This is a genomic window from Quadrisphaera granulorum (assembly GCF_003149145.1).
GTDB lineage: Bacteria > Actinomycetota > Actinomycetes > Actinomycetales > Quadrisphaeraceae > Quadrisphaera > Quadrisphaera granulorum.
Genome location: NZ_QGDQ01000037.1, coordinates 1 through 47,366, shown reverse-complemented (window position 1 = coordinate 47,366; position 47,366 = coordinate 1). Strand labels below are relative to the sequence as shown.

Annotated in this window: 42 protein-coding genes; 18 read left to right on the top strand and 24 right to left on the bottom strand. The window is 72.8% G+C overall.

What is annotated here, in order from left to right; all coding sequences use genetic code 11:
• Positions 1–92 precede the first annotated feature (92 nt).
• Positions 93–581: a hypothetical protein gene (locus tag BXY45_RS20575; protein ID WP_109776403.1), complete on the top strand. Its 489-nt coding sequence runs from the start codon at positions 93–95 to the stop codon at positions 579–581.
• A 103-nt stretch (positions 582–684) separates the two neighbouring features.
• On the top strand, positions 685–1,551 hold the full coding sequence (locus BXY45_RS20570) for a hypothetical protein (RefSeq protein WP_146211303.1): 867 nt from the start codon (positions 685–687) through the stop codon (positions 1,549–1,551).
• A 35-nt stretch (positions 1,552–1,586) separates the two neighbouring features.
• On the opposite strand, the gene BXY45_RS20565 is transcribed toward BXY45_RS20570, so the two are convergent.
• From BXY45_RS20565 to BXY45_RS20540, 5 genes are all read right to left on the bottom strand, one after another.
• On the bottom strand, positions 1,587–2,474 hold the full coding sequence (locus BXY45_RS20565) for an SDR family NAD(P)-dependent oxidoreductase (RefSeq protein WP_109776401.1): 888 nt from the start codon (positions 2,472–2,474) through the stop codon (positions 1,587–1,589).
• The gene (locus tag BXY45_RS23585; protein ID WP_177524110.1) at positions 2,471–4,945 is read right to left on the bottom strand and encodes an alpha/beta fold hydrolase; all 2,475 of its coding nucleotides are present in this window, start codon (positions 4,943–4,945) and stop codon (positions 2,471–2,473) included. Before BXY45_RS23585 ends, BXY45_RS20565 begins: the two co-directional genes overlap by 4 nt.
• A gap of 240 nt (positions 4,946–5,185) precedes the next feature.
• Complete coding sequence (locus BXY45_RS20550) at positions 5,186–6,946, bottom strand: DUF4407 domain-containing protein (RefSeq protein WP_170131648.1); 1,761 nt, start codon at positions 6,944–6,946, stop codon at positions 5,186–5,188.
• Positions 6,947–7,179: 233 nt separating this feature from the next.
• On the bottom strand, positions 7,180–8,040 hold the full coding sequence (locus BXY45_RS20545) for a matrixin family metalloprotease (protein ID WP_109776398.1): 861 nt from the start codon (positions 8,038–8,040) through the stop codon (positions 7,180–7,182).
• Positions 8,041–8,116: 76 nt separating this feature from the next.
• Entirely contained in the window at positions 8,117–8,977 is an 861-nt protein-coding gene (locus BXY45_RS20540; RefSeq protein WP_109776397.1) for a hypothetical protein, read from the bottom strand.
• Between the two features lie 221 nt (positions 8,978–9,198).
• Here BXY45_RS20540 and BXY45_RS20535 point away from each other — a divergent pair, with 221 nt between their 5' ends.
• A complete protein-coding gene (locus BXY45_RS20535) occupies positions 9,199–9,750 on the top strand; it encodes an acetoacetate decarboxylase family protein (protein WP_211319788.1) in 552 nt (183 codons plus the stop codon).
• Positions 9,751–9,761: 11 nt separating this feature from the next.
• Here BXY45_RS20535 and BXY45_RS20530 read toward each other — a convergent pair whose 3' ends face one another.
• Entirely contained in the window at positions 9,762–10,997 is a 1,236-nt protein-coding gene (locus BXY45_RS20530) for an LCP family protein (RefSeq protein WP_109776395.1), read from the bottom strand.
• A gap of 158 nt (positions 10,998–11,155) precedes the next feature.
• Between BXY45_RS20530 and BXY45_RS20525 the strand changes: the two genes are divergently transcribed.
• The 4 genes from BXY45_RS20525 to BXY45_RS20510 are packed head-to-tail and all read left to right on the top strand — an operon-like array spanning position 11,156 to position 19,718.
• Positions 11,156–12,805 (top strand): TIGR02677 family protein, encoded by a 1,650-nt coding sequence (locus BXY45_RS20525; protein ID WP_109776394.1) that lies wholly within the window; start codon positions 11,156–11,158, stop codon positions 12,803–12,805.
• Complete coding sequence (locus BXY45_RS20520) at positions 12,802–14,124, top strand: TIGR02678 family protein (RefSeq protein WP_109776393.1); 1,323 nt, start codon at positions 12,802–12,804, stop codon at positions 14,122–14,124. The genes BXY45_RS20525 and BXY45_RS20520 overlap by 4 nt, the downstream gene beginning before the upstream one ends.
• Complete coding sequence (locus BXY45_RS20515; protein WP_109776392.1) at positions 14,121–18,359, top strand: TIGR02680 family protein; 4,239 nt, start codon at positions 14,121–14,123, stop codon at positions 18,357–18,359. Before BXY45_RS20520 ends, BXY45_RS20515 begins: the two co-directional genes overlap by 4 nt.
• Positions 18,360–18,383: 24 nt before the next feature.
• Entirely contained in the window at positions 18,384–19,718 is a 1,335-nt protein-coding gene (locus BXY45_RS20510; RefSeq protein ID WP_211319787.1) for a TIGR02679 family protein, read from the top strand.
• Here the strand turns inward: BXY45_RS20510 and BXY45_RS20505 are convergent.
• Complete coding sequence (locus BXY45_RS20505) at positions 19,689–20,219, bottom strand: MarR family winged helix-turn-helix transcriptional regulator (RefSeq protein WP_218566954.1); 531 nt, start codon at positions 20,217–20,219, stop codon at positions 19,689–19,691. The two genes, BXY45_RS20510 and BXY45_RS20505, sit on opposite strands and share 30 nt — an antisense overlap.
• A 240-nt stretch (positions 20,220–20,459) precedes the next feature.
• On the opposite strand from BXY45_RS20505, the gene BXY45_RS20500 reads away from it, so the two are divergent.
• Both BXY45_RS20500 and BXY45_RS23005 read left to right on the top strand, forming a co-directional pair.
• On the top strand, positions 20,460–22,238 hold the full coding sequence (locus tag BXY45_RS20500) for an ABC transporter ATP-binding protein (RefSeq protein WP_342799594.1): 1,779 nt from the start codon (positions 20,460–20,462) through the stop codon (positions 22,236–22,238).
• A 59-nt stretch (positions 22,239–22,297) separates the two neighbouring features.
• Positions 22,298–22,552 carry a hypothetical protein gene (locus BXY45_RS23005; RefSeq protein ID WP_146211302.1) on the top strand — a complete coding sequence of 85 codons (255 nt, stop codon included), beginning with the start codon at positions 22,298–22,300 and terminating at the stop codon, positions 22,550–22,552.
• A gap of 150 nt (positions 22,553–22,702) precedes the next feature.
• Here BXY45_RS23005 and BXY45_RS20490 read toward each other — a convergent pair whose 3' ends face one another.
• Positions 22,703–23,095 (bottom strand): hypothetical protein, encoded by a 393-nt coding sequence (locus BXY45_RS20490; protein ID WP_109776390.1) that lies wholly within the window; start codon positions 23,093–23,095, stop codon positions 22,703–22,705.
• 123 nt (positions 23,096–23,218) lie between these two features.
• Between BXY45_RS20490 and BXY45_RS20485 the strand changes: the two genes are divergently transcribed.
• Entirely contained in the window at positions 23,219–24,274 is a 1,056-nt protein-coding gene (locus BXY45_RS20485) for an aldo/keto reductase (RefSeq protein WP_109776389.1), read from the top strand.
• Between the two features lie 2 nt (positions 24,275–24,276).
• On the opposite strand, the gene BXY45_RS20480 is transcribed toward BXY45_RS20485, so the two are convergent.
• The 5 genes from BXY45_RS20480 to BXY45_RS20460 form a co-directional block, all read right to left on the bottom strand.
• Positions 24,277–25,509, bottom strand: coding sequence for a GGDEF domain-containing protein (locus tag BXY45_RS20480; RefSeq protein WP_109776388.1), 1,233 nt, complete (start codon positions 25,507–25,509; stop codon positions 24,277–24,279).
• Between the two features lie 173 nt (positions 25,510–25,682).
• A complete protein-coding gene (lat, locus tag BXY45_RS20475; RefSeq protein ID WP_211319789.1) occupies positions 25,683–27,056 on the bottom strand; it encodes an L-lysine 6-transaminase in 1,374 nt (457 codons plus the stop codon).
• Positions 27,057–27,148: 92 nt separating this feature from the next.
• A complete protein-coding gene (locus tag BXY45_RS20470; RefSeq protein WP_109776386.1) occupies positions 27,149–27,598 on the bottom strand; it encodes an Lrp/AsnC family transcriptional regulator in 450 nt (149 codons plus the stop codon).
• 71 nt (positions 27,599–27,669) lie between these two features.
• The gene (sufU, locus tag BXY45_RS20465; protein WP_109776385.1) at positions 27,670–28,140 is read right to left on the bottom strand and encodes a Fe-S cluster assembly sulfur transfer protein SufU; all 471 of its coding nucleotides are present in this window, start codon (positions 28,138–28,140) and stop codon (positions 27,670–27,672) included.
• A 1-nt stretch (position 28,141) separates the two neighbouring features.
• Positions 28,142–29,521, bottom strand: coding sequence for a SufS family cysteine desulfurase (locus BXY45_RS20460; RefSeq protein ID WP_245961953.1), 1,380 nt, complete (start codon positions 29,519–29,521; stop codon positions 28,142–28,144).
• 63 nt (positions 29,522–29,584) lie between these two features.
• On the opposite strand from BXY45_RS20460, the gene BXY45_RS20455 reads away from it, so the two are divergent.
• Positions 29,585–30,616 carry a nucleoside hydrolase gene (locus tag BXY45_RS20455; RefSeq protein WP_109776383.1) on the top strand — a complete coding sequence of 344 codons (1,032 nt, stop codon included), beginning with the start codon at positions 29,585–29,587 and terminating at the stop codon, positions 30,614–30,616.
• 21 nt (positions 30,617–30,637) lie between these two features.
• On the opposite strand, the gene BXY45_RS20450 is transcribed toward BXY45_RS20455, so the two are convergent.
• Positions 30,638–31,612 (bottom strand): NERD domain-containing protein, encoded by a 975-nt coding sequence (locus tag BXY45_RS20450; protein ID WP_146211301.1) that lies wholly within the window; start codon positions 31,610–31,612, stop codon positions 30,638–30,640.
• Positions 31,613–31,686: 74 nt separating this feature from the next.
• On the bottom strand, positions 31,687–32,655 hold the full coding sequence (locus BXY45_RS20445; protein WP_109776381.1) for a DMT family transporter: 969 nt from the start codon (positions 32,653–32,655) through the stop codon (positions 31,687–31,689).
• Positions 32,656–32,828: 173 nt separating this feature from the next.
• Here BXY45_RS20445 and BXY45_RS20440 point away from each other — a divergent pair, with 173 nt between their 5' ends.
• Complete coding sequence (locus BXY45_RS20440) at positions 32,829–33,995, top strand: MGDG synthase family glycosyltransferase (RefSeq protein ID WP_109776380.1); 1,167 nt, start codon at positions 32,829–32,831, stop codon at positions 33,993–33,995.
• Here the strand turns inward: BXY45_RS20440 and BXY45_RS20435 are convergent.
• From BXY45_RS20435 to BXY45_RS20425, 3 genes are all read right to left on the bottom strand, one after another.
• Positions 33,953–34,849: a hypothetical protein gene (locus BXY45_RS20435; RefSeq protein ID WP_109776379.1), complete on the bottom strand. Its 897-nt coding sequence runs from the start codon at positions 34,847–34,849 to the stop codon at positions 33,953–33,955. The genes BXY45_RS20440 and BXY45_RS20435 overlap by 43 nt on opposite strands.
• 202 nt (positions 34,850–35,051) lie before the next feature.
• Positions 35,052–38,756, bottom strand: a complete 3,705-nt coding sequence (locus BXY45_RS20430) for a TM0106 family RecB-like putative nuclease (protein WP_146211300.1) — start codon at positions 38,754–38,756, stop codon at positions 35,052–35,054.
• 120 nt (positions 38,757–38,876) lie between these two features.
• Positions 38,877–39,620 (bottom strand): DsbA family oxidoreductase, encoded by a 744-nt coding sequence (locus BXY45_RS20425; RefSeq protein WP_109776377.1) that lies wholly within the window; start codon positions 39,618–39,620, stop codon positions 38,877–38,879.
• Between the two features lie 87 nt (positions 39,621–39,707).
• On the opposite strand from BXY45_RS20425, the gene BXY45_RS20420 reads away from it, so the two are divergent.
• Entirely contained in the window at positions 39,708–40,739 is a 1,032-nt protein-coding gene (locus tag BXY45_RS20420; RefSeq protein ID WP_109776376.1) for an acetylxylan esterase, read from the top strand.
• A gap of 28 nt (positions 40,740–40,767) precedes the next feature.
• Here BXY45_RS20420 and BXY45_RS20415 read toward each other — a convergent pair whose 3' ends face one another.
• The 4 genes from BXY45_RS20415 to BXY45_RS20400 all read right to left on the bottom strand — a co-directional run bounded on the left by BXY45_RS20415 (position 40,768) and on the right by BXY45_RS20400 (position 42,892).
• Positions 40,768–41,346 (bottom strand): hypothetical protein, encoded by a 579-nt coding sequence (locus tag BXY45_RS20415; RefSeq protein ID WP_109776375.1) that lies wholly within the window; start codon positions 41,344–41,346, stop codon positions 40,768–40,770.
• Between the two features lie 209 nt (positions 41,347–41,555).
• Positions 41,556–41,864, bottom strand: coding sequence for a hypothetical protein (locus tag BXY45_RS20410; RefSeq protein ID WP_109776374.1), 309 nt, complete (start codon positions 41,862–41,864; stop codon positions 41,556–41,558).
• Positions 41,865–41,982: 118 nt separating this feature from the next.
• Positions 41,983–42,243, bottom strand: a complete 261-nt coding sequence (locus BXY45_RS24385) for a helix-turn-helix domain-containing protein (RefSeq protein WP_245961952.1) — start codon at positions 42,241–42,243, stop codon at positions 41,983–41,985.
• The gene (locus BXY45_RS20400) at positions 42,233–42,892 is read right to left on the bottom strand and encodes a DUF2975 domain-containing protein (protein WP_109776373.1); all 660 of its coding nucleotides are present in this window, start codon (positions 42,890–42,892) and stop codon (positions 42,233–42,235) included. The genes BXY45_RS24385 and BXY45_RS20400 overlap by 11 nt, the downstream gene beginning before the upstream one ends.
• Before the next feature lie 191 nt (positions 42,893–43,083).
• On the opposite strand from BXY45_RS20400, the gene BXY45_RS20395 reads away from it, so the two are divergent.
• Positions 43,084–43,530: a GNAT family N-acetyltransferase gene (locus BXY45_RS20395; RefSeq protein WP_170131647.1), complete on the top strand. Its 447-nt coding sequence runs from the start codon at positions 43,084–43,086 to the stop codon at positions 43,528–43,530.
• Between the two features lie 355 nt (positions 43,531–43,885).
• On the top strand, positions 43,886–44,371 hold the full coding sequence (locus tag BXY45_RS20390) for a hypothetical protein (protein WP_109776371.1): 486 nt from the start codon (positions 43,886–43,888) through the stop codon (positions 44,369–44,371).
• Positions 44,372–44,381: 10 nt separating this feature from the next.
• Here the strand turns inward: BXY45_RS20390 and BXY45_RS20385 are convergent, their stop codons facing one another.
• A complete protein-coding gene (locus BXY45_RS20385) occupies positions 44,382–44,777 on the bottom strand; it encodes a Rid family hydrolase (RefSeq protein ID WP_170131649.1) in 396 nt (131 codons plus the stop codon).
• A 95-nt stretch (positions 44,778–44,872) separates the two neighbouring features.
• Here BXY45_RS20385 and BXY45_RS20380 point away from each other — a divergent pair, with 95 nt between their 5' ends.
• Positions 44,873–45,910, top strand: a complete 1,038-nt coding sequence (locus tag BXY45_RS20380; RefSeq protein ID WP_211319785.1) for a helix-turn-helix transcriptional regulator — start codon at positions 44,873–44,875, stop codon at positions 45,908–45,910.
• 22 nt (positions 45,911–45,932) lie between these two features.
• Positions 45,933–46,667: a GNAT family N-acetyltransferase gene (locus BXY45_RS20375; RefSeq protein ID WP_109776368.1), complete on the top strand. Its 735-nt coding sequence runs from the start codon at positions 45,933–45,935 to the stop codon at positions 46,665–46,667.
• On the opposite strand, the gene BXY45_RS20370 is transcribed toward BXY45_RS20375, so the two are convergent.
• A complete protein-coding gene (locus tag BXY45_RS20370) occupies positions 46,562–46,900 on the bottom strand; it encodes a hypothetical protein (protein WP_109776367.1) in 339 nt (112 codons plus the stop codon). The two genes, BXY45_RS20375 and BXY45_RS20370, sit on opposite strands and share 106 nt — an antisense overlap.
• Positions 46,901–47,093: 193 nt before the next feature.
• Here BXY45_RS20370 and BXY45_RS20365 point away from each other — a divergent pair, with 193 nt between their 5' ends.
• A complete protein-coding gene (locus tag BXY45_RS20365) occupies positions 47,094–47,342 on the top strand; it encodes a hypothetical protein (protein ID WP_146211299.1) in 249 nt (82 codons plus the stop codon).
• Positions 47,343–47,366 lie beyond the last annotated feature (24 nt).

The following is a 47,366-nucleotide window of genomic DNA, read 5'->3' as shown; positions in this document are numbered from 1 at the left end:
GGTGGAGTGTGGCGGTGAACCGCACCGGCCCGCCCGGACCCCCTGGTCCTGACGGGCGGCCGACACCGCCGGCGCCGGCGGCTGGGGATGGGGTGATCTGGACCGCTCCGACGGGGCACACCTACCGGGTGGACCCGCAGGTGCTGCTGGACCCCGTCGACACCCCGCCGGGAACCTTCTCGGGGGCTTTCTCGGGGGCTGCTGCTGGCGCTCGGGCCGATGCTGGCCCGCAGGGAAGTTGGGCCGATCCCGCCGGTGGCAGCGGCGGTGTGAGCGCCGCGGAGCGGCTGGTCGGTGGGCTGCCGTTGTGGGCTCACCGGTTGCTGGCCGATGTGCTGCCCGCGTGGGTGGGGTGGCCACCGGACGGCACGCCGGCTGCAGCGGATCCGAGCCAGGGTCGGGTGCAGTGGTCCCCGGAGTGGGCGCGGGCGGTGTTCACCGACGTCCCACCCGACCCACTACCCGACCCCGACGACCACCTCGGCGACCCGGCAGACCTCCACGATGACCGCGGAGGGTTCGAGGGTCCTGGCGACGATGGAGAGGAACCGTGTCTGTTCGACGACCTCCCCACCGCGTGACCGTCCGCCCACAGCAGGCCGGGAGCGCGTCGTGGGAGCGGCGTTGTCCACAGGTGCCGGATCGGACCGGCGAGGGAGAGCGGAACTCCGGGAGGGTCGGTGCATGAGCCCCCGATCTCGCCGTCGTCCTTCGAAGAACTCCGCACGTCGTGCGCGCGCTCAGCGCGGCGCGGCGGGCATCCCGCGTCCGCGAACCTCTCCCGAAGAGACGTTTCTGGAGCAGCCGGAACCGTTCGTCTCCAACGACGACGCCCTGCTCGTGCTGCACCGCGCTGTGGAAGATCCCGCCTTCCAGCAGTTCGTTGACCGGTTGCCGCTCGTGCACCTCGTCGATGAGTTCCTCGAGTGGATCGGTGACGGCGTGGAGATCAACGAGCTTGCCGAGCGCACCGCGACAGAGGAGGAGGAGGAAGACGACACCGACGACAGCGCTGAGGTTCTCGACGTCGACGCGTTGCCGTCCCGGCTTGGCGTCGCCACCATCGGCGCGACGGGCGTCGAGCGGTGGCGTTCTCAGGTGATCGCCCTCGCGTGCAGCCGGTGGGGTGTGATCTCGCACAACGAAGACGGACTGGAGCGCAGTCCCGACGGCATGGGCTGGACCGCCCACGATCCGGTGGAGCGGACGTGGGTCCGCACCCTCGTCGTCGCCTCCGCGATGGAGTGCACGGTCCGCTACGTGTCCGCGCAGCACATCGCCGGGGGACACGTCCGGCAGCGGCTCGCCACGATGATCGTGAGCGCCGGCGAAGACCAGCCCTTGCCGCTGGGACTTGTGAGCGCCCTCCACCCCAATGACCTGTTGGCCGAGCACGTCGACAGGATCGTCCGGGAGCACGTCGAGGAGATGCGCGTCTGGGGAGTCCTCGCCGACGGAGCCGACGTCTGTGCCGCCCCGGGAGCGGAGCCGTTCGTGAGGTCGTTGGCGATCAACCTGCAGATGTCGCCCGTGCTCGAGCCCGCTGCATGACAGGTGGTGATGCTGCGGGTGGTGGTGTTCAAATCTCAGCGGGACGCGTGACGGGCCAACCGGGCCACGATCGCCGGGTAGTGACTCGGAACGAGTCGTACGACAGCGTCGATGATCTTCGCGTCACGCCCCACGAGAATGCGCGACCGGCCTGCCACGACACCGTCGACGACAATCCGCGCCGCCTGCTCCGGTGCCATCCGCAAAAGCTTCTCCTGGTACCGCCGCACCTGCGCTTCGTCAGCGGCGGTCACGCGGTGACCCGAGGCTCTGGCGCGTTCCAGGGCGGCCGTCGCGATCTGTGTGTGCACCCCACCGGGATGCACCACGGTCACCCGCACGGGATGACCGGCAGCGAGCATCTCGACACGGAGCGCTTCGGTGAAGCCGCGCACTCCGAACTTGCTCGCGCTGTACGCCGACAGCCCGTCCTGCGCCATGAACCCGTTCAGGCTCGAGATGTTCACGACGTGCCCGTCACCGGACGCCACAAGATGCGGCAAGAACGCCCGGGTGCCGTAGATGACGCCGAACAGGTTGATGGACAGCACCCGTTCGAAGTCCGCCCAGGCGCTGTCGAGCACGGCGCTCTCCAGCACGGTGCTTCCACCGGCCACTCCGGCGTTGTTGTAGAGCTGATGCACCGCTCCGTGGAGATCGGCGACGACGACGGCGTACGCGGTCACCGCCGCGCGATCGGCGACGTCGAGCTGCGCCACATGCACCTGCGCCCCGAGAGCACGCGCCCGCTCGGCGGTCTCGGAGACACCGTCGAGGACGACGTCCGACAGCGCCAGCCGCGCTCCGCGCTTGGCCAGTTCGAGCGCCAGTGCACGTCCGATGCCCGAGCCCGCGCCGGTCACCACGCAGACCTTGCCCGCGACGCCGGCAGCCCTGTTGTCGGCGGCTGAGCGCCCGGTCACTGCTGTGCTCCCTCGAGCCGCGACGACGAGGCCGCAGCGACGTGGTCAGCGATGAGCGACACCAGCCGCTCCACCAGTCCCGGCGCCAGGTGGTGCCCCACCCCGGGGATCACCACGTGCCGCGCACCCGAGATGGCAGCCGCCGTCGCGGCACCACCACTGGGGTCGACCATGACGTCGCGGTCGCCGTGGATCACCAGCGTCGGCGCGCTGACCCATGCGAGCTCCGCCGTCCGGTCACCACTCGCCGCGATCGCCTGGATCTGCCGCGCCGGGCCGATCCGCGACGCCGGCCCACCTCCGCGCTCCCACGCCCCGCGAGCGCGTGCCTCCTCGGCCGCGGCGGCGTCGCCGTCGAGAGGAAACCCTGTCCCAGCGAGGTGGCGCATCATGCCGAGGTGGCGCTCCACCGCCACCTCCACGGTGGTCGCGGGAGCGTGGCGCAGTCGCCACAGCGTCGACCGGGCGGCACCACCGACAGCGGCAGCACCGGTGGTCGAGTAGATCGACGTCAGGGACGCCACCCGGTCGGGACGACGCGCCGCCAGCACCTGCGCGATCATCCCGCCCAGCGACTGACCCACCACGTGCGCACGTTCGATACCGAGGTGGTCGAGCACGCCGACGGCGTCGGCGGCCATGTCCACGAGGTCGTACGCGTCAGCCCTCGGCCGCCGGAAGAGCTGACGCAGCAGCCCGGGTGCCGGCGCGCAGATGCGGCTGGAGCGTCCGATGTCGCGGTTGTCGAGACGCACCACCCGCAGACCGCGCGCCACGAGACCGTCGACGAAGGCGTCCGGCCACGCGGTGAGGTCCTGCCCCAGGCCGGCGACGAGCAGCACCACTTCGCGGCGCTCGTCGTCGTCCTCAACTGAACCGGGAGAGTCGGCGGTGTCGCGGAAGCAGATCCGCGGTCCCGCGGGTAGCTCCACGAACCTGTCCTGCGACGGCCGCCTGAGCGAGGTCAGCGACAGCTCCGGGTCGACGACGCTGCCGTGGCGCAGCAGCGCGACGTCGGAGCGGTAGTCCGTCGCCGTCGTCCACGGGGGGCGGCTGCCCTGCTTCGGCATCTCGTCGAGGGCGCGCAGCACGTAACCGGCGGAGAAGTCGAGGTAGGGCCGCGTCGGCTGGTGCGGGTCGGCGGGGACGGGGCGCGCGGTGTCGTAGCCGTGGGCGTCCATGTGACGCAGCAGCCGCACGAAGTGCTCGCCTACGAGCCCGACCTTGAGCGTCCAGGAGGCGTTGGTGTACCCGATGGAGAACACCAGGTTGGGCACCCCGGCCAACATCAGCCCCTTGTAGGCGAGCCGCTCCGACAGCACGACCGGCTCGCCGTCCACGGTGATCCGAGCACCGCCGAACAGCTGCAGCGACAGCCCGGTGGCGGTGACGACGACGTCGGCCTCCACCCGCTCACCGCCGACCAACCGCACGCCCGTGGCGTCGAAGGTGTCGATGCGGCCGGTCACCACTGACGCTGCGCCGCTGCGGATGGCGGTGAAGAAGTCACCGTCGGGGGAGGCACACACGCGCTGGTCCCACGGGTCGTACGGGGGGTCGAAGTGCGTGGCGACGTCGTAGCCGGCGGGCAGCTGTCGAGTCACGACACGGCGGTAGATGGCGCGGGCCGTGCGCGGGTGCCGCTGGCTGAACTGCCACACGAGACGCTGCATCGCGACGCTCTTGCGGCGGGTCAGCGCCGCGCCGCGCTCGTCACCCAGCACCGTGCGCAACCGGGCACCGAGCGCATCACTGCGGGGGACCGGCATGACGTACGTCGGGGTGCGCTGCAGCATCGTCACGTGCGCGGCGGTCTGCGCGAGCGCGGGGACCAGCGTGATAGCCGTGGCACCGCTGCCGACGACGACGACGCGCCGACCCGTCAGGTCGAGCCCCTCCGGCCAGTGCTGCGGATGGACGACGGTGTTGCCGGCGGTCGCGCGGAACTTGTCGAGACCTGGCAGCTGCGGGGTGTAGCCGGCGTCGTACCTGTAGTAGCCGGTACCGGCGAACACCCAGCGCGCGGTGAGCTGGATCCGCTGGCTGGTCTGCTGGCTGGTGCGCTCTACGGTGACCGTCCACCGGGCGGTCTCGCTGCTCCACGCCAGCTCCACCACACGGTGGTGGTAGCGGATCTTCTCGTCGAGGCCGCTGTCCGACGCGGCCTCACGCAGGTACTGCAGGATGCGCGGCCCGTCGGCGATGGACTGCTCGTCGGTCCAGGGCTTGAAGTCGTACCCGAACGTCGACAGGTCGGAGTCGGAGCGGATCCCGGGGTAGCGGAACAGGTCCCACGTGCCACCGGACGCACCGCGTGCCTCGAGGATCGCGAACGTCGTCGCCGGCAGCTCGGTGGCCAGGTAGTGCCCGGCGCCGATACCGGAGACCCCCGCACCGATGACGACGACATCGAGGTGCTCGACCGGGCGAGGCGGTGAAGTCGGCGGTGGAGTCACGGTCTCCGGGGTCACCACGCCATCGTGCGTGACGCACCTGGACGCTGCGCCGTCCCCCTCCCCCCCCGGGCTGAGGCAGCGGCCGAGTTCACACGGCCGGTGCTGAGGAGGGCGCGCGTCGAGTCCGCGGGCCGGAACCCCTTCTCATGGAGTCGGCTGCGCAGGTGTCGGACGATCTCGTCCACGGACCTCAGCTCCGCCGACTCGTCGCGGCTCAGCCGGCTCGGCCGAAGACGCGTGTACTCGACGGGCACGTCAGCTCCGGCCGGGCGGACGGCGCAGCACGTCGCCGAGGTCGTACTCCGGCAAGCGTTCGCGCCGATCCCATTGACGCGGCAGGAGCAGCGGCGTGAAGCCGGGGTCCGGCACTGACGGAGCCGGTGGGGCCACCGCTGCCACGACTGGCACACCCGTGTCGACATCGATCGGCGGGAGCCCGGCGGCGGCCCGGTCCTTGTTGAGAGCACGGAGGGTTCGCATCCGCTCGCGCTCCAGCCGCAGCCCCTCCTTGGTCGCCGAGATCTTGTCGAGGTGCCTCGCCTCCTGCTTCGCTAACTGCAGTTGCCGGCTCACCCTTTGGCGGGCGATAGCCAGGAGACCATCGACGTCCGCCTGTTCCAGCGCGGCGCGGTGAGCCTCCTGCTGCTCGAACTGCCGCTCGCGTGCGGCAACTGCCCGTTCTGCGCGTGAGCGGAGATCGGCTGCGCGTGCGTTGAGCGCCTTCTCGTACGCCGAGGGCTTGCTGAAGCTCAGGAGGAGTTTGACGAGGATCGGCATCACCTCCAGCGCTGCCAGCAGGAGGAACAGCAGGCCGTGCGCCCAGAACATGACGGGGTCGTTACTGGTCAAGCGATGCAGGGCTGACAACCGCGCGAGCAGCCCCGTGTTCGCGTCGATGGCCGCGGCTTCCTTCGCGGAGGCGGTTCGCTTGCCCGACTCCAGCTCGTTGATGCGCTGTCCCAGTTGCTCGGCCGCTCGCTGTGCGTCGGTCCGCGCGGTAGCGGCACTGTCGCGAGCGGTCTGCTGGACGACGGTGAGCTCCTGCTGAGCGGTGGTCAAGGCAGTGGTCGCGGCATCCCGAGAAGCGATCTTGCTCGCGTAGGCGGGGCCTGCCCCGGGATGCCCCGAGCCGCAGACGCCTTCCGCTTCGCATGTCACTGCCTGCTGCGCTGCGGCGAGCGTCGCCGCAGCGCCGTCGACGCGGGCCTGAGCCTCGCGCACTGCGGGATCGTCGGCGATGGCGGAGGCCGTGGTGGAGGAGCGTCCCAGAGCGAGCTGAGCCTCACGCTGCTCCTGGAGCGCCGGCAGATCACGGAACCGCGGGTCGCCGTTGAGCCGCTCCTCGCTGGCGGCCTTCATCTCCTGGTGGGTGATCGCCAGCTGTGCGTCGATCTCCCGCTGGAAGAGCTGCAGCGTCAGCGGCGTCGACACGACGGCACCGATGAGCACCGCCAGGAACAGCCGCGGCAGAGCCGCCCCGACGTTGGCCAGCCAGCGACCGGACCTCCCCGTGCTCAGAACGAAGAAGCGGTCCATCGTGAAGATCAGCACCGCCCACCCCAGCGCCAGAACCACCGAGAGGGTCGTCGACCCTCCGGTGAGGATCTGGAACCCCAGGAGGGACGAGCAGCCTGCGAGCAGCGCGGAGGCAAACAGCGTCGCGCCCATCGCCTCCTGCGTGGCTCGCTCCTTGGTGGTCACCGTCGTCAGCACGGTGTGGTCGGTGCCCGCCGCCCACAGCAGTACCCGCTGGATCGTGCGCGGGAGCCACAGCAGCGCGGCGCACAGCGCCGCCCAGAGAAGGCGAGCTGCTTGTCGCAGGATGAAGAACAGGCGCAGGACGCCGGACCGGGTCTCGGGATCCGCGGCCAGCGCCCGGAGACGACGCCACTGAACGGTGGCGAGTCCCTTCGCTCGGCTGGTCGTTGTGCCAGCGGCACGGTGTGCCCTGCGGATGGCACCTCGGACCCTTGTGGTGACAGCTCCCGGAGTGGCGGCTCGGAGCAGCCTCGACACCGCAGGTCCACCTCGACGGCGCAGGAAGCCGGCACTGGTCATCCTTGCGGTCCCCCACCCGTCGTCGTCCTTGTCCGGACCGATCGGCGCGCAGCGTCACGACTGTCGAAGACTGGGTCCGTCCCTTGCGAGCTCACCTGATCGGAGCAGCGCGTGGTGACGTTCAGGCGCTTGATCGTCGGCGAGGTGGGGCGAGCGGCATGCCCATGATCACGGAGAGCGCCTGCAGGGGATCAGGGGGTGGCGAGGGACTCCACGCAGGGACCTGCACCCATGAGCTTCAGCCCGGCGAGGTCGCCGGCGGCCGGCTCGACGACGTCGGGGTTGCTCTCGGCGAACATGAGCTGCGTCGGGTCGTCGACGTGGTCGAGTCCCACGAGGTGCCCCAGCTCGTGAGCGATGACGGCGCGGACCTGCGCGTCACCGTTCGGCTCCTCGAGGATGTCGGTGAGGTCCGGTCCGTCGAGCATGAGATCACCGCTGACGTAGGCGCTGTGCCCCTCGTTGTCGGTGAACGCCTGGCTGCCGGCCAGGCCGACCGTGTCACCGTCGAGGTCGGGAATGGTGCGGTCATCGGTCCAGGCGATGAGCACGGGAGCCCAGACGTCGTCGCCGTACCGGTCGTCACCGTCCTGGGTGACGGTCGCCTCCCGGTCCGGGGAGGGCCGCTCGTCGGTCGTGCCCTCGTCGACGAAGTCCAGCCCCGTCGCCCGGGCGATCTGGCCGACGGCATCCGCGACGAGCCCATCGACCACCGCCGGAGCTCCGGCGAGGTGCGTCACGTAGCGGATGGGGCGGCAGGGGCTGTAGCGGATCGGCTCGCCCGTGACCTCGTCGGTGTCGAGCACCGCGAACCCGCCGTCCTTCGCGGCTGCCGCCGGCGTCGGCGCAGTCGGCGCCGGGGACGTCTCCTGCGGGCTGCCGCTCGCATCGGCCCGGGCGGTGGCATCGGCGGTGGCCTCTGCGGTGGCGGAGGGGACGTCGTCAGACAGGTCCGCGGGAGTCGGAGTGCAGCTGCTCAGTCCCAGGGCTGCGGCGACGACGGACGACAGGACGACGGCGACCGCGACGGTGCGACCACGGGAACGACTCACCGGCTGACCCTCTCACCGGACTCTGCCCATCCGTGGGATGGGCCGATCACGCGGCGTGGGGCACCCCGCGTGGCAGTTACTCGGTCGTCCCCGCGGTCGAGGACTCCGGTGTCTGGATCGAACCGTCCGTCGAGGAACCGCTGCCCGTTCCGGTGGCAGAGCTGCTGTTCGCGCTGGTGCCCGTGCCGGTGCCCGAGGCGGCGGCGGAACCTGTGCCGGAGCCGGCGGTGCTCGAGCTCTTGCTGCTCGCCGTCCCCGTCGTCGCCGTCGTGGTCTTGCCGGTCGTGGTGGACGTCGCCTTGGTCCGCGACCGGGAGGCGAGCTGCTGCTCCAGCTCCTCGACCCGCGCGGTGGCCGCGGAAGCCTCGCTCTGAGCGGTGTCGCGTGCGGCCTCTGCTTCGCGGAGCAGCGTCCCCGTGTCTTCAGCGACGCGCTGCGCCTCCGCAGCGTCCGAGTGCGCCGCGCGGAGCGACGACTCCGCGGCGTCGGCCCGTTGGATCGCGCCGTCGAGCGCCGACGACCCGGCCGCCGCGCCAGCGAGCAGCCCGGCCAGCAGCGACGCGGCGCACGCCAGCGTCCCCACAACCACCGCCGTGCGCGGACGCCGCGAGGGACGGGTGCGGGCCGCCTCCCCGGCACGAGCGGTCGCGCGGGTGACCGGTGTACCGGTGTTCGCGCGGGTGCCCGTCCCGCCAGCCTGACCGGCGCCCCTGGCGCGCGACCGCGTGAGGGAGTCCTGCGGCTGGCGCCCAGCAGCGACCCTCGACGCGGGGGTGCCCGTCGGTGAGCCGGACCCGTTGGACCCCGCGGCGCCGGTGGACCTGGGCCCCGGCACGGTCATCCCCGGCGTGTGCGCCAGGCGCGTCGTGCGCAGCATGGGGCCGGGTGGAAGAGGCGTCGACGGCGCCGACCTCAGGTCGATGATCTCGTCGTCCACGCCGTCCTCCTACCGATGACTCCGTCACGACGACGCTAGGGGTCGGCGCCTCCGCGGTGGCGGAGCCACGCCGCCGAGATATGGCCGCGACCTGCACCTCGACCTGTCCTCGGACCATGCAGAAGCAGGCAGAGGCATCAGGAGTGGCACGAGGGACACCAGGGGCGCGAGCGGCAGGAGCTCGACGCGTGGCGGCCCCGGCGCCCGCCTACTGTCGGAGCGTGAGCCCGCCGCCACCTCCGTGGACGTGCCGGCTGCGGGCCCTGGTGGTCCCGTCGCTGCTGAGGTCACCGGCGCTGCGGGTGGGCGGTTTCGTCGTCGTCGACTACACCGACACCCCCGTCGGTCCGTACCGCGAGGCGTTCACCGCCGTCGCGCTCAGCGCCCGCAGCGGATGGGTGCCCTGGATGGTGGTCGACTCCGAGGCCTCCCGCGCGGGCGGTCGCGAGGGGTGGGGCCTGCCGAAGGAGCTCGCCGTCATCGACACAGAGCTGGACACCGAGCCGAACCCTGCGCTGAGCACTGCGCGGGTGCTCGCCGAGGGCGTCGACCTGAGCGTCACGGCACGCGTCGCCGGAGGCCGCGGCCTACCGGTGCGGCTCTCCGCCCAGCTGCGCCAGCCGCGGCGCAGCGCGGCTCAGGTGCGCTTCACCGGGCGGGCGCGGCCCGTCGTCGTCGTCCTCGACGGCACCCCTCCGCAGGGCGTCCGGCCGGGGCGGAGACCGGGTGTTGCCCTCGACGGCGAGCTGCGGATCGGGCCGCCGGGCTCCTGAGCGCCGCGGGATCAGGTGACGGTGCAGGCCTGGTCCGCGCCTGTCACCGACGGTGTCAGTGGAGCTGCCGGGGTGCTGGCCGACGGCTTGGGAGATGAGCTGGCAGACGAGCTGGCAGAGGGACTCGGGGCCTGGGTGGTCGCGGGGGTGGCGGACGTGGGGTCGACGTCGTGCTGGAGGTCGGTGAAGAGTGCGTTCGCGGCAGGCTCGCTCCACAGCACGTTGGCGGTGTCGGACTTCACGACGTCGCTGCGCGGGTGGTTGGGCACCGTGAAGAACTGCAGCTGGCTCGGCGGTAGCGACTTCACCGACTCCGCCAGGGACGCCAGCGCGGACAGGCTGCCGAGACCGGAGTCGGTGGTGATCGACTTCGTGGCGGCGTTGAGGAAGCCGTACATGGCCGTCGGGTCGGTGAGCTCGCTCTCCGCGGTGCGCGCCATCGACGCGAGGAACTGCTGCTGACGGTTGATACGCCCGAGGTCGGAGCCGTCACCGATGGCATGGCGTTCCCGCACGAACGCCAGTGCCTGCTCGCCCTCGAGCGTGTGCTGCCCTGCGGGCAGGTCGAGGTTGGCCTTCGGGTCGACGACGGGCGCGGTGGTGCACACGGGTACGCCGCCGAGCGCCGTGGTCATGTCCTTGAAGCCCTCGAAGTCGACCACCACGAAGTGGTCGATCCGCACACCGGTGGCCTCTTCGACGGTCTTGATGGAGCAGGCGGCACCGCTCGCGACCCCACCGTGCTCCGACCCCAGCGTGAACGCCTCGTTGATCTTGGCGTGGCGCGGTGTGGTCACGGTGCCGTCACTGCCGGTGCAGGAGGGGATCGACACCCACGAGTCGCGCGGGATGCTCACCGCGGACGCCCACGTCCGGTCGGCCGACAGATGGACCAGCAGCATCGTGTCGGACTGCGACGTCGTGAGCCCGGCGCCGTACTCGGTGCCCGTGCCGGCCCGGCTGTCCGACCCGAGCACGAGGATGTTCTCGGCGCCCTTGGCCATCTCGGTCGGGCGGTCAGCCCCGAGCTGTTTGCTGATGTCGGCGCTGGTGATGTTCGCGTCCAGGTGGCGGTACACGCCGTACGCCGCCGCAGCACCCCCGAGGAGGACGACGACGGCCCCGGCGGCCAGCAGGCGCAGCGTCCGACGGCGCCGCCGCAGCATGCGGGCGCGCGACGGGTGCACCCCGGAGCCGGCGGGGGCGCCAGGGCCTTCGGGGGCGGCGGGGGTGACGCGGGAGGGCACGCTGTGACGCTAGGTCGCCGTCGTCCCTCGACCTGCCCGAATCGGTGCCACGTCAGGGACCGCACAGCGAGCTCCCAGGTGGCGGCGGGGTTGGTCACCCGTCCGGTGGGGATCGGTCGTGTCAGCGCTGTCAGCGCTCACGTCTAACCTCGACGCCCATGGCCGACGTGCACGACGTGTTCGCACACCTGCGCTCCGAGGTCGAACCCACCTACCGCCTCGTGCTGGGGGCGTTCACCGCGGCGCGCCGCCGCTTCGTCATGCACCTGCGCCCCAGCGACGTCGCCGACGCCGCCCGCGCCGCCGGAGCCGTGCCGCCCGAGCCCGACGCGCTCGTGCGGGCCCTGAATCAGCTGTGCGAGTGGGGCAACCTGCGCTCCCACCCCGACACCAGCCGCGTCACGTCCCCCGAAGACTTCTACCGCGCCCGCTACCTCTACCAGCTCACTCCGGCCGGTGAGGCCGCCGAGCGGGCGCTGGCCGTCTTCGACGAGGCGCTCGGACGGCGCGGGTCGCTGCAGTCGGTGGCCCTCACGGACATCGCCGCCCACCTCCGGTCGCTCGGCCAGCTGGCGGCACTCGACGGCTCAGCGTCTGGTGAGCCCGACCCGGCCCGCGTGCACCTGGCGCTCATGGGGCTGGCGGACAGGTTCCGCGCCCTCGCCGAGAACGCCGAGGCGTTCATGGGATCGCTCCAGCGCACGGTGGAGCTTCAGGACGTCGACGTCGAGGCGTTCGTCGCCTACAAGGGTCGCCTCATCGACTACCTCGAGCGGTTCATCGGTGACCTGCTCACCACCGGCGCCGAGATCGCCGGGCTGGTGGAGGCCCTCGACGGCGAGCCGATCGCCCGCCTCGTGGAGCTGGCGGTGGAGCGTGAAGCGGCCGACCTGGCCCCCGACGTGCTGGCAGGGCTCTCTGGTGCAGAGCAGCAGCCGCTGCACCCAGAAGACGCCACGTCCCGGCGCGAGCACCAGCTCGACCTGTTGCGTGCCGGCTGGCAGGAACGGTGGGACGGCGTGCGTGGCTGGTTCCTCTCCCAGTCCGGGCGTCCCAGCCAGGCCGCCACGCTGCGCTCGCAGGCGCGCTCGGCGGTGCCGTCGCTGCTTGCCGTCGTCGCCACCCTCAACGAGCGGCGGCAGGGACGCTCCGACCGCGCCGCGGACTTCCGGGCGCTCGCCGTCGCCTTCGCCCACGCCGAGGACGACGCCGCCCTGCACCGGCTGTGGCACGCGAGCTTCGGCATGTCGTCGGTACGACACCTCTCCGTCGACTCCGACACCCTCGACCAGCGCCGCGACGCGCCCGTGCCGCCGACCACCGCGTGGCGCGACGCGCCGCCGCTGCAGGTCAGCGCCCAGCTGCGCCGCACCGGCTCGTGGGAGCGCAGGGGCAAGCCGAGCGCCGTCGTCGACCGCGGCCTCCAACGGCGTCACCTCGCCGAACGAGTGGCCGAGGAGGCCGCGCAGGCGCGGCTCGCCCGCGGGCAGCTGCTCAGCGACGGTCCGCGCCGCCTCGCGGAGCTGCCGGAGCTCGCTCGCCCGTCGTTCCAGTTGCTGCTGGCACTGCTCGGCACAGCGCTGGCTGCGGCACGACCGGGAGGCGGGCGCATCGAGGTAAGCACCGGAGACGGCTCGCTCGTCGTCGAACTCGAGCCCGTGCCCGACGGCGGATGGGTGACCATCACCACCGAGGACGGCGCGCTGACCGGCCCCGACCACGAGCTGTGGGTGCGGGACGCACTCGCGCCGCGGGAGCTGGTCTCTGCTGCGCCTGCTGCTGGGACGACGGCGGGGGAGCCGCGATGAGGGCTGCCCTCGGAGACGCACTCGACGCTACCCGCGCCCAGGAGGTCCGCGCGGCCGCTCGGGCGCTGCTGCGCACCCCTCTGCTGCGGCCCAGCGGCACGCGGCGCGAGGCGGAGGCGTTCGCGCTGGTCCGCCGCCATGAGCGCGACCTGCGGGAGTGGTTCGGCCAGTACACGGGGTGGCGGCTCGTGGTCACCCCGGAGGTGGCACGGCTGCTTGTCGTCCCGCCGGACCCCCGCGACGCCAGCCACCCGCTGCGGGAGGCGGCCGGCGCGCGTCGTCCTTTCACCCGTCGCCGGTACGTGCTGCTGTGCCTGTGCCTGGCCGCTCTCGAGCGCGCTGACACGCAGATCGCGCTCGGGCGGCTCGCCGAGCAGGTGGTGCTGCTCGCCGCCGACCCGCAGCTCGAAGCGGCGGGGCTCGCGTTCCGGCTGGAGCAGCGCGACGAGCGGCTCGATCTCGTGGCCGCGGTCCGGGTGCTGCTCGGATGGGGCGCGCTGACGCGGGTCGCCGGGGCTGAGGACAGCTTCGTGGGCGGTGAGGGTGACGTGCTCTACGACGTGGAGCGCCGCGTGCTCGCGCTGCTGCTCGTGGGGCCGGTGCCGCTGCCAGGCATTGACGCTGGTGCTGGTGCTGGAGGCGAGGGAGAGCTCGACGAGGGGTCGGCAGCGGGCACGGTGCTCTCCGAGGAGACGCGCACCCGCGCTCTGCGCCACAGCCTCACCCGCAAGCTCCTGTGCCTGCCGGTGGTCCACCACGCCGACCTCAGCGAGGAGGAGTCCGCCTACCTCACGAGCCAGCGGTCCGCGCTGACGCGCCGGATCAGTGAGCTCACCGGGCTGGTGGCGGAGGTGCGAGCCGAGGGCATCGCCATGGTCGACCCCGACGACGACCTCACCGACCTGCGCATGCCCGAGAGCGGCACCGACGGGCACGTGGCGCTGCTCGTCGCCGAGCACCTCGCCACGCACGACGCGAAACACCCGGGCCGACCGGTGCTCCTGGCCGACCTTCATCGCCTCGTGCGCAAGCTCGCCCAGGAGCACTCCGGCGACTGGCGGCGCGACACCAGAGAGCCGGGCGCGGAGGTGGAGCTGGTGGCGGCTGCCGTCGACAGGCTCGCCGCGCTGAGCCTGGTCCGCTGGTCGGGTGCCAGTCATCCACAGGGTGATCAGGACGACAACGGCGACCTCGCCGACGACGCGGTGCTGGCGTTGCCGGCGTTGCACCGCTACGCCGTCGTCCCCGCCACCAGAGCGACGAGCGGCCCGAAGAGCGGCTCGAAGACCAGCAAGCACAGCAGCAGGAGCAGCGCGTGACCGAGACCTCCGTTCTCCCGGCATCGGACCTGCCGGTGTTGCCGGTGCCGCTGCGCCGGCGGTGGCAGCCGCTGCGTGCGGGCCTCGTGGACCTCTACTACTACGACGACCAGGACTTCTGGTTCCACGACGGCCGCCTCCTGCTGCGCGGCAACAACGGCGCGGGCAAGTCGAAGGTGCTCGCGCTGCTGCTGCCGTTCCTCTTCGACGGCGAGACGGCCGGTCACCGCCTCGAGCCCGACGGTGACTCGCAGAAGAAGATGGAGTGGAACCTCCTTCTGGGCGGGGAGCACCCCAACCCGGAGCGCACCGGGTACAGCTGGCTGGAGCTGGGTCGTCTCGACGAGGACGGCCGCGAGCACGTCGTCACCATCGGGTTCGGGGTGAAGGCCGCTCGCGGGCGCGGCGTGGTCAAGAAGTGGTTCTTCACGGCTGCTGCGCGGGTGGGGGTGGACCTGCACCTCGTGGACGCCTCCCGCACGGTGCTCACGCAGGACCGGCTCGAGGCCGCGCTGGAAGCCTTGCCGGGTCACGGTCGCGTGACGACCACCGCGCGCGACCACCGCCACGCCGTCGACGAGCTGTTCTTCGGGCTGGGGGAGCAGCGGTACACCGCCCTCGTCGACCTGCTCGTGCAGCTGCGTCAGCCGCAGCTCTCGCGCAAGCCCAGCGAGAGCAAGCTGTCCGACGCGCTCACCGCGGCGCTGCCGCCGCTCGACCAGGCGGTGCTGTCTGACGTCGCCGAGAGCTACCGGTCGCTGGAGGAAGATCGCGCTGCTCTCGACAGGACGGTGGAGGCGCACGCGGGTGCCCGTAGCTTCCTCGGGCACTACCGGGGGTACGCGCGCGTCGCGGCCCGGCGTGCTGCGGCGCCGCCCAGGTCGGCGCAGGCGCGCTACGACGAGACCGGACGCACGCTCGCCGCGGCCCGCCGCACGCTGGAGGACTCCCTCACCGCGCTGACCGCCGCGCAGGAGGCAGACCGCGCCAGCGCGGAGCGGGTCGAGGTGCTGCAGGCGCGGGAAGTCGCGCTCGCCAAGGACCCCCGCGCCAGCTCGGTGGAGGTCATCCAGGGCGTCCGACGCGCCGACGAGGCTGCCCAGACCGAAGCCACACGGGCCGCTGAGCGTGCTGCCCGCGCTGCCGAGCGTGCCGATCGGGCCGAGAGGCAGGCCGCCGACGCGGTGCGCCGTCGCGACTCCGCAGCCGCAGGCGCGGCCGCGCGCGAGCAGGCGGTGCGTGACGCAGCGCGCGAGGCCACGCTGCCGTCGCCCGACGAGCTCGCCGCGGGCACCGTCGAACCCCTCGACGTCACCGCGCCCCCGGCCGACCTCGGGCCGTGGCAGCGCGGAGCGCAGCATGCGGCGGAGCGTCGTCGTCGTGATCTGAAGCACCTCGAAGACCTCGCCAGGGCGCAGCAGCGGGCCGCCGACGAGCACGCCAAGGCTCGGGCCGAGGTCGACCGCGCCCGTTCTGCGGTGGAGCGTGCCGCGGAACGTGTCGCCGAGGCGGAGGCCGCCCAGGCGGACGCTGCACGTGCGCTGGTTCGCGAGAGCGCCGCGTGGCTGCAGCAGCTCACCGAGCTCGACGTGCCTGACCACGCCGGAGCCTTGGCGGCCGTCGAGACGTGGGCGGCTGCGGGCGCGGGAGCCGGTGAGGGGGGCGACCTGCCGCTGGCGGCGCTCGCGGCGGAGGCGCACGCCGCGGCGGTCGCGTCGCTGACGTCGCAGCGGGAGGCGGCTGAGCGTGAAGCAGTGGAGGCCGGTGCGCTGGTGTCCGCGCTCACCGAGGAGCTGCGCCGGCTGGAACGCGGCGAGCACCGCCCGCCCGCGCTCCTGCCCACGCGGGAGCCGGGCGTCCGCGAGCAGGTGCTCGGCGCTCCGCTGTGGCAGCTCGTGGAGCTCACGGACGCTCTCGACGATCGAGCGGCGGCCGGCCTCGAGGCGGCGCTGGAGGCGTCGGGTCTGCTCGACGCGTGGGTCGGGCCGGATGCTGGGGTGCGGTTGGCGGGCGACGTCGTCGTCCACCCTCACCGTGGTGGGCCTGGGGATGACGACGGCACCGGCTCGCACCTGGGGGAGCTGCTGCGCCCCGCCGACGAGCTGCCCGACGGCTCGGGTCTGACCGCTGAGCACGTCGCGGCGGTGCTCGCGGGCATCGGCGTGGGTGAGGCCGAGGGGGCTCGGGGTCGCGTCTGGGTGGACGTCGACGGCGGGTACGGCACGCCCGTGACCAGCGGCTCGTGGCGCAAGGAGCGCAGCGAGCACCTCGGGGCCTCGTCGCGCGAGCGGGCGCGGATGGCCCGCATGGCTGCCGCGCGGTCGGAGCTGGCGGAGGCGTCCCAGCGTGAGCTCGACGCTCAGGCCGCTGCTGACGCGGTCGGCCTTCGGCTGGCCGCCGCGAAGCGCGAGGCGGGGTCGGTGCCGAGCGGACGCCAGGTGCTGCAGGCCGTGCTCGACGTCGCGGCGCGCGTCCGGCAGCGCGAGGAGCTGCGGGTCGCCGTCGTCGAAGCGTCGAGCGCTGCGGCACGGGCGGCGTCGGCTGCCCAGGTGGCCGCTGAGGCGCTGACCGACGCTGCCACCCAGCTGGCGCTGCCCGCTGACGCCGAGGAGCGGGCGCGGGTCGCCGCGGCGAGCGATCGGTGGGACCGGGCGGTCGCCGTCCTGTGGCCGGCGCTGGAAGCACTGCGCGCCGCGCGCGAGCAGGCGGTGCAGGCACAGGAGAGCGCCGCCGACGAACGGTCCGCTGCGCAGGCGGCCACCGAGGAGCTGGAGCAGCGCCGCCGCGAGGCCGCCGCCGCCCACGAGACGCGGGAGACGATGGAGCGCACGGTCGGGCTCGACGCCGCGGCGCTGCTCGCCGAGCGGGAAGAGGTCGACAGGGACAAGCGGACCGCCGCGGAGCAGCGACGGGCCGCCCAGGCGGCCCTTTCAGGAGCTGAGCGTGACGCCGGAGCCGCTGACAGCCGTGTCACGTCGCTGGCGGAGCAGCTCTCCCGCGACGGCGACCAGCGCGACGCCGCCGTGGCCGCATGGCAGGCAACGGCGACGAGCGGGCTGCTCGCCGTCGCCGTCCCCGAGGTGGTGGTTCCCGACGGCGACGCCCCGTGGGCCGCTGAGCCCGCCGTCCGCCTGGCTCGCGCTGTCGAGGCGGCCCTGGCCGACGTCGTCTCCGACGACGACGCGCTGACCCGTGCGCAGAACCGCGTGACCAGCGAGCAGCGCACCATCGACGACGTCCTGCGGCCCGACGGCCACCAGGCGACGGTGCGGATGGCCGGGCAGCTTGCCGGAGACGCCGGGTTGCTCGTCGTCGACGTGGTGTTCCGGGGGAGGGCCACCACGCTGGTCGAGCTGGAGGAGGCGCTCGCCGCCGATGTCGCCGAGCGCACCGAGCTGCTCGATGCCCGCGAGCGGGAGGTCATCGAGAACTACCTCATCGACGAGGTGGCGAGCACCCTGGCCGACCTGGTCTCCGCCGCCGAGGCGCAGGTGGCGAGCATGAACGTCGAGCTGGAGCAGCGGCCCACCAGCGCGGGCATGCGGCTGCGACTGCGCTGGGTGCCCCGCGAGGACGGCCCCGCCGGTCTCGAAGCCGCTCGCAGCCGGCTGCTGCGCCAGAACGCGGACGCGTGGTCGGCGGCCGACCGCGCCGCCGTCGCCGCTTTCCTCACCGCTCAGGTGCAGGCGGTGCGCGCCGCGGACCCCGGCGGCTCGTGGCTGGAGCAGCTCGGACGGGCGCTGGACTACCGGACCTGGCACCGGTTCGCCGTGCAGCGCTGGCAGGGCGGGCAGTGGCGCGCCGCGACAGGGCCGGCCTCCGGCGGTGAGCGGGTGCTGGCGGCGAGCGTGCCGCTGTTCGCCGCGGCCGCCGCGCACTACGGGTCCGCACCCAACCCGCACGCGCCGCGGCTGGTGATGCTCGACGAGGCGTTCGCCGGGGTCGACGACACCGCTCGCGCCGACTACCTCGGTCTGCTCGCCGCGTTCGACCTCGACGTCGTCATGACCAGCGAGCGCGAGTGGGGCTGCTACCCGCAGGTGCCGGGGCTGGGCATCGCGCAGCTGTCGCGGCTCGAAGGCGTCGACGCGGTGCTCGTGACGCCGTGGCGGTGGGACGGGCGGGAGCGCACCCGCGCGGATGGTGGGGCCGGTGCTCGGCCAGCTGGTTCAGCGACGGCCCCGCAGCCGCGGCGCGAGCCCGAGCTGGAGCAGGACGGCCTCTTCGACTCGTGAGCTGCTGAATGCGTGGGGGACTCGTTGAGTGGAGACCTTGAGCGGCTGCGCCGGCTCCTCGGCGGGCCGGACCTCGCGTGGCTGCTGGAGCGGATGCGCTACCGACTGGAGGCGGGCCGTCCGCTGGAGGGGACGGTGACGCTGCGGTCGGCGACCACCGCGCAGCGCGCCGCCGTGGCTCGGTTGTTCGGGACGCCGCTGCGACCGTCGACCACGGCGTCCGTGCGGCTCGCCGAGCTGGAGGCTGAGCTGGCGCGCAGCGGCGTGTGGTCGGCAGGGCTGGAGGCCGCCGTCGTCGCCCTCACCGGCCCCTACGAGGTCCGCGCCGAGGTGCTGGCCGAGCGCCGCGCCGCGTGGGAGGCGGCATGGGCACCCGTCCTCGAGGTGGTCGAGGGGCACCCGGCGGTGGGACATCGCGACGCGCTGCGCGCCTGGTGGCAGCGCGAGCTGGCCACCGGCATCGCCCGCCGGGCAGCGCCGACTCCGGAGGTGGCCGGTGCGCTCGCGGAGCAGCTCGCCGGGGTGCTGCAGCGCCTGCCCGCCGACGGCGTGGCCATCGGGTCGCTCGCCCACGACGCCACCGGATCGGCGCACGCCCTCGACCGCGGACCGCTCGCGAGCCTGGCACTGCGTGCCGCGCGGGCGCTCGTCGACGTTCCTGCTGAGGTGACGGACGAGGGTGACCGTGAGGCGTGGGCGGCGGTCGGCGTCGTCCGTGACGAGGTGTCGTCGACGGTGCTGACCCTCGCTCTCCCCGCCGAACCCGAGGGGGCCACCGGGAGGGCGCTCGCCGCGTGGGCCGAGACCGGGCAGCCGGTGGTGCTGACGTTGCGGCAGCTGCGCTTCGACCCGCCCGCGTGGCTCCCGCCGGCCGTGGTGCGGGTGGTCGAGAACCCCGTGGTGCTCTCCAGCATCGCCGACCAGGCGCTGGCCGCCGGCGTCGCCCCGCCGCCCGTGGTGTGCACCGCGGGGTGGCCATCGGCGGCTGCGGTGCGGTTGCTGCGGGAGCTGCGCGCCGCCGGCTGGGAGTTGCGGCACCACGGCGACTTCGACCCCGACGGCGTCGCCATCACCGACTGGCTGGTGCGCGAGGTGGGCGCTCTGCCCTGGCGCATGGGCGCCGCCGACTACGCGGAAGCGCTAGACGCAGGGCTGGGCAGGGCGGCGCCCGTGGGGTCCGTTACTGCGTCCTGGGACGCCGAGCTCGGACCGGCGATGCACCGTGCCCAGCGCGTGGTCGAGGAGGAGGCCGTGCTGAGCACCCTTGTCACCGATGCCCTCGGCAGCCCGACCGCCCGCAGTGTCAGGTCGAGGCACAGTGTCAGGACCTCAAGGCCGTATCCGGCCTCCACCATCTGACACTGCGGCGTCGGGGGGCAGACGGCGCAGGAGAGCGGTGAGGCTCGCGCGCTCGTCGTCGGTGAGGGTGCCGAACAGCTCGGCGGCGGCGCGGGTGCGGGCCCGCTCCGCGTGCGCCACCGCTTCCCGACCGGCCTCGGTGAGGACGACGACGACGGCGCGCCGGTCCGCCGGGTCAGCGCGGCGTTCCGCGAGGCCGCGGTCTGCCAGCCCGTCGACCACTTCCGTGGCCGACCGTGGCGCGATGCGCAGCGCGGCCGCCAGCTCGGAGATGCGTACGCCGTCGCTCTGGGAGGCGCTGTCCTGGGAAGCGTTGTCGCGAGTGTGGTTTGCGTGGGCGAGCACGCGCAGCGCCCGCGCGTGGTGCGGGGAGAGCCCCGCCGGCTCCAGTGCGGTGTGGAAGCCGCGGCGCAGCGCGCGGGCGGCGCCGAGCAGTGCGTCGGCCAGCTCGGCGCTGTTGTCGCGTCTGCCCGGAGGGCTGCTCTGGTGGCTGGGACTCACCCGGGAATGCTAGCGCGCGACCTTGTGCTTACCTCTTTGTGAGGTAACCTCAGCACCATTCCGATCCGCGACAGAAAGGGCGTGGTCATCACGTCGTCCCCTCTCTCCAGTCCCCTCGTCCCCACCACCACGCCGGGAAACCCCGGCGGTCCTGGCGCGGGTGGCCGATCAGCCAGCCGCTCAGCCAACAGTGCCGCCGCGCGTGCCGACCGCGAGCAGCTCCGCCGCTCACCCGTCTCCCTGCGCCGCATCGCCGCGCTCTTCGCGCCGTACCGCTGGCAGGTGGCGCTCGTCGTCGTCCTCATCGTGGCGTCGTCGGTGGTGTCGTTGGCCTCGCCGTTTCTGGTGCGCACGGTCATCGATGACGCCCTGCCCCACGCCGATATCCGTCTGCTCGTCCTCGCGGTGGCGGGCATGGTGGCCGTCGCGGCCATCACCTCGCTGCTGGGTGTCGTGCAGGCGTGGGTGTCCACCGGCGTCGGCCAGAAGGTCATGCACCGCCTGCGCACGTCCGTCTTCACGCACCTGCAGCGGCAGTCGATGGACTTCTTCACCCGCACCCGCGGCGGCGAGATCACCTCGCGTCTCACCAACGACATCGGCGGCATGCAGTCGGTGGTGACGTCAACGGCGACGTCGCTGGCGTCCAACGTGACCACCGTGGTCGGCACGGCCGTCGCCATGGCAGCGCTGTCGTGGCGACTGTCCCTGCTGACGCTCATCGTCTTGCCGCCGTCGGTGTGGCTCACTCGCCGCGTCGCGCTGCTGCGCCGCTCCATCACGAGCGCCCAGCAGCGGCGCCTCGCTGACCTGCAGCACCAGGTGGAGGAGTCGCTGTCCGTCTCCGGCGCGCTGCTCACCAAGACCCTCGGCACGGCCGACGCGCAGGCCCAGCGGTTCGCGGCGACGTCGGCCGAGCTGGTCGACCTCGAGGTTCGTGCCTCGCTCGCCGGGCGCTGGCGGATGGCCACCATGAACGTCGTCTTCGCGACCATCCCCGCCCTCATCTACCTGGCTGCGGGCTTGCCCGCGACCTCCGACGGCATGACGGTCGGCACGCTCGTGGCGTTCACCGCGCTCCAGGCGGCGATCTTTCGGCCGCTCATGGGTCTGCTCGACGTCGGCGTGCAGCTCACGGCGTCGATGGCGCTGTTCAGCCGCGTCTTCGAGTACCTCGACCTGCCGGTCGACATCGCCGAGCCCGCTCACCCGGTTTCCGTCGACGTCGCGGCCGCCCGCGGTGACGTGCGCTTCGAGCAGGTGTCGTTCAGCTACCCGGGGTCGCAGCGGAGGGCTCTGGACGACGTCGACGTGCACGTGCCCGCCGGCTCCACGCTGGCCCTCGTGGGCCGCACCGGCTCCGGCAAGTCGACCTTGGCCTCGCTCGTGGCGCGCCTGCACGACCCGAGCTCCGGGCGGGTGCTCATCGACGGCGTGGACCTGCGCGAGATGTCGCTCGCGACGCTCGCGCAGCTCGTCGGAGTGGTGTCGCAGGAGACGTACCTGCTGCACGCCACCGTGCGCGAGAACCTGCGCCACGCGAAGCCGTCCGCCACCGACGCGGAGATCGAGGAGGCGGCCCGCCGGGCCCAGGTGCACGACGTCATCGCCGCACTCCCCGACGGCTACGACACCCTCGTCGGCGCCCGCGGCCACCGCTTCTCCGGTGGTGAGCAGCAGCGGTTAGCCATCGCCCGCACGCTGCTGCGAGACCCGAAGGTGCTCGTGCTCGACGAGGCCACCTCGGCGCTCGACAACACCACCGAGCGCGCGGTGCAGGCCGCGCTCGACGAGGCCCGCCGCGGCCGGACGACGATCATGATCGCCCACCGGCTCTCCACGGTGACCGGAGCCGACCGGGTCGCGGTGCTCGACGGCGGCCGCGTGGTCGAGCAGGGCCCCCGCGAGGAGCTGCTGGCCTCCGGCGGTGCGTTTGCCGCTCTCGCAGCAGCTCCCCCCGCTCAGTCGGTCATCGGCGCAGACCTGTCGTGCGGGGGCAGGGCGGTCTTGATGCGCTGATCGGGTGCTCTGCCCATCACGATCTGTCATGAACTGTGGCGCTCGGTCACCATCAGGTTATGGCGATCTCACCGATCGGCTCCCTGGGTGGTTCGAGGCACTCAGGGGTCGGCGTCCACGAGGAGTACCAGGCACTGCTCTCGATGCAGCTGCGCGAGCGGCGCCGCGAACGCGAACAGGCCCGAGATCAGAAGGGGCGGCCAGCGCCTCCGGCGAAGCCCGCCAAGACGCTGACTGCCATCCCGCGAGAGGTGGTGAGCGCGACCCCGCGGGATGACGACGGGCCTCGCGAGAGCCCCGGTGTCCTCTGCTGACGCTCTCGCCCACCCCATCCCATCGTGATCATGGTCCCCATTAGCGGGAGGTGCCCCCAGTCCGCCACCTTGCAGTGTCAGGTCGAAGCGCAGTGTCAGGCTCTCGAGGCCGTATCCGGCCTTCACGTCCTGACACTGCGCGTCGATCGATCAGGCGGCCTCCGCCGCCAAGTCATCGGCGAGGGCCTGGCGCAGATCGGGCCGGAGCGGTTCACCCATCGCCCACAGCAGCCGCGCCGCGAGCCCCGGCGGGATGACGCCGGTAGCGTCGCGCCGCGTCATCCCACGCACGACGTCATAGGGGACGTGCGCCGCCACCGCCAGGTCGCGCAGGGCCTTGGGTGACACCGGCCCGGCGTCCTCGAGCCATTCGACGAGGGTCTCGCGCATTGCCGCAGCGGTCACCGTGGTCCGCATGCGGTCGGACACGGGCTTGCTCGGCAACTGGAGCTGCGCCAGTGCGGGCAGCTGCCGCACCGGTGTCTCGACGGTGTGGAGGGATGTCTGACTGCTGACGCTGCGCTGCGTGCTCGCTGTGCTCACCTCGGGTGCCTCTCGTCTGGTCCGTCCTCTCTGTCAACGCCGACCGGCGTCCGTTCAGTCCAGGATGAGACGCACGCCACCTGCCGTCCAGGGTGACCTCGGCCACCTGCGAGGCTGGGGCGCATGGAGCAGCGAGCGCTCGGACGGTCAGGGCTGACGGTCTCGACGATGACGATGGGGACGGCGTCGTTCGGTGGCGGTCTCGCCGCCTTCGGCGACACCCAGCTGGACGGCGCCCAGCGCCAGCTGGCGATGGCGAAGGATGCCGGCGTCACGCTGGTCGACACCGCCGACGCGTACTCGACAGGCCTGTCCGAGGAGATCGTCGGAGAGGCGCTGGCCGGACAGCGCGACGACTGGCTCATCGCCACCAAGGTTCGCTTCCCCATGGGGGACGGACCGAACGACCGCGGCCTCTCGCGTCATCACGTCATCAGCGGCTGCGAGGCCAGCCTGCGGCGTCTGCGCACCGACCACATCGACCTCTACCAGCTCCACGAGTGGGACGGCCAGACGCCCGTCGAGGAGACCCTCGCCGCCCTCACGCGCCTCGTCGACTCCGGCAAGGTGCGCTACGTCGGGGTGTCCAACTTCTCCGCGTGGCACCTCATGAAGATGCTCAGCGCGGCCGAACGTGACAGGTACGTCAAGCCCGTGGCCCAGCAGATCTACTACACGCTGGAGAGCCGCGAGGCCGAGAACGAGCTGCTGCCCGCCGCCGCCGACCAGGGGCTCGGGGTGCTCGTGTGGAGCCCGCTGGCCGGCGGTCTGCTGTCGGGCAAGTACACCCGCGGCGCGGACGGCACCGTGCAGGGCCCGAAGGGCTCCCGTCACCTCGGCGACTGGCACGAGCCGCCGATCAACACCCCCGACCGGCTGTTCGCCACGATCGACGTGCTTCGCGAGATCGCCGATGGCCGGGGTGTGTCCGGCGCGCAGGTGGCCCTCGCGTGGCTGCTCACCCGCCCGACCGTCACCTCCGTGATCGTCGGTGCCCGCACGGACGAGCAGCTTGCCGACAACCTCGCCGCCGCATCACTGGAGCTCTCCGCGGACGAGGTCGCCGCTCTGGAGCGTGTCAGCCGCCAGCCGCTGCAGTACCCCTACTGGCACCAGGCGATGACGGCGTCCGACCGCCTCGGCCCCGCCGACCAGGTGCTGCACGCCAACCACACCTGAGCTCAGGAAGTCGCACCGGCCCCGGGCGAGGGCAGGGCCACCACCGGGTCGGCGGGGAGGACGACGACGTCGGCCCCGTCCCTGGCCGCGTCCCCGTGCCTGTCAGTGGCGGCTTCGACGGGAAGCTCGACGGCATGGCCGAGCACATCGTCTCGCTCGGCGGGTGCACGCGGGGGCGCGATGGCGCCGCTGTGGCAGACGCGGTTGCGGCCCGCCCGCTTGGCCTCGTAGAGAGCGATGTCGGCGCGGTCGATGAGCTTCGCTGCGAGCTCGGATGCGGTGTCGTCGGTGGCGCGGGACGGCGCCAGCGCGCTCGCCGTCCCCAGGCTCACGGTGACCCGAGGCAGGCCCGGGACGTCGACGTCCTCGACGGCAGCGCGCAACCGCTCGGCCGTCCTGGCGACGCGGCCCGCCTCACCGCGCGCGACGAGCGCGATCTCCTCGCCACCCCAGCGCACGAGCAGGTCGTCCGCACGGACGACACCCCGCAGGGCATTCGTCACCGCGACGAGCACCTGGTCACCGACGAGGTGGCCGTGGGTGTCGTTGACCTGCTTGAAGTGATCGACATCGGCGACGACGACGGACACGTGCTCCCCGGCCCGCGAGGCGGACCTCACGAGCGGCCCGACGCGCGCGGCGAGCCCGTGGCGGTTGAGCAGGCCCGTGAGCTCGTCGACCCCGGCCGCGCGCGCCGCCGCCCGGCGGGCGCTGTCGAGCTGCTGCGCGAGCGCCCACACGACCCCCACGACCACCGCGGGGACGGTCGCCATCGCCACCGACGCGATGAGCGTGAGCAGCGACAGCGGCTCCCACGCCGCGAACACCACCGGCGCGCCGAGCACGGCCACCGCCGTCAGCGACACCAGGCCCCACCGGCGCAGGTGCATGACACCCACCACGGGGATGGCCGAGAGCACCGAGGCGCTCACCCACTGCCAGCCCAGGTCGGGCTGGACCACCCCGCACACGGCCGTTGCCAGGGCCGCCAGGTGCAAGAGGAGGCCCGCCTCGCTCTCCGCGACGCGGCGGCGTGCCAGGAGATGAACGGTGGACGCGGTGGCGCCGAGACACACGACCACGACGATCGCGCGGGAGATCGCCAGCATCCCGTCGGTGGAGACGTCGACGGCGAGCACGATCGCGGAGGACACGGCAGCCAGCCCCGCCAGGAGCGCGAGCACACCGGTGCGCCACTCCAGGCGAGGCAGCAGCGGCCCCCCACGCCATCTCACGCGAACCATCATGACCCCGACCGCTGACAGTGCGTCGTCAGTGTCAGCCGTTTGGGGGAGAACCTCCTCGCCCCTGCTCGCGTTGTCGCAGGTGATCCGGGGTGTCGTGGGTGATCGCGCCCACCAAGAATCTTGTCGCGCCCACCGCGAACGGTGTCGCGGAGCCGGGCTCCTCAGGCGAGGCGGGTGAGCACCCGGTCGAGGGCGTCGACCCCGGCGTCCAGCTCGTCAGCGGTCACCGCCAGCGACGGGCGGAACCGCACGCTGCGGGTGCCGCAGCCGAGGACGAGCACGCCCTCCTCCTTGAGCGCGGCGACCACCGCGTTGCGGGTGGCGGTGTCGGGCAAGTCGACGGCGCACATGAGACCGCGCCCGCGCGGGTGCGTCACCACCGCGTGACTGGCGGCGAGATTCTGCAGTCGCGCGAGCAGGTGGGCGCCGAGCGCACCCGCGCGCTCGACGAGACCCTCGGCCTCGATGACCTCGAGGATCCGCTGGGACCGAACCATGTCGGTGAGGTTGCCGCCCCACGTGGAGTTGATCCGCGAACTCACCGCGAAGACGTTGTCGGGTACCTCGTCGACGCGGCCGCCGGCCATGACGCCGCAGACCTGCGCCTTCTTGCCGAAGGAGACGACGTCGGGGACCACGACCAGCTGCTCGAACGCCCACGTCGTTCCGGTCATCCCCACGCCGGTCTGCACCTCGTCGAGGATGAACAGCGCGTCGTGCGCGTGGCACAGCTGCTGCATGAGCTGGAGGAAGCGCGGACGGAAGTGGCGGTCGCCGCCCTCGCCCTGGATCGGCTCCATGATGAAGCAGGCGATGTCGTGGGGGTTGGCCTCGAAGGCTGCGCGGGCGGCGGCCAGAGCGTCGTCCTCGGCTCGCTCGACGCACGCCTCGTCGCCGAGGCCCGTGTGCGGGGCGGGGATGCGCGGCCAGGTGAACTGCGGGAAGCGCGCGGTCTTGGTGGGATCGGTGTTGGTCAGTGACATCGTGTAGCCGGAGCGGCCGTGGAAGGCGCCCTCCAGGTGCATGACCTGCGTGCCGAGCGCCGGGTCCAGCCCCTTGCTCTCGTTGAGGCGGCTCTTCCAGTCGAACGCGACCTTGAGGGCGTTCTCCACCGCCAGGGCGCCACCGTCGATGAAGAACAGGTGCGGCAGCTGCGGGTGGCCGAGCACACGGGCGAAGGTGTCGACGAACTCCGCGAGCTGCGTCGTGTAGATGTCGGAGTTGCTCGGCTTGTGGAGGGCCGTGGCGGCGAGCTTGGCGAGGAAGGCCGTGTTCTCCGTGAGCCCGGGGTGGTTGGTGCCGATCGGGTTCGATGCGAAGTACGTGAAGAGGTCGAGGTGCTCCCTGCCGGTGGTCGCGTCGCGCAACCAGGAGCCGTGGGAACCGGCGAGGTCGACGACGAGGTCGTACCCGTCCACGAGCAGGTGGCGCGACAGCGAGTCGAGCACCGCGGCGGGCTCGACGGAGGACGTGCTGGAGCAGCTCGTGGAGGAGCTGGTCGCTGGGGTGGTCGCGGTGGGGCGGGTGTGGGTCATCACGGCCATAGCCGAACCTTACGGGTCAAGCGCCCGCTTGAGAAGACTCAGGCGGGCGATACGCCTGCCATTTGCTTGAAATGCCGGTGAAACTATGGCGACGGACTGCTCGTGCGTTCGAAGAACGTCTGCAGCACGACGGTGCTCCGGGTCCGCACGGACGCGGCGGAGCGGATCCGCTGCAGCAGGTCTTCCAGGGCCCGCGGCGACGCCACGCGTGCCATGAGGAGGTAGCTCGCATCCCCCGCCACCGAGTAGCAGGCACTGATCTCCGTCAGGTGCTCCAAACGGCGGGGGGCGTCGTCGGGCTGCGCGGGGTCGAGAGGGGTGATCTCGATGAAGGCCGCCAGCGGCTGCCCCACCGCCTCCGGATCGACCACGGCTCGGTACCCCGTGATCACTCCCTCGGCTTCCAGGCGGCGCACCCGCGCTTGCGTGGCAGAGGTGGACAGGCCGGTCTCACCGGCCAGCTGAGCGAAGGTGGCCCGGCCCCGCTCGCTCAGCGCGCGGACGAGGGCCAGGTCCGTGGCGTCGAGGGTCATGGCCGGAAAACTTAGCGCCGGACTCGCCCGCCGCGCGCTGGGTTATCGGGTCCGGCCTGCACGGCCGGTGTTCAGCCCGTCGTGGGGCGGGCGCGACGGGTGGCGTCCTCCAGGGCGACCCACGCGAGCATCGCGCACTTCACGCGGGCGGTGAACTTCGAGACGCCGGACAGGGCGGCCGCATCTCCGTACCGCTCCTCGTCGAGAGGGAGCTGTCCCTTGGAGCGCATCGCTTCGCGAAAGCCCTCGGTGAGCTGCGCGAGCTCCGCCGTCGTCGTCCCGCGGGCCAGGTCGGTGAGCATCGAGGCGGACGCCTGCGAGATGGAGCAGCCCAGGCCCTCCCAGGCGATGTCGGAGACCACTTCGCCGTCGAGGGTGACGCGCAGGGTGATCTCGTCGCCGCAGATGGGGTTGCGCTGGTGGGACGTCGCGCCGCACGTGCTCTCCGTCAGCTCGGGCAGCTCGGCAAGGTCGGTGGCGCCGAGGCGGCGCTTGGCGTGGTCGAGGATCAGCTCCTGGTAGAGCGAGTCGAGCCCGGCCACCTCAGGCCACCCCGAAGTAGGAGCGCACGCCGGAGAGGGCGTCGAGGAAGACGTCGACGTCGTGCGCCGTCGTGTAGATCCCGGCGCTGGCGCGCACGCTCGCCGTCGTCCCGAAGCGGCGGTGCAGGGGCTGCGCGCAGTGGTGACCCACCCGTACGGCCACGCCGCGGGCGTCCAGGAGCTGGCCGACGTCGTGCGCGTGCACGCCGTCGACCTCGAAGGCCTGCAGTGCGACCCGCTCGACGGTGCCGTCGTCGGTTCCCGCGGCGTCACCGAGGAGGCGGATGCCGGGCAGCTCGCGCAGGCCGTGGCGCAGTTGCCGCTCCAGCGCGCGCTCGTGCGCGAGGAGCGCGTCGGTGCCGAACCTGTCGGCCACGGCGCGCTGGTAGTCGACGGCGGCGGCCAGCGCCACCGCCTGCGAGACGGGCTGGGTGCCGGCCTCGAAGCGCTGCGGAGGCGGCAGGTACTCGGCGCCCTCCAGTGTCACCGTGGTGATCATCGACCCACCCAGGAGGAACGGCGGCAGTGCCTCCAGTACCTCGGCCCGCCCGTACAGGGCTCCGATGCCGTTCGGCCCGAGCACCTTGTGACCGGAGAAGACGGCGACGTCGACACCCAGCGCCGGCAGGTCCAGCGGCAGATGCGGCGCGGACTGGCACGCGTCGAGCACCGTGAGGGCCGTGCCGCCGGTGGCTTCCCGGGCCAGCGCCACGAGCTGCTCGACGGGGTTGACCACACCGAGCACGTTGGAGACGTGCGAGAAGGCGAGCACCCGGGTGCGCGGCGTGAGGAGCGCGCCGGCAGCGTCCAGGTCAAGGGTGCCGTCGTCGTGGACGGGGATCGCCCGGACGGCCGCGCCCGTGCGCGCGGCCAGCTCCAACCACGGGACGAGATTGGCGTGGTGCTCGGCCTCGGTGACGACGATGTCGTCGCCCGGCCCGGGGACCCACTGGCGGACGGCGTCCTCGTGACCTGGCACGGCGCGACCCGCAGCGGCGTTGCCCAGGGAGTACGCGACGAGGTTCAGCCCGGCGGTGGCGCCGGAGGTCCACACCAGCTGCTCCGGCTCCGCTCCCACGAACCCCGCGACCGTGGCGCGGGCGCCCTCGAAGAGCTCGGTCGCCTCCGCCGCGAGCGTGTGGGCACCGCGGTGGACGGCGGAGTTCACCGTCTCGAGGAAGCGCCGCTCGGCGTCGAGCACAGCGCGGGGGCGCTGGGACGTGGCGGCTGAGTCGAGGTAGACCAGCGGTTCACCGTTGACCTCGACGCCCAGCAGGGGAAAGTCGTCGCGGACCGCTGCGGGATCGAACACTGGCTTGCCAGCGGCCTGCTGGGCAGTCTGTGGGGCCGTCTGGTCAGCCGTCGCGGGGGTGGTGCTCACCCCGTCAAGGCTAAGTCGCTGGGGTGGCCGCCCGCACCGGCCGGGCACTGCGAGCATGGGCCGGTGCCCGAGGTTCCTGACGCCCAGACTGTCCAGACCACTCAGTCTGTCCAGACCACCCAGAACACCGAGACCAGAAGCGTCCCCCTCTTCCTCGACTGCGACACCGGCGTCGACGATGCCCTCGCCATCGCGTGGCTCGCGGCGGCCCCCGGCGTCGACCTCGTGGGCGTCGGTGCGGTGAGCGGCAACATCGCCGCCGCCACCGGAGCCCGTAACACCCTCGACCTGCTGGCCATGCTCGGGCTGCCCGACGTCCCCGTCCACCTCGGCGCCCACGACTTCCTCGACCACCCCTTCACCGGCGGTGCGCCGCACGTGCACGGCGCCGACGGCACCGGTGGTGTCCCGCTGCCCCGCGCCGCCACCGAGCTCAGCGGGGTCCACGCGGCGCAGGCCCTCGTCGACGCCGCGCACGAGCACGCCGGCGAGCTGCGCGTGCTCGCCATCGGCCCGCTGACCAACGTCGCGTTGGCCCTGGAGATCGACCCCGACCTGCCGCGCCTCGTCCGCGAGTTGACGATCATGGGTGGGGCGGCGATGGCGCCGGGCAACGTCACGCCCGTGGCCGAGGCCAACATCCACAACGACCCGCTGGCGGCGGCCCGGGTGGTGGAAGCCGGCTTCGACCTCATGGTCATCGGCCTCGACGTGACGATGCACCAGCGGTTCGAGGAGGAGCACCGCCAGGCGCTGCTCGCCGCCGGCACCCCCGTCACCCGGGTGCTGGGTGAGGTGCTCGAGTTCTACTACGCCTTCTACGCGCAGCGGTTCGGACGGCCGTGCTCGGTCCTGCACGACCCGCTGGCCGCCGCCGTGGCCACCGGCGACGTCGTCCCCAGCCTCGCGCCGCGGGTGCCCGTCGTCGTCGACAGCACCGAGGGGCCCGGGCGCGGTCAGACCATCGCCGACCTGCGCGGGCTGTACCACGGCTTCCCCGACTCGCCGCCCGTCGGCCCCGGTGTCGCAAGGGTCGCGCTGGAGATCGACGGCGACTTCGGCGCTGTCCTCCTGGAACGCCTGCTCACCCTCTGACCGGCCGCGGCGACCGCAGCCTCAGGGGGAGAGGCTCGCGAGGACGGTCGTCACGGCCGACGACGCCGCCACCGCCAGCGTCACGAACCATGCCCGCCGCAGCCTGTCGGCGGTCAGGACCGTGCGCTGGAGGCGCTCGAAGCCGTCGAGCGAATCGTGGGCGTCGGAGTGCTGATGGGCTGTGGCCGTGAGGTGGCCGGCGAGCTCGGCGGCGGTGGATGCGTCCAGCACCTTCGGCTGCTTCCGCAACCACCGCACGAGCACCGGGGCGCGCAGGACGGCGACGTCGGCCGTGCGCAGCGGGAGCGCCAGCCGCTCACTCCCGAGGACGACGACGACGGCCCGCACGGGCACGTCCCGGCCAGCGCCCTCGCTGAGCACCCGGTGCACCGCGAGGGCCCGCTGCTTCGCCTCACGCAGGTGCTGTGAGGGCTGGCCGTCCACGACGAACGCGGTCTGCGCCGCGCGGACGCGCGCGCCCGGCAGGTGCAGCACGGTGACGGCGTAGACGCCGCCGGGCCCGACGAGGACGTGATCGACATGAACAGGGTCGACATGCTCGCCCGGGGAGTTCGCCTGGGCGGTGCTCAGCGGAACATCGTGCACGAGGTGCCACGGTGCGGTCGGGCCGCTGCGGTGGCGCAGGACGCCCAGGCGGCGGCCGACCTCGCGCTGGCCGACGGCGTCGAGGTAGGGCTCGTGGGCGTCGTCCACCAGGGGGTCGGCTCCGACGGTGCGGCGGAGGGCTTCCAGCAGCGCGGGTCGGTGCGGGGCGGAGGCTTGCGCGGCGAGCGTGGCGGCCATCGCGGTCGCGCCGGCCGGCCGAGTGGTACGCGTCGGTCGAGGTGCGCTGTCGCTGGGCCCAGTCCTGTCGAGCAGGGTGTTGTCGAGCAGAGCGCTGTCGGAAGGGGCGCTGTCGACGGAGGCACCGTCGAGGTGGGCGCTGTCAGATGGTGGCTGCTCGAGCGGGGGCCAGGAATGGCCGGGAGCAGTCACTCTGCCGGCATCGGCGGCCTACCGCTCCCGCTCCAGCGGTGGGCGGGCCGGTCAGTGGTGCATGCGGGGACCTGTCACCCGTTCGGCGCAGGCCGGTGCAGTTCGGTGAGGTGGTGGCCGCGCTCGCCGTCGTCGTCGTCCTCGTTGCTGTGGTTCTCGCCATTGGAGGGGGGAGTGGTCGCCCACGGCCCGCGCCGCGCGAGGACCACCACCCCGAGCAGGAGCGCCAGCAGACCGACAGCCTGTCCGGCGCGCAGGGCCGGGTCGTCGGAGAGGTGCTCGCCGAGTGCCGGGCCCGCCACGGTGATGGCCACCACCGGTTCCAGCGCCGCGATCGCCGGGAGCGCCTGCGTCACCGATCCCGCCTGGAACGCACGCTGCGCGGTGATCAGCGACGACGGCGCGAGCACGGCCAGCGCCAGCAGCGGCCACGACAGGACCTCGCCGGCCTCCAGGTGGGCACCGACCGCCTTGAGCAGCAGCGCGTCGACCCCGAAGCCGCACGCGGCCGCGACCGCCAGCAGCACGCTGCGTCGTCCCCGCGTGAGGAGGTTCCCGACGAGCCCGGCCGCCACCTGCAGCACCAGCGCCGCGCCTGCCGACCCGAGCAGCCAGGCCTCGCGGACCGCGGCGACGTCGGGACCACCCCGGTCCTGGACGGGGTGGGCGCTTACCCCGAAGACGACGAGACCACCGACCACGAGGGCCGCCGCACCCCACAGCGCCGCGTCGAGTCCGGCGCGACCGTGCCGCCGTCGTGCCAGAGCCCCGACGAGCAGCAGCGAGAACACCAGCTGGGTCGCCAGCAGCGGCTGCACGACCACCACGCGACCCAGGTGCAGGGCGACCGCGAACAGCAGCAGCCCCGTCGCACCGAGCAGCTGACCGGCCAGCCAGCGACGACGGCGCAGCAACCGCCCGAGCAATCGCACCCCGGCACCGAAGCCCTCCGCGGCCGGTGCGCCGGAGGCGGCGTCGTGCTGCAGGACCGCGGCGCCGGCCAGGGCGCACGCCGCGGTCAAACCGAGTGCCACCGCGATCACCGCCCCAGCATCTCCCGTCGCGGTAGCCCAGAGCTGGCGACCCCGTGGCGTCTGCGAGGCGGCGGGAGGAGTTCTCCTGATCTTCACCTGGTGTGTGCGTGCCTACGGGGGGAGCGCCGCCGAGAAGCGGGCAGGGTCGTGACGGACCAGCCCGCTCGACGTGAGGATCCTCGATGACCGCAGTGCCCACGCACGCACCCCGTGTGCTCGTCCTCACGGGAAGTGTGGGTGCCGGGCACGACGGCGCGGCCGCCGAGCTGGCGCACCGGCTGCGCCTTGCGGGGGCCGTTGCCGAGGTGCGCGACCTGCTCGATGCGCTGCCCCGCCCGGCGCAGCTGTTCCTGCGCGACGGGTACGCGTTGACCGTCGCGCGTGCCCCGCGGCTCTTCGAGTGGATCTTCTGTGGCATGGAGCGCCGTGGGTTCGTGTGGCGCGTCGAGCAGGAGATCTGCTCCCTCGGCGCCGACGCGGTGCAGCGGTGGGTGGAGCTGACGAGGCCCGACATCGTGGTGTCCACCTACCCGCTGGCGAGCCAGCTGCTCGGTCAGCTGACCGAGGCCGGGCGACTGCACGTGCCCTTCGCGACCTACCTCACCGACCCTGCGGTGCACCTGTCGTGGCTGCACCCCCGGGCGCTCGCCCACCTCACCGTCACCGACGCCACCGCCCAGCAGGGCCGCGCCGACTACCCCGAGATGACCCGCGCCGGTGCGCCCTTCGCGGTGGCGGGGCCGCTCGTCCCGGAGCGGTTCTCCCGACGGCCGCAGCTGCCGGCGCTCGTGGCGTTGCGCGAGCAGCTGGGCCTGCACCACGGTCTGTGCGGAGAACTGCTGGGTGGCAGGCCGATCGCGCTGCTGGCCACCGGGTCGCTGGGGATGGGCGACGTCGTCCCCTCGACCCGCGACGTCGTCGCGGCAGGCTTCACCCCGCTCGTGCTGTGCGGACGCAACGTGGCGCTGCAGCGTGACGTCGCCGCCGTGCCCGGGGCCGTCGCGCTGGGGTGGCGCTCCGACGTCCACGAGCTCATGCAGCTCGCCGACGTGCTCGTCCACAACGCCGGTGGCCTCGCTGTCACCGAGGCGCTGGTCGCCGGTCTGCCCGCGGTCACCTACCGCAGCATCCCCGGCCACGGGCGCGCCAACGCCGCAGTGCTGGCCGAGCGCGCCGGTGTGCCGTGGCCGACGTCGCCCGGCCAGCTCGCCGACGCGCTGCGCGCCCAGCACGCCCGGGGGCGCCTGCCCAGCGACTGGCCCGACGCCGCGCAGGCGGTGCTGCGCCTCGCCTGCGCGACCGCCCCTCAGGCGGCGGTGCTGCCGCGCAGCTCGTCGAGGTGCGCGTAGCGGCGAGCCGGCGCCCACCCCGCCCGACGACCCGCGCCCTCGGCGTCCGGCACCTCCGCACCGAGCTGCACGGTGGTCTCGGCGTCGGGAGCGCTGAGCAGGACGACGTCGTACACGGCGCCCTCGCTGCGCGTGCGCGCAGCCAGGGAGGTCTCGATGACGTCGGCGAGGTGCGTGAGCCCCTTCTCCCGGTGCCGCTCGGCGGCGGCGGGAGTGAAGCGCACGCCCCGGTGCACCCCCGTGACGGCCGGGACCACGGGGGCCACCGCGCCGTCCACGGAGAACCCGACGTAAGAGGTACCCCCGCGCAGCTGCGGGCCAGGCGTGCTGATGATGGCGCCCGTGCGCAGGTACTCCGGCCACGCGGCGCGACCCGCCACCACCACGGTGTCGTGGAGCTCGCGCAGTCCGTTGACCTCCCAGTAGGCCACCAGCTCCGTGAGCAGCTGGCGCGAGTGCTCCGAGACACGCGCCTGCGGCAGCCCGTCGGCGAGGGCCAGGTCCAGGGCGTCAGCCAGGTCCGCCGAGGAACACCACGCCACCCGCGGGCCCGTGGTCGTCGCCGGCGCATCCGGCTCGAGGGCGTCCACCCACGGCGGCCGGGTGCGGTCACCCGTGACGATCAGCAGGGTCGCGTCGCTGGAGGCGAGCACCTCGCGGGCGTCACCGCTGACGCGGCGCCCGTCGCGGCCCTCAGCGAGCAGCACCACGGTGCGTGCGCTCTCCAGAGCCGGGGCCGCCGTGCGCAGCAGCGCGGTGACCAGCCGGGAGTCGAGGTGCCGCAGCACGGACGTCGTCGACGTCGTGAGGGGCGTCGAGCGCAGCGGCGCGGGGCGCAGGGTGAGGAGCGGCATGTCCAGGTGGTCGGCGGAGGGCCCTCGGCAGCTGAAGGCGATCCCTGAGGCAGTGCCCCGCACGGATGCGGGACGTCACCCGTCCGGCCCAGCGCGCAGCGCCGAACGATGACGAGAAAGATCCGCACTTGAGGTCCGGCGGTGCGGATCTTCTGCGTGATCGCGGGGGCTTCACCCGCGCGCAGCAGCCCCGCCCCGAGCGCTAGCCCCGAGCACTAGCCCCGGTCTGGGCGCTGCGGAGCACCCCGACGAAAGCGCCGAGCGCCACGAGCCCCTCGGCTGTGGTCGGGGTGATCGAGCGCAGTGCGGGGGAGTGCACGAGGTGCGCCGCCCACATCGCCCGTGACAGCGCCACGTTGAGGCGGTTGCGCGACAGGAGGAACTCCACGCCGCGTGGCAGGTCGTCTCCTGACGACGTCGCCATCGACACCACGACGACGGGCGCCTCGCGGCCCTGGAACTTGTCGACGGTGCCCACCTGCACGCCGTCGAGTCCGGCGTCGGCGAGGGCCGCCCGCAGCAGCGACACCTGTCGGTTGAAGGGGGCGACGACGAGGACGTCGTCTTCGTCGACCGGGCGGGCTGCGCCGTCCTCGTCCGTCCAGGTGCGGCCGAGGACGTCGCTGACGAGCTCCACGACGCGCGCCGCCTCCTCAGGGGACGACGTCGTGTTGTCGCGGTGGTCGACGGGCTGCAGGTGCACCCCCGGCTGCACGCCTTCGAGGTGGCGCTCGGCGGTGCGCGGGTGCGCCGCGAGCACTCCCTCGTACTGCAGCTGCGAGACCGGCTCGCACACGCGCTCGTGCATGCGCCACGTCGTGTCGAGGAGGTACCCCGCCTCGGGTGGCACGAGCGAGGCCTCGCCGAGCAGGTGTCGCAGCGCGGAGACGTCGACAGGCTCGGGGTGGGTGCCCTGGCACACCTGTGGCAGCTGCTGCGGGTCTCCCAGCAGCAGCATCCGCTCCGCCGCCGAACCCGCGACGAGCGCGTCGACGAGAGCGAACTGCCCAGCCTCGTCGACGACCAGCAGGTCGAGGTGCTGGCTGCGGATCCTCTCCTGCGCGAACGTCCACGACGTGCCCCCCAGCACGCAGCCGCCCTCCTGCGCCGCGAGCCACGCGTCGACCTTGGGTGGGCGCTCCCACGGGGTGGCCTCGCGCTCGTCGCCGTCCTGCTTCGGCTTGGCGACGGCGAAATGCGGCCCCCGCGCGGCGTCGTCGCGCACGGCGACCACCCGCTCGAGGAGGTTCTCCACCACCTGGTGGCTCTGCGCGACGACGCCGATCCGCCACCCCCGCCGCGCCAGCGCGGCGATGACGCGCGAACCGACGAACGTCTTGCCCGTGCCCGGGGGCCCCTGGACGGCGACGACGTCACGCCCCGCGTCCAGCAGCGACGACGTCACCGCGCCCACGGTGTCGGTGCCTTCAGCCCCCTCGACGGCAGGTGCGTGGTGCAGGCCCGGAGCGCGGCGCAGCAGCAGCCGCCACCACGCCTCGTCGGGCTCGCGCCCGGCCTCCAGGTCCGCCAGGGCGGCACGGGCCAGGTCGAGCACCACCGCCTCTTTGCCCTTCGTGGCCGGCGGCGCGCTCGGCAGCAGCGCGACGGGCAGCTCCGGCCAGCCTCCAGCGCCGCCCTGGCTGCCGGCCTGAGCAGTGCTCTCGACGAAGGTCACCGTTCCGGACTCCCACTCGACCGCGCTGCAGCGGGGGTGCGTGCCGCGGGCGCTGTCGGCGGACAGCTGCATGCCCTCGGGAGCCGGTGCCTCGTAGACCGCGAACGGCGAGCGGCCCAGCCGGGCGACGTCGCCCGCGCCCGACGTCGTCGTCGCTCTCACCGTCCGCTTCAGCGTGCGGGCCCGCGGCGGCTTCTCCCAGTCACCGGCCTCGACCCTGTCGAGGACGACGACGCCGTCGTCGTGGGCGAGCTCGTCCAGGGGCGTGCGGAGCCTGTCGAAGTGCTCCCACCAGAACGGCTTGTGCTCACGCGGGTAGTACCCGAGCGATGCCGCCAGCAGCGCCCGCGCGTGCTGCAGTTCGGTGCGCTGGTCGGCGCGGTCGGGTACGCCGTCGAGCAACCGGGCGACGAGGGCGGTGACAACAGCGTCCGGGCCACCGGCCGACGGATCCTCGGACGCCACGTCGTCGACGCCGACCGTGCTGGCCAGCGCCAGCGGGTCGGCTCCCTCCAGCGCTGCCGCGCGTGCGGCAGCGGCGGCTGCCTCGGCAGCCGCCGTCGTCGTCCTGCCCACGAGCGAGAGCAGCCATCCGTGGAGGCGACGGGTGCTCTCACAGTCGTAGGCGTTGTAGTCGCGGATGGCGTCGAGGACGACGGCGGCATCCGTGGTGAGGCCTCGTGCGGTCAGCGCGGTGTACCGCTCGTACTGAACGATCGAGTCTCCCGCGGTGGTGACGTCTCCGCTGCGCAGATCCGCACCCATATAGAGCGGTTCGAGCTTCTTGATGGAGTACGACGGCGCCGACACCCGCACCGATGCGCGCACCACGGCGTACAGGTCGACGAGGCGACCGTCGCGCAGCAGCTGGTCGACCTGGGCCTCGCGGGTTTGGTGGCGCACAGCCAGGGCCAGCAGCGCGGTCCGCTCGTAGGCGGCGTAGTGGTAGACGTGCATGCCCGGGTGCCTGGCCGCGGCTGCGGTCATCGCGTCGACGACGGCCTCGAAGGCGACCTTCTCCTGGGCCCGGTCGTGGGCCCAGTGGGCCGTGAACGTGCCGTCGGCGCCGGTGAGGCCGTGCAGGTACTCCAGGCCCTCGCCGCCATCGGTGAAGGGGTCGCCCTCGATGTCGTAGTAAAGGTCGCCCGCGTCGGGCTCGGGCAGCAACCGCAGGGGGGCGTCGTCGTGGACGACGTGTAGCGGCGGCGAGCCCGGCGGCTGCGCGTCACCGCGGGCCTGCAGCGCGGCCTGGGCGCGCAGCCGCTCGAACGTGGGCCGGCCCATGCCGGGCGGGCGCTGGTCGTCACGGGCGACGGCGAGGGCCTCAACCGTGCTCGCGCCACGCTCGCGCAGGCGGTGCACCTGGTCGCGGCGGATCCCGGCGACGAGGCTGAGGTCACGGGCTTCCTCGCGGCCGCTCTCGCACACCGGCGCCCAGGTGCAGGTGCCGCACGCGGGGCGCGCATCGGCCCACAGCGGCTCGGGCACGGCTGGCGCGTGGAGAGCGGCGTCGTCCGTGGTGGCACGGCTGCTCGTGCCCAGTTGCGCGAGCACGCGCTCCCGGTACTCCGCCACGAGCGGCAGCAGGTCGGCGGCGCGCTCGGAGACCACCCGGCCACCGGGGCTCCCGGAACCCCCGCCCAGCCACAGGTGCACGCGCTGCGGCGCCGGGTGACCGAGGGCGACGAGGGCATCGGCGTACGCCGCGGTCTGCAGCAGCGCGGTGGGGCGGGCCGTGCGGGCGAGCTTCGCATCGACGGGCTCGTACCGGCGCCGGCCGGTGGCCTCATCGATCACCGGCTCGCCCGTGCTGAGGTCGACGCTGACGAGGAAGTCGGCGTAGCCGAGGAACCCGCCACCGCGCTCGTCGTCGTCTCCATCGGCGCTGGGGACCATGAGCGCGGCCTGGTGGACGACGTCGACCTGGGCCTCCAGCGCCGCGCGCGTCAACCCCGCGGCGGTGAGCTGGGCATCGTCGCCCTGCCCGGGAGCCGTCACCTCGACGACGCGTCCACCCCGCGGCGCGACCAGCGCCTTGAGCGCGGCGAGCGCCTCCCGCTCGTGGAGCAAACCGTGCTGGGCGACGAGCTCGAGGTCACCGTCGAGAGGCACCGCCGGGCGCTGGACGAGGCCCGTGTGGGCGGCGTGCTCGAGCGTGAGGCGGTGGTCGCACTCGAACGCGGCCATGAGGTCGCGTGGGGAGTGCCACCAACCGTCAGCCGTCCGCCTCACGCGGGCAGTCTGCGGGGCGCCACCGACAGTCCGGTGACGACCCCACCCTCTACTCCGTGATCATGGGCGTCCGCCACCTCTCAAGGGTGGCGGACGCCCATGATCACGGGGAGGGTGAGGTCAGATGGCGCCGCCGTCGGGGCCGCAGGCGTCCGCCGTCGCGGGCGAGCCAGCGGCGGCGGGAGCGGTGATGAGCTGCGGCGTCCGCTCCGACCACGCCTGCTCCAGCGCCCCGCGCAGCACCTCGGGCGACTGCGCGCCAGACACGCCGTACTTCCTGTCGATGACGAAGAACGGCACGCCCGTGATGCCCAGCGCGCGGGCCTCGGCCTCGTCGGCGCGGACCTCGCCGAGGTAGCGATCCTCCTTCAGCGCCTCGCCCACGGCGTCGGCGTCCAGGCCCGCCTCGGCAGCCAACCGCACGAGCACCGAGCGGTCACCGACAGCCTCGCCGTCGGTGAAGTGCGCCTTCATGAGCCTCTCGACGACGGCGGCCTGCAGCGCGGGGCCGCCGGTGGCCAGCGCCAGGTGCGCCACCTGGTGCGCGTCGACGGTGTTGGCCTTCACCGTGCGGTCGAAGCGCATCTCGATGCCGACCTCGGCGGCGGTCGCCGTCATCGACCGGAGCATCTCGCGGCCCTGCTCCAGCGGGGCGCCGAACTTCGTGGCGAGGCGACGGGCCTGGTCGTCGGGGCCGACCTGGGTGCCGTCGGGGTCGGAGGTAGACGTCGGGTCGAGCTCGAAGCTGCGCCACACCACCTCCACCGCGTCGCGGTGCGCAAACCCTTCCATGGCGGCCTCGAAGCGACGCTCACCCACGTAGCACCAGGGGCAGACGACGTCGGACCAGATCTCCACCTTCACGCGGACGCCAACGCCGGGGGCCGCTGTCTCTGTTCCCTGTGCTGAGTTCCCTGTGCTGATCCCGGGGTTGCCGAGCAGGATCGGGGGGTGTTCACCGACATGCCTCTGTCGCAGCTCCGCGCCCACCGCAGTGACCACCGCGACCCGGAGGGGCTCGCCGCGTTCTGGGACACCACGCTCGCGCAGGCGCGAGCAGCGGGCGGCTCGACCGACGCCGTCGTCGTCCCCGAACCCACACCGCTGACCGGCGTCGACGTGTACGACGTGACGTTCCCGGGCTTCGACGGGCAGCCGATCAAGGCGTGGCTGCGGGTGCCCGCGGGGGCTGTGGCGGACGCCGAGCGGTCAGGTCGCGGCCTGCCGACGGTGGTGCAGTTCGTCGGGTACGGCGGTGGCCGCGGCGAGCCCACCGAGAACCTGCTGTTCGCCAGCTGCGGCTTCGCGCACCTGCACATGGACACCCGCGGGCAGGGATCGGCGTGGAGCCGTGGCGCGACACCCGACGTCGGCACCGCCGACCCGGACAGCCACTCCCCGCAGTTCCCCGGCGTCATGACACGCGGCATCACCTCGCCCGAGACCTCCTACTACCGGCGACTATTCACCGACGCCGCCCGCGCCGTCGACGCCGCGCGGACGCTCGCCGTGGTGGACGCCGCGCGCGTCGCGGTCTACGGCGGCAGCCAGGGCGGGGCGATGGCCATCGCGGCGGGGGCGCTCGTCCCGGACGTGGGCGCGGTGGTGGCGCACGTGCCGTTCCTGTGCGACATCCGCCGGTCGATGACCATCACCGACGAGGACCCGTTCCACGAGCTGGTCCGCTACCTCGCGGTGCATCGCGACGCCGTCGACGCCGTGCACCGGACGCTGGACGTCATCGACGGGGTGGGCTTCGCGCGCCGCGGACGTGCCCCGGCGCGGTTCACCGTGGGGCTCATGGACGCCGTCGTCCCGCCGTCCGGGCCGTTCGCGGCGCACGCAGCGTGGGGCGAGTACGCCGCTGACCGTGGAGTGGAGGTGCACAAGGAGATCGAGGTGTGGCCGTACAACGGCCACGAGGGCGGCGGCCCGGTGGACGAGGTGGCCGCGGTGGAGTTCATCGCCCGCCACCTCGGCTGACACCCCGGTGACGTCGAGGGCGCATGGCTCAGCAGGTGTAGTCGCCGCCGTCCCAGTCCTGCACCTCGAGGTCGGTGATCTTGCCCGTCGCGGGGTCCTCGGTGACGACCCACGGAATGACGTCGCCACTGACCGGGCCGTCCGCCCGTTGGTACTCGGAGTGGACGTTCGCGCACACCTGCACCACGCCGTGGAGGCTTCTTGTTGCTGACAGCGAGTCGATCTGGACGGTGCTGCTCACCACCCCCAGGCCTGGCTTGGGGGTCATCTCAGCTCGCAGTTCCTCGGTCTCGCGGGCCCACGCCGCCACCGCGGTCACGGCGTGCCCGGTGAGCCCCGCTCGGGCGGCCAGGGCGGTGGCGGCCTCCTCGGGTGAGGAGCCGGGGACGACGACGGTCGGCGTTTGCGCCTGCGTCTGCTGTGCCGACTGGCCCTGGCTCTGTGACGTGACCAGGAACGCCCCCTGGACGTCGCGGGCGATGAGCAGGATCCGCTCCGAGGCGTCGGCGCGTTCGGCGGCGGTGAGCTGCGTGGGTACTGCTACTGCGGAATCCGGCGCCAACCACCACCACGCCTCGCCCACACCCACCGACGCCACCAGCGTCACCGCGGCAACGCTGACGACAGTTCCTGTGCGCCCCCTCGGGCGCTTACCGATCACGAGGAGTCATGAGAGCAGCTGGAGCTGGGCGCCGTCGTCGTCCTCGGGGTTGATGAAGTCGGGGTTGATAGACGAGCGGGGAGGTTCCGTTCCGCCACTGCTCGGTAGGGGAAGTGGGCGCCGCCGAGAGACCGCGTCAGCGGCGGGCGCCGCACTCACGAGGAGGTGTCAGCCTCGGTGGCGCTCCGCGGTTCTGTGCGGGTGCGCGTGCGTGCGAGGCTGGCGCCAGCGAGCAGTGCGCCGCCCAGTGTGAGGAAGGCGGCTGCGCCCAGCTGCCGCTGTGAACGCTCCTCGGCGCAGGCGAACACGACGTCCATGCTGGTTCCGCTCTCGAAGGTGCCCGAGGAGAAGGCGGGCCCGCAGCCGAAGCTCGCCAGGGGGACGGGCGTGACGCCGACGAGGACGCCGCACGCGAGGAGTACCGCTGCCGCTGCCTGCAGACCGCCGAGCACGTGCCTGGTCATCGGGGACTCCTCAGAGCTGGTCGAGATGGACGGAACGAGCCGGGAAGATCACTCGCACCGTATGGCCGGGCGCTGGTCGGCGGAAGGCGTGTCGCGAACCTCCGTGCAGGCGTCTGCCTCAGCGCTGACGGTCGAGGGTGAGCAACTGCCCGGGGTCGACGTCGAGGGCGCGGCAGAGCGCTGCGATGGTCGTCATGCGGATGGCCCGCGCCTTGTTGTTCTTGAGCACCGACAGGTTGGCCATGGTGATGCCGGTGCGTCGCGAGAGCTCGGTCATCGTCATGCCCCGCTCGGCGAGCAGCTCGTCGAGCCGGACGACGACGCCGGGCCCGCCGTCGTCGTCCTGATCTCCACTCGTGTCCGGCACGTCAGACGACACCGTCGGCCTCGTGCTGCAGCCGGGCGCCCTCCCGGAACGCGGCCGCGGCTGCGGTGACGACGGTGCCGGTGATGATCAGCGTCCACGGCCAGTCGCCTGCGGTGAAGCTGAGTCCCTCATAAGCGGTGTGCCAGCCGCTGTCGTAGTCACCGGCTTGGGTGATCGAGAAGGTGAAGGACGCCACCGTGTCGGTGAGTCCGGCCAGCGCGCCACCTCCGGCCATCAGCAAGCCCAGCCGGTGCACTCGGCGCGCGGTGCTCGGCTCGAAGGGGCGCGCGGCCGCGATGGCGATGAGGATCTTGGTCGTGGTGAGGGCTGAGAACACCATGACCAGCCCGGTGATGACGTTCGGGGTGTAGGCGAGCAGCCGCACCCATAACTGCAGGTCGATGATGCGGATGGTCGCGTCACCGCGCGGGTCTGCCTGCTGCAGCTGCGGCAGGAGATCGAGTGTCAGGTAGGAGGCGAGTCCGCCGTCGGAGAGGATCGCGCGGCCGGTCAGCGCGGTCCAGATCGAAGCGGCCACGAGCAGCGCCCCGAGGGCCACGAGCAGCCGCATGAAGGTAGCCCCGACATGCAGCGCGCTGGCACGGCGCCGGTTCGGGCGCAGGGGAGCGGGAACGTCGTCGGCACGGTCGTCGAGCACCATCTGCAGCCACCTCGTTATCGATGTCAATGTTATCGACAACAGTAAGGTCAGGGTTGCTCGATCGTCCAGAGTCGCGCCGAGCGCGTCGTCCCGTCGCGAGCTCAGCGGCCAAAGCCGGCGACCTCCGCGGTGGTCGTGGCGATGACGGCGCCTGCGGCGTCATAGGTGCAGATCCTCGTACTCTCGCTGCCGTGACCGGTGATCTTCACGACGTCGTACCCGCGAGCGACGAGGCGGCCGTGCGCCGATGCTTCCCCGCCTACCGCGTGCTGCGGCCTCACCTCGACGAGGAGGAGTTCGTCGGTCGGTGGCGCGAGCAGGCGGCGACGGGCTTCGAGATCGTCTTCGTAGAGCGAGACGGCGAGGTGGCCGCAGCGATGGGGTTCCGCGAGCTGACCACGATGGCGTGGGGCCGGATCCTGTACATCGACGACCTCATCGCGCTGCCCGAGCACCGTGGCCACGGGCTGGGCGCCCTGCTGCTGCGGTACGCCCAGGCACAGACGGTGGAGCGCGGGTGCGCCGAGCTGCACCTGGACACCGGCTACGCCCGCCACGACGCGCACCGCAGCTACCTGCGGAACGGCTTCGACATGGAGTGCCACCACATGTCGTGGACCCCGCCGGCGAGGGGATGAGCCCCGGCCGTCTGAGCTCCCGCCGACTGGGGACGCGCTGACCTGCTCAGAGCCGCCGGCCGTCGGTCTGCGAGTCCCCAGTCGGGAGATTGTGGGCAACCTCGACGGGGTCGCCGCGCGTACCAGGAGAGTGGATCTCGATGACGGCCCCGGCGACAGAGGCTCGATGAGGACGACGACGGCGACGGCCGGCGTGCGTGCTGCGCGGGGCGCTCTCGCCGTCGTCGTCCTGATGGGTCTAGCGGGCTGTGCTTCAGGCGACGTGGGGGTGACGCAGGCGAGTCAGTCGTCGCCCGGGGTGTCGACCAGCCGCTCGGGCGGCGTGGCGACGGCAGGGCCGCCGGACGTGCCCTGCGTGACGCCGACGAGCGCGGACGACCTCACCTCCTCACTGCCCGGGTTCATCGAGGCCGCGGCCCAGGTGCACGTCACGGGCAGGGCGCTGCCGTCGGACTTCGCTCAGGGTGACGGCGCCTGCGTGGAGACCAGCTCGGTGGAGCCGCTCGTGGGGAGTTTCCCGCACGGGCTGCGGCTGTTCTCGCACGAGCCGCCAGGCCCGGGGCTGCTACCGGAGGGCGACTACGTGCTGCTGCTCGGTGCCTACGACGTCGACGCGGGCGTGTACTTCACCGTCGGCGGGCACCAGGGGGTGTATGCGCTGCGCGGTGACGGGCTGCTCCACCAGCGGTGCATCCGGATGTCCGGAGACCCGAGGCCCACCGAGACCGCGGACGGCGTGACCCGTGACCAGCTGCTCCACTACGTGGAGGGCTCGATGGAGGCCACCGCATCGCAGCGCGCCGAGCTCGCGCAGGTGCTGGAGCAGCAGCGCTCACCATGACGCCCCGCTGTCAGGCCACGGCGGTCGCCTCCAGCTCGACCAGCTGACCGGGCACGGCGAGCCGGACGACGCCGAGCATCGTCGTCGTCGGAGCGGCCCCCGCTGCGCCCAGGCGGCCCGCGAGCACGCCGTAGTGGGGGAGCAGCGCGTCGACGTCGGTGGTGTAGACGCTGAGCCTCACGAGGTCGGACAGCGCCATGCCCGCTCCTGTCAGCACGGCCTCGACGTTGTCGAGGCACAGCGCCAGCTGGGCGGCGATGTCGCCGTCGTGCTGAGGTGTGCCGGCCGCGTCCATCGCGGTCTGGCCCGACACGTACAAGGTCCGGTGACCTCCGACGACCAGCTCGCCCTGGTTGAACCCCAGCTCCGTCGACCACGACACCGGGTTGATCGCTGTCCGGTTGATGACCATTCGCTGCACCGCTCCTTGCTCCTGCGGGCGCTCTCTGCGCCGCACGGACGACCCTGACGCGGATACCTGCCACCTCCTGTCACCTATTCATGACTATCTACAACGATGTTCCGGTGCGCGCCGACAGGCTGGTGTCCCTCGTGCTGCTGTTGCGGCAGCGCGGAAGGATGACCGCGCCGGAGCTGGCCGCTGAGCTGGAGGTCTCCGTCCGCACGGTGATGCGCGACGTCGAGTCGCTCTCGACCGCCGGGGTCCCGGTGTACGCCGAGCGCGGGCGGCACGGCGGGTTCGCGCTCTTGCCGGGCTTCCGCACCGAGCTGACGGGACTCACCGACGACGAGGCCACCGCGCTGCTCGCCGCCACGTCACGGGGCGGGCACCTGTTCGGGTTGCACACCGAGCTGGGGTCAGCGGTTCGCAAGGTCCTGGACGCGGTGCCCGGCACCGGGGCCCAGCGCGTGAGCGCTGCCGCGCGGCGCTTCCTCGTGGAGCCCGACACCGACCTCCTGGCGCGTCGGCAGGCGCTCGACGAGGTGGCGCCCGCCGTCCTGGCCGCCGTGCGAGAGGCGGTGGTCTCGGGGCGGCGCCTGCGGTTGGACCACGTCGGCGCGGACGGCGTGACATCGACGCGCACGGTCGACCCGATCGGTCTGGTCACCTCCCGCGGCCGCCACTACCTGCTCGCCAGACGGTCCGGTGAGGACCGCACGTACCGACTGTCACGGATCTCCTCTGCTGACGTCCTTCCCGAGGAGGCGGTTCGGGACGACGACGTCGACCTCGCCGCCCTCTGGCGCGAGCGCAGCGCGCGCTTCCGGGCAGGGGAGCAGCAGGTGCGCGTGCGGTTGTCGGTGGCCCCGGCACGGCTGGCGGAGCTGCTGGCCACCGCGGTCTCCGTGCTGGGTGACGAGCCGCTCGAGGAGGTAGCCGGCGCCGGAGTCGGAGCTGGTCGGGAGGGGTGGCGGTTGCTGGACGTCACCTTCCAAGACGACCGCCACGCGCGGTGGGCGGTGTGGACGCTCGGTCTGGACGCCGAGGTCCTTGACCCGCCGTGGCTCCGCGAGCAGCTCCGCGAGCGCGCACTCGCGCTCGCGGTCCACTACGCCCGCGATCTCGAGACGCGGTGAGGGCCGTGGGAGGTTCTGACCCATGACGCAGCCGGGGACCACCACCGCACCCGTGCTCAAGCCCGGTGTCTTGTCCAGCCGCGCGCAACCTGTCCTCCCCGGACACGATCTGCTGCTGCGCCCCTGGCAGGAGGCCGACGCAGAGCAGGTAGCGCGCGCCTACGAGGACCCGGCGATCCACCGTTGGCACGCCCGGTCGCTCTCCATCGACCAGGCTCGGTCCTGGGTGAAGTTCGAGCGCGACCGCTGGGCGCAAGAGCGCGGCGCCAGCTGGGCGGTCACGGTCAGGGGGGATCTGGCCGGTCGTGTCGCGTTGGGCGGCCTCGACCTGCACGAGGCGTGTGCCGAGATCTCGTACTGGGTCCTTCCCCAGCACCGCGGGCAGGGGGTGGCCGTCCGCGCGGTGTCCACGCTCGTCGACTGGGCTTTCGGCGACCTCGCGTTGCACCGCGTCGAACTCCAGCACTCGACCCTCAACAAGGCGTCGTGTCGAGTGGCACTCGCGGCGGGCTTCTGCGCTGAGGGCACTCTCCGCGCGAAAGCGCTGCACCTGGACGGCTGGCACGACATGCACGTCCACGCCCTCATCGCTGGTGATGTCCGACCGGCGGTGCGTGCCGGCGACACCTCAGCCCCCGCTGAGGTCGACGGTCATGTCCCGACAACCGCGGCAACCGTCATGAAGAGTCCGACGACGAGCACCGCCGCCCCCAGCATTCGGATCGCGCGCACGGAGCTCATGAAGCTGCCGGAGTAGTCGACGCCCATCGGCTTGGTGGTCTTCAGGAGCCGCGAGTACTCCGTGGCGTTCCCGCGCACGTCCAGCGCCAGGACGGTGCCCTGCGCGGCCATGAGCAGCCCGAAGGGGACGATGACGAACCGGAAACCGTCGGGCTCGTCCGCGATGGCGACGGTGACGAAGCCGATGAAGAAGACGGCGAAAGTGGCCGCGTAGAGCGTCTTGAACGGCTGGGGCAGCTGACGCAGCATCCTCAACACCAGACGTGCCTCCCGCTCTCATGATCGACGGAGAGCACTCTCCACCTCGCTGATCGACGCCGCACGTCGGCGGACAGGAACGAGCTGTGGTGAGACCAGCTCGACCCCAGCGGACGGCCGCGGCCCGGGATCACCACCAGCCAGGCACTTCCGCGTGCTGCGCGATGCCGGAAGACTCGGCTTCATGACGACGACCGACGTGCTGCCCGATCTGCGACTCCCGCGCTGGCTCATGCCGTCGCTGGCGGCGGCGTCGTCGCTGGTGCTCGCCAGTCACGTGTTCTACGTGACGTCCCTGGCGCGCGCCGGCGTTCGCGCGGGCGACGGTGACGCCGCCTACGGCGTCGACGCGGGTGACGTGCCAGGGCGCGGTCATAGTCAGGTGAGCACCGCGGGCGCCCTCCCTCGTAAGAGATCAACAGCGTTGGTGTGAGCAGCGTTCGCCCACGTCAACGTC

Bases quoted from the DNA above. Each gene is read 5' to 3' on its own strand.
- BXY45_RS20570 (WP_146211303.1), top strand. From the start codon at position 685: ATGAGCCCCCGATCTCGCCGTCGTCCTTCGAAGAACTCCGCACGTCGT.
- BXY45_RS20525 (WP_109776394.1), top strand. From the start codon at position 11,156: ATGGCCGACGTGCACGACGTGTTCGCACACCTGCGCTCCGAGGTCGAA.
- BXY45_RS20520 (WP_109776393.1), top strand. From the start codon at position 12,802: ATGAGGGCTGCCCTCGGAGACGCACTCGACGCTACCCGCGCCCAGGAG.
- BXY45_RS23005 (WP_146211302.1), top strand. From the start codon at position 22,298: ATGGCGATCTCACCGATCGGCTCCCTGGGTGGTTCGAGGCACTCAGGG.
- BXY45_RS20485 (WP_109776389.1), top strand. From the start codon at position 23,219: ATGGAGCAGCGAGCGCTCGGACGGTCAGGGCTGACGGTCTCGACGATG.
- lat (WP_211319789.1), bottom strand. From the start codon at position 27,056: ATGACCCACACCCGCCCCACCGCGACCACCCCAGCGACCAGCTCCTCC.
- BXY45_RS20470 (WP_109776386.1), bottom strand. From the start codon at position 27,598: ATGACCCTCGACGCCACGGACCTGGCCCTCGTCCGCGCGCTGAGCGAG.
- BXY45_RS20440 (WP_109776380.1), top strand. From the start codon at position 32,829: ATGACCGCAGTGCCCACGCACGCACCCCGTGTGCTCGTCCTCACGGGA.
- BXY45_RS20435 (WP_109776379.1), bottom strand. From the start codon at position 34,849: ATGCCGCTCCTCACCCTGCGCCCCGCGCCGCTGCGCTCGACGCCCCTC.
- BXY45_RS20410 (WP_109776374.1), bottom strand. From the start codon at position 41,864: ATGACCAGGCACGTGCTCGGCGGTCTGCAGGCAGCGGCAGCGGTACTC.
- BXY45_RS20400 (WP_109776373.1), bottom strand. From the start codon at position 42,892: ATGGTGCTCGACGACCGTGCCGACGACGTTCCCGCTCCCCTGCGCCCG.
- BXY45_RS20380 (WP_211319785.1), top strand. From the start codon at position 44,873: ATGACTATCTACAACGATGTTCCGGTGCGCGCCGACAGGCTGGTGTCC.
- BXY45_RS20375 (WP_109776368.1), top strand. From the start codon at position 45,933: ATGACGCAGCCGGGGACCACCACCGCACCCGTGCTCAAGCCCGGTGTC.
- BXY45_RS20370 (WP_109776367.1), bottom strand. From the start codon at position 46,900: ATGCTGCGTCAGCTGCCCCAGCCGTTCAAGACGCTCTACGCGGCCACT.
- BXY45_RS20365 (WP_146211299.1), top strand. From the start codon at position 47,094: ATGACGACGACCGACGTGCTGCCCGATCTGCGACTCCCGCGCTGGCTC.